We start from the raw sequence: 57,671 nt of genomic DNA on the forward strand, positions 1-57,671 counted from the left end.
GGGCCCGTGGCCTCCCGTTGGATGTTCCTTACCGCCAGCAACCTGTTCGTTTTCCGCGGGTGGCCCCCCCGCGGGTTCGGGGGGGGCCCTCCGGCGTTCCTGTGCCCACGAGGGCCCCGAGGCCCGCAGAAAGCCGCCGGGGTGGCCGGAACCTCATGGTCCCGGCCACCCCGGCGGCACGTTTCTGCTGAGCTGTCCGAAGGGGTCAGACCTCTTCGTGGGCGACGGCGCGGCGCGCGTCCGCGTCCAGCACGCCCCAGCTGATCAGCTGCTCGGTGAGGACCGAGGGCGACTGGTCATAGATGACGGCGAGGGTGCGCAGGTCGTCCTGGCGGATCGAGAGCACCTTGCCGTTGTAGTCACCGCGCTGCGACTGGATCGTCGCGGCGTAGCGCTGCAGGGGTCCCGCCTTCTCGGCCGGCACATGGGCCAGGCGCTCCAGGTCGAGGACGAGCTTCGGCGGCGGCTCGGCGGCCCCGCCCGGAGTGGTGCCGGGCAGGAGCTCCTGCACCGGGACCCCGTAGAAATCGGCCAGTTCGGCAAGACGCTGCACGGTCACGGCACGGTCGCCTCGCTCGTAGGAACCGACCACGACCGCCTTCCAGCGTCCCTGGGACTTCTCCTCGACTCCGTGGAGGGAAAGGCCCTGCTGGGTGCGGATGGCCCGGAGCTTGGCCCCGAGCTGTTTGGCGTATTCGCTGGACATATAGCTCCCCGGACGCTGTATCAACGTGCGGCTCGGCCGCGCGGCTGGTGACTCTGGTGACTCACTGTGAGGTTACGCAGCGTTACTCTCCCCCGTCAAGCCGAAGGGTCCGGACCCCCTGCTCCACAGGGGTCACCCGGGGTGGCTCAAAGGGGGGTGATCAGGCGCGTTGCCGGCCTGGTACCGTGGATGGCGCAAATCCGACGTCCTTTAATGATCCGTCCCGTGAGGCGGAGAAGGAGGTCCGTTTCGTATGGACTCTGAGCAGGACAAGCAGCAGTACGCGGCCGCTGCGCGGCCCGTTCTGGAAGGCCCCGACATCGCGCGGGTGCTGACCCGCATCGCCCACGAGATCGTCGAGCGCGCCAAGGGCGCCGACGACGTGGTGCTCCTCGGCATCCCGACCCGGGGCGTCTTCCTGGCCCGCAGACTGGCCGACAAGCTCGCGGAGATCACCGGCCGCAAGATCCCGGTGGGCTCGCTCGACATCACCATGTACCGCGACGACCTGCGCATGCACCCGCCGCGGGCGCTGGCCCGTACCGAGATCCCCGGCGACGGCATCGACGGCCGGCTGGTCGTCCTCGTGGACGACGTGCTCTTCTCGGGGCGCACGATCCGCGCCGCGCTGGACGCGCTGAACGACATCGGCCGCCCGCGCGCCGTGCAGCTCGCCGTCCTCGTCGACCGCGGCCACCGCGAACTGCCCATCCGCGCCGACTACGTCGGCAAGAACCTCCCCACGTCGCTGCGGGAGACGGTCAAGGTCCAGCTCGCCGAGGAGGACGGTCGCGACACCGTGCTGCTCGGTGCGAAGCGGATCTCCCCGGACGCACAGCGGTAGCACTCCGGCGTCCGTCACCGCGGTACGCCCTCCGAGTGCGCCTGCGCGCCCGCACGCCCGCCGCGGCGCTTCCGGGGCACACCCCCGTGGCGCCCGCCTCCCGAACTGAACTGCCTTACGGAGCCTGACAGATGCAGCGTCATCTCATCTCGGCCGCCGACCTCACCCGCGACGACGCCGTCCTGATCCTCGACACCGCCGAGGAGATGGCCCGGGTCGCCGACCGGCCGATCAAGAAGCTGCCGACCCTGCGCGGCCGCACCGTCGTCAACCTCTTCTTCGAGGACTCGACCCGCACCCGGATCTCCTTCGAGGCCGCCGAGAAGCGCCTCTCCGCGGACGTCATCAACTTCACCGCCAAGGGATCGAGCGTCTCCAAGGGCGAGTCCCTCAAGGACACCGCCCAGACGCTGGAGGCCATGGGCGTCGACGCCGTCGTCATCCGGCACGGCGCCTCCGGAGCCCCGTACCGGCTCGCCACCTCCGGCTGGATCGACGCCGCCGTCATCAACGCCGGCGACGGCACCCACCAGCACCCCACGCAGGCCCTGCTGGACGCCTTCACCATGCGCCGCCGGCTGGTCGGCCGCGACGCCGGGATCGGCCAGGACCTCGACGGCAAGCGCATCACGATCGTCGGTGACGTCCTGCACAGCCGGGTCGCCCGCTCCAACGTCGACCTGCTGCACACCCTCGGCGCCGAGGTCACCCTCGTCGCGCCGCCGACCCTGGTGCCGGTCGGCGTCGGGTCGTGGCCCTGCGAGATCTCGTACGACCTCGACAGTACGCTCGCCAAGTCCGACGCGGTGATGATGCTGCGCGTCCAGCGCGAACGCATGAACGCGGCCTTCTTCCCGACCGAGCGCGAGTACTCGAGGCGCTACGGCCTCGACGGCGACCGCATGGCGAAGATGCCCGAGCACGCCATCGTGATGCACCCCGGCCCGATGGTCCGCGGCATGGAGATCACCGCCGAGGTGGCCGACTCCGACCGCTGCACCGTCGTGGAGCAGGTCGCCAACGGCGTCTCCATCCGGATGGCCGTCCTGTACCTCCTGCTGGGCGGCAACGAGCCCGCCGTCACCCACACCCGCACCGAGGAGAAGTAAGAAGAATGAGCAAGATCCTGATCCGTGGTGCGAAGGTGCTCGGCGGCGAGCCGCAGGACGTCCTGATCGACGGCGACACGATCGCCGCGGTCGGCACCGGACTGCCGGCCGAGGGCGCCGAGATCGTCGAGGCGGACGGCAAGGTGCTCCTGCCGGGCCTCGTCGACCTCCACACCCATCTGCGCGAGCCCGGCCGTGAGGACTCCGAGACCGTCCTGACCGGCACACGGGCGGCGGCGAGCGGCGGCTACACCGCGGTGTTCGCCATGGCCAACACCTTCCCGGTCGCCGACACCGCCGGCGTCGTCGAGCAGGTCTACCGGCTCGGCCAGGAACACGGCTACTGCGACGTGCAGCCCATCGGCGCCGTGACGGTCGGTCTGGAGGGCAGGAAGCTCGCCGAACTCGGCGCCATGCACGAGTCCGCCGCCGGCGTCACGGTCTTCTCGGACGACGGCAAGTGCGTCGACGACGCGGTGATCATGCGCCGGGCGCTGGAGTACGTGAAGGCCTTCGGCGGCGTCGTGGCCCAGCACGCCCAGGAGCCCCGCCTCACCGAGGGCGCCCAGATGAACGAGGGCGTCGTCTCCGCCGAACTGGGCCTCGGAGGCTGGCCGGCGGTGGCCGAGGAATCGATCATCGCCCGGGACGTCCTGCTCGCCGAGCACGTCGGCTCGCGCGTCCACATCTGCCACCTGTCGACCGCCGGCAGCGTCGAGATCGTCCGCTGGGCCAAGTCCCGCGGCATCGACGTGACCGCCGAGGTCACCCCGCACCATCTCCTCCTCACCGACGAGCTGGTCCGTACGTACGACCCGGTCTACAAGGTCAACCCGCCACTGCGGACCGAGCGGGACGTGACGGCCCTGCGCGAGGCGCTCGCCGACGGCACGATCGACATCGTCGCCACCGACCACGCGCCGCACCCGCACGAGGACAAGGACTGCGAGTGGGCCGCCGCCGCCATGGGCATGGTGGGCCTGGAGACCGCGCTGTCCGTCGTCCAGCAGACGATGGTCGAGACCGGACTGCTCGACTGGACCGGCGTCGCCGACCGGATGTCCTCGGCCCCCGCCCGCATCGGGCGCGCCGACGGGCACGGCCGTCCCGTCTCGGCGGGCGAGCCCGCCAACCTCACCCTCGTCGACACCGCATACCGTGGGTCCGTGGACCCCGCGGGCTTCGCCTCGCGCAGCCGCAACACCCCCTACGAGGGTCGTGAGCTGCCGGGCAGGGTCACCCACACCTGGCTGCGGGGCAAGGCCACCCTCGTCGACGGGAAGCTCGCGTGACACCTCTCATCCCGATGGCCGCCTCCCTGGCCACCGAACAGAAGTCGGCCGAAGTGACCGACTGGGCCGCCAGGATCGGCTGGCTCGTCGGACTCGTCCTCTTCGTCGCCCTCGTCTACTGGCTGATGCGTGAGGGCTGGAAGTGGCGCGGCACCCTCCAGGGCGACCTGCCGGAGCTGCCCACCGCGCCGGACGACCCCGGTCCGGCGAGACTGGGCATGAGCGGCCGCTACCACGGCTCCACCACCGCCGGGCGGTGGCTCGACCGCATCGTCGCGCACGGCCTGGGCACCCGCAGCCGGGTCGAGCTCACGCTGACGGACGCGGGGCTGGACGTCCTACGCCCCGGCGCGACGGACTTCTTCGTCCCCGCCCAGGCGCTGCGCGAGGCCCGGCTCGACAAGGGCATCGCCGGCAAGGTCCTCACCGAGGGCGGCCTGCTCGTCGTCACCTGGGCACACGGCGACCGGCTGATCGACTCCGGCTTCCGCTCCGACCGCGCGGCCGAGCACGGCGAGTGGGTCGACACCCTCAACAGCATGATCAGCAAGAGCACCGACACGGAAGGCGCACGATGACGACCTCCATCCAGGGAGCCGCCTCGCAGAGGCACAAGGCGGCTCCCGCCGTACTCGTCCTGGAGGACGGCCGGATCTTCCGCGGCCGCTCCTACGGGGCCGTGGGGGTGACCTTCGGCGAGGCCGTGTTCTCCACCGGGATGACCGGCTACCAGGAGACCCTCACCGACCCGTCCTACCACCGCCAGGTCGTCGTCATGACCGCCCCGCACGTCGGCAACACCGGTGTCAACGACGAGGACCCCGAGTCGGGGCGGATCTGGGTCGCCGGGTACGTCGTCCGCGACCCCGCGCGCGTGCCCTCCAACTGGCGCGCCCGCCGCTCGCTCGACCAGGAGCTGCGCGACCAGGGCGTCGTCGGCATCAGCGGTGTCGACACCCGCGCCCTCACCCGCCACCTGCGTGAGCGCGGCGCCATGCGCGTCGGCATCTTCTCCGGCAACGCCCTGCCCGACGAGGGCACCATGCTCGCCGAGGTCCGCCAGGCGCCCGAGATGCAGGGCGCGAACCTCGCCGCCGAGGTCGCCACCGAGGAGGCGTACGTCGTCCCGGCGATCGGCGAGAAGCGGTTCACCGTCGCCGCCGTCGACCTGGGCATCAAGGGCATGACCCCGCGCCGGATGGCCGAGCGCGGCATCGAGGTGCATGTACTCCCCGCCACGGCCACGGTCGACGACGTGTACGCCGTGAACCCCGACGGGGTGTTCTTCTCCAACGGTCCCGGCGACCCGGCCACCGCCGACGGCCCGGTCTCCGTGATGCGGGAGGTGCTCGCCCGCAGCACGCCCCTGTTCGGCATCTGCTTCGGCAACCAGATCCTCGGACGCGCGCTCGGCTTCGGCACCTACAAGCTGAAGTACGGCCACCGCGGTATCAACCAGCCCGTGCAGGACCGTACGACCGGCAAGGTCGAGGTCACCGCGCACAACCACGGCTTCGCCGTCGACGCGCCGCTCGACGAGGTCTCCGAGACCCCCTACGGCCGCGCCGAGGTCTCCCACGTCTGCCTGAACGACCAGGTCGTCGAGGGGCTCCACCTCCTCGACCGGCCGGCCTTCAGCGTCCAGTACCACCCCGAAGCGGCAGCCGGCCCGCACGACGCCGCCTACCTGTTCGACCGCTTCGTATCCCTGATGGAGGGCCAGCGTGCCTAAGCGCACCGATATCCAGTCCGTCCTGGTCATCGGCTCCGGCCCGATCGTCATCGGCCAGGCCGCCGAGTTCGACTACTCCGGCACCCAGGCGTGCCGTGTCCTGCGCGCCGAGGGCCTCAGGGTCATCCTGGTCAACTCCAACCCGGCGACGATCATGACCGACCCGGAGATCGCCGACGCCACCTACGTCGAGCCGATCACCCCGGAGTTCGTCGAGAAGATCATCGCCAAGGAGCGGCCGGACGTCCTGCTGCCGACCCTCGGCGGCCAGACGGCCCTCAACACCGCGATCTCCATGCACGAGCAGGGTGTGCTGGAGAAGTACGGCGTCGAGCTGATCGGCGCCAACGTCGAGGCCATCAACAAGGGCGAGGACCGCGAGCTCTTCAAGGGTGTCGTCGAGGCCGTCCGCGAGAAGATCGGCCACGGCGAGTCCGCCCGGTCCGTGATCTGCCACACCATGGACGACGTGATCGGGGGCGTGGACACGCTCGGCGGCTACCCCGTCGTCGTCCGCCCCTCCTTCACCATGGGCGGCGCCGGTTCCGGCTTCGCCCACGACGAGGAGGAGCTGCGCCGCATCGCCGGCCAGGGCCTGACGCTCTCCCCGACCACCGAGGTGCTCCTGGAGGAGTCCATCCTCGGCTGGAAGGAGTACGAGCTGGAGTTGATGCGCGACAAGAACGACAACGTCGTGGTCGTCTGCTCCATCGAGAACTTCGACCCCATGGGCGTCCACACCGGTGACTCGATCACCGTCGCGCCGTCGATGACGCTCACCGACCGCGAGTACCAGCGGCTGCGCGACATCGGCATCGCGATCATCCGCGAGGTCGGCGTCGACACCGGCGGCTGCAACATCCAGTTCGCGGTCAACCCCGAGGACGGCCGCATCATCGTCATCGAGATGAACCCGCGGGTCTCGCGCTCCTCGGCGCTCGCCTCCAAGGCCACCGGCTTCCCGATCGCGAAGATCGCCGCCAAGCTGGCCGTCGGCTACACGCTCGACGAGATCCCGAACGACATCACGGAGAAGACCCCGGCGTCCTTCGAGCCGACCCTCGACTACGTCGTCGTCAAGGCCCCGCGCTTCGCCTTCGAGAAGTTCCCGTCCGCCGACTCCACCCTCACGACCACCATGAAGTCGGTCGGCGAGGCCATGGCGATCGGTCGCAACTTCACCGAGGCGCTCCAGAAGGCGCTGCGCTCGCTGGAGAAGAAGGGCAGCCAGTTCACCTTCGTCGGCGAGCCCGGCGACAAGGCCGAACTCCTGGCGGAGGCCGCGCGGCCCACCGACGGGCGCATCAACTCCGTCATGCAGGCCATCCGCGCGGGTGCCACGCCCGAGGAGGTCTTCGAGTCGACGAAGATCGACCCGTGGTTCGTGGACCAGCTCTTCCTGATCAAGGAGATCGCGGACGAGCTGGCCGCCGCCGACAAGCTCCACCCCGAACTGCTCGCCGAGGCCAAGCGGCACGGCTTCTCCGACGTCCAGATCGCCGAGATCCGCGGCCTGCGTGAGGACGTCGTGCGCGAGGTACGGCACGCGCTGGGCGTGCGCCCGGTGTACAAGACGGTCGACACCTGCGCCGCCGAGTTCGCGGCGAAGACGCCGTACTTCTACTCCTCCTACGACGAGGAGACCGAGGTCGCCCCGCGCGAGAAGCCCGCGGTGATCATCCTGGGCTCCGGCCCGAACCGCATCGGCCAGGGCATCGAGTTCGACTACTCCTGCGTCCACGCCTCCTTCGCGCTCAGCGACGCGGGCTACGAGACCGTGATGGTCAACTGCAACCCCGAGACCGTCTCCACGGACTACGACACCTCCGACCGTCTGTACTTCGAGCCGCTGACGCTCGAGGACGTGCTGGAGATCGTGCACGCGGAGTCGCTGGCCGGCCCCCTCGCGGGTGTGATCGTGCAGCTCGGGGGCCAGACCCCGCTCGGTCTGGCGCAGGCGCTCAAGGACAACGGCGTGCCGGTCGTGGGCACCTCCCCGGAGGCGATCCACGCCGCCGAGGACCGCGGCGCCTTCGGACGCGTCCTCGCCGAGGCGGGCCTGCCGGCCCCCAAGCACGGCACCGCCACCACCTTCGTCGAGGCCAAGGCCATCGCCGACGAGATCGGCTACCCCGTCCTCGTACGGCCCTCGTACGTCCTCGGCGGACGCGGCATGGAGATCGTCTACGACGAGACGCGGCTCTCCTCGTACATCGCCGAGTCGACCGAGATCAGCCCCTCCCGGCCGGTCCTGGTCGACCGCTTCCTCGACGACGCGATCGAGATCGACGTCGACGCGCTCTACGACGGCGAGGAGCTCTACCTCGGCGGCGTCATGGAGCACATCGAGGAGGCCGGCATCCACTCCGGCGACTCCGCGTGCGCACTGCCGCCGATCACCCTCGGCGGGTTCGACATCAAGCGGCTGCGGGCCTCCACGGAGGCCATCGCCAAGGGCGTCGGCGTCCGCGGCCTGATCAACATCCAGTTCGCCATGGCGGGTGACATCCTCTACGTCCTGGAGGCCAACCCGCGCGCCTCGCGCACCGTCCCCTTCACCTCGAAGGCGACCGCGGTGCCGCTGGCGAAGGCCGCCGCCCGGATCTCGCTGGGCGCGACCGTGGCCCAGCTGCGGGCCGAAGGGCTGCTCCCGGCCCACGGCGACGGCGGCGAACTGCCCCTCGACGCGCCGATCTCCGTCAAGGAGGCCGTCATGCCCTGGTCGCGCTTCCGCGACATCCACGGGCGCGGCGTGGACACCGTCCTCGGCCCGGAGATGCGCTCCACGGGTGAGGTCATGGGCATCGACTCGGTGTTCGGCACCGCCTACGCCAAGTCGCAGGCGGGCGCGTACGGTCCGCTGCCGACCAAGGGCCGTGCCTTCATCTCGGTCGCCAACCGCGACAAGCGTTCGATGATCTTCCCGGCGCGCGAGCTCGTCGCCCACGGCTTCGAGCTGCTCGCCACGTCCGGCACGGCCGAGGTGCTCAAGCGCAACGGCATCAACGCCGCGGTCGTGCGCAAGCAGTCCGAGGGCACCGGCCCGAACGGCGAGCGGACCATCGTCCAGCTCATCCACGACGGCGAGGTCGACCTCATCGTCAACACCCCGTACGGCACCGGCGGCCGCCTCGACGGCTACGAGATCCGTACGGCCGCCGTGGCGCGGTCCGTGCCGTGCCTGACGACGGTCCAGGCGCTGGCCGCCGCCGTCCAGGGCATCGACGCGCTCAACCACGGCGACGTGGGCGTGCGCTCCCTCCAGGAACACGCCGAGCATCTGATCGCGGCGCGCGACTAGCAGCCCTGAGGGGGACACCGGAAACGGTGTCCCCCTCTTCATGAGGCCCCTTGCCCCTTCCAGAGGCGCCCTTCACCGGGCTCTTTCGAGGACATGATCATGTACAAGCTCTTCTTCGACCTCGTCTTCAAGCGGATGGACCCGGAGCGGGCCCACCACCTCGCCTTCCGCTGGATCCGGCTCGTCGCCCGCGTCCCCGTCCTGCGCACCTTCGTCGCCGCCGCGCTCGCGCCCCGGTACAAGGAACTGCGCACCGAGGCGCTCGGCCTGCGCATGCACGGGCCCTTCGGGCTCGCCGCGGGCTTCGACAAGAACGCGGTCGCCATCGACGGGATGTCGATGCTCGGCTTCGACCACATCGAGATCGGCACGGTCACCGGTGAGCCGCAGCCCGGCAACCCCAAGAAGCGGCTGTTCCGCCTCGTACAGGACCGCGCGCTGATCAACCGCATGGGATTCAACAACGAGGGCTCCGCGGCCGTCTCCGAGCGCCTGGCGGCCCGTACGCCCGTCTTCAGGACCGTCGTCGGCGTCAACATCGGTAAGACCAAGGCCGTCCCCGAGGCCGAGGCCGTCGGCGACTACGTGAAGTCGGCCGAGCGGCTCGCCCGGCACGCCGACTACCTCGTGGTCAACGTCAGCTCCCCGAACACCCCCGGTCTGCGCGACCTGCAGGCCACGGAGGCGCTGCGGCCCCTGCTGAGCGCCGTCCGCGAGGCCGCCGACCGTGCCGTGACCGACCGGCGTGTGCCCCTCCTCGTCAAGATCGCCCCCGACCTCGCCGACGAGGACATCGACGCGGTCGCCGACCTCGCCGTCGAACTCGGCCTGGACGGGATCATCGCCACGAACACCACCATCGCGCGCGAGGGACTCGGTCTGCGGTCCGGACCCTCCCTCGTCGGGGAGACCGGCGGACTCTCCGGCGCGCCGCTGAAGGCACGCTCCCTGGAGGTGCTGCGCCGCCTCTACGCGCGCGTGGGCGACCGGATCACCCTGGTGGGCGTGGGCGGCATCGGGAACGCCGAGGACGCCTGGCAGCGCATCCTGGCCGGCGCCACGCTGGTCCAGGGGTACAGCGCCTTCGTCTACGAGGGTCCCTTCTGGGGCCGCGCTGTCCACAAGGGCCTCGCCGCCCGCCTGCGGACGAGCCCGTACGCCACCCTCGCCGACGCCGTCGGCGCCGACGTGAGGAAGCCCGTATGAGCCTGGAACCCTTCGGAGCACGCCTGCGCCGCGCCATGGACGAGCGAGGCCCCCTGTGCGTCGGCATCGACCCGCACGCCTCCCTGCTCGCCGACTGGGGCCTGACCGACGACATCGCCGGACTGGAGCGCTTCAGCCGCACCGTCGTCGAGGCGCTGGCCGAGCGGGTCGCGGTCCTCAAGCCGCAGAGCGCGTTCTTCGAGCGCTTCGGCTCACGCGGGATCGCCGTCCTGGAGCAGTCGGTGGAGCAGGCGCGGGCGGCCGGAGCGCTGGTCGTCATGGACGCCAAGCGCGGCGACATCGGTTCGACCATGGCCGCGTACGCGGAGACCTTCCTGCACAAGGGAGCGCCGCTGTTCTCGGACGCGCTGACCGTGTCGCCCTACCTGGGCTACGGCTCGCTGAGGCCCGCGGTGGAGCTGGCGCGCGAGAGCGGTGCCGGGCTCTTCGTGCTCGCCCTCACCTCCAACCCGGAGGGCGGCGAGGTACAGCACGCGGTCCGCGGGGACGGCCGTACGGTCGGGGCGACCATGCTGGCCCATCTCGCCGCCGAGAACGCCGGGGAGACGCCCCTGGGGTCCTTCGGCGCGGTCGTCGGCGCCACCCTGGGCGATCTCTCCTCCTACGACCTGGACATCAACGGGCCGCTCCTGGCTCCGGGAATCGGCGCGCAGGGGGCCACCGCGGCCGATCTCGCGGGGGTCTTCGGCGCGGCGGTGCGCAACGTCGTCCCGAACGTGAGCCGGGGTGTTCTTCGTCACGGTCCCGACGTTCGCGCGCTGCGGGAGTCCGCCGACCGCTTCGCGGCGGAGATCAGAGCCGCGGTCGAGGCCGCCTGAGGCGCTCTTTCCGGGCCTATCGGGGCCTTCGGGACCCCGGGCCGACGTTCCGCGGGTCCCCGGAAGTCCTTGGGCGGACCACCGATGACCGCGTCCGGAGCGGCCGGAGTCTGAATACATCCTCAAATCCTGGGCAGTATGTCGCAAATGCCCGGCTCCAGGGAGGCTGACCAGGACTTTTCCGCTGTTCTCGCTGACTCTGGCGGACTTGCCCGCTAGTCTCCGTCGAGTGGGGGCACCTCCCACGCCCTCTAGGTAGTGGGGGAGAACGGGCAAGCGTGTTGCTCGCAGCTCCCCAGGTGTGGGGCGATTAGGTTCCTCACCGGTCCGTATCCGACAGTTCGACATCCGAGGTGACGTAGGCGTGGCTCTTCCGCCCCTTACCCCTGAACAGCGCGCAGCCGCGCTCGAAAAGGCCGCCGCGGCTCGCCGGGAGCGGGCCGAGGTCAAGAATCGACTCAAGCACTCCGGCGCCTCCCTTCACGAGGTCATCAAGCAGGGTCAGGAGAACGACGTCATCGGCAAGATGAAGGTCTCCGCTCTCCTCGAGTCCCTCCCGGGCGTGGGCAAGGTCCGCGCCAAGCAGATCATGGAGCGACTCGGGATCTCCGAGAGCCGCCGCGTGCGCGGTCTCGGCTCGAACCAGATCGCCTCCTTGGAGCGTGAGTTCGGCGGTTCCGGCGCCTGAGTCCTGGGCACCCCGGGATTGCTGGAATAATCGCTGCATGAGTGAACGTCCGCGGCTGACCGTGCTCTCCGGCCCCTCAGGGGTCGGCAAGAGCACGGTCGTCGCTCATATGCGCAAGGAACACCCCGAGGTCTGGCTCTCGGTGTCGGCGACGACCCGCAAGCCTCGCCCCGGTGAGAAGCACGGGGTCCACTACTTCTTCGTCTCGGACGAGGAGATGGACAAGCTGATCGCCAACGGCGAGCTCCTGGAGTGGGCGGAATTCGCCGGCAACCGCTACGGGACACCCCGCGCGGCCGTCCTCGAGCACCTCGAGACGGGTGTGCCGGTCCTGCTGGAGATCGACCTCCAGGGCGCCCGGCAGGTGCGCGAGTCCATGCCCGAGGCGCTGCTCGTGTTCCTGGCCCCGCCCTCCTGGGAGGAGCTGGTGCGCAGGCTCACCGGGCGGGGCACCGAACCACCCGAGGTGATCGAGCGCCGTCTGGAAGCCGCCAAGATCGAACTGGCGGCCGAGCCGGAGTTCGACGTCACCCTGGTCAACACCTCCGTCGAGGACGTGGCGCGTGAGCTGCTAGCCTTGATGGAAGTTGTTTGATATTCCAGGTAATTTTCCACCTTTCGGAAGGCAGAGCGTGTCCTCTTCCATCACCGCTCCCGAGGGCATCATCAACCCTCCGATCGACGAGCTCCTCGAGGCCACCGACTCGAAGTACAGCCTCGTGATCTACGCGGCTAAGCGTGCCCGTCAGATCAACGCGTACTACTCGCAGCTCGGCGAGGGCCTCCTCGAGTACGTCGGTCCGCTCGTCGACACCCACGTCCACGAGAAGCCGCTCTCCATCGCCCTGCGCGAGATCAACGCGGGTCTGCTGACGTCCGAGGCCGTCGAGGGCCCCGCGCAGTAATCCGCTGTCTCACTTCATCCCGGGCCCGGCAGTACGACTGCCGGGCCCGTGGTGTGTCATGGAGTAGTACGTCTTCGAGCCGGGGCGTACGGGTGTCGAGTGTGGGGAGGCCCGGTGGACAAGCCGAAGGTCGTGCTGGGGGTCAGCGGTGGCATCGCCGCGTACAAGGCGTGCGAGCTGCTGCGCAGGCTGACGGAGTCGGGGCACGACGTGCGCGTCGTACCGACCGCGTCCGCCCTGCACTTCGTGGGTGCCGCCACCTGGTCCGCGCTCTCCGGCCGCCCGGTCTCCACCGAGGTCTGGTCGGACGTCCACGAGGTCCCGCACGTCCGCATCGGGCAGCACGCGGACCTGGTGGTGGTGGCCCCTGCGACGGCGGACATGCTCGCCAAGGCCGCCCACGGCCTGGCCGACGACCTCCTCACCAACACCCTGCTCACCGCCCGCTGCCCGGTCGTCTTCGCGCCCGCCATGCACACGGAGATGTGGGAGCACCCGGCCACCCAGGAGAACGTGGCGACGCTCCGCCGCCGCGGCGCCGTCGTCATCGAGCCCGCCGTGGGCCGCCTGACCGGCGTGGACACGGGCAAGGGCCGGCTGCCCGACCCCGGGGAGATCTTCGAGGTCTGCCGCCGGGTGCTGGCCCGGGGCGTGCGCGAACCCGACCTCGCGGGCCGCCATGTCGTCGTCAGCGCCGGCGGTACGCGTGAGCCGCTCGACCCCGTCCGCTTCCTCGGCAACCGTTCCTCCGGCAAACAGGGGTACGCCCTCGCCCGCACCGCGGCCGCGCGCGGGGCCCGGGTGACGCTGATCGCCGCGAACACCGCACTGCCGGACCCGGCGGGCGTGGACGTGGTGCGGGTCGGCACGGCCGTGCAGTTGCGCGAGGCGGTGCTCAAGGCGACCCCGGACGCCGACGCCGTGGTGATGGCGGCGGCCGTGGCGGACTTCCGCCCCGCCGCCTACGCGTCGGGGAAGATCAAGAAGAAGGACGGCCAGGAACCGGAGCCGATCGTCCTGGTCCGTAATCCCGACATCCTCGCCGAGATCTCGGCGGACCGTGCGCGCCCCGGCCAGATCGTGGTCGGTTTCGCCGCCGAGACGGACGACGTCCTCGCCAACGGCCGCGCGAAACTGGAACGCAAAGGGTGTGATCTCCTCGTGGTGAACGAGGTGGGGGAGCGCAGGACCTTCGGCTCCGAGGAGAACGAGGCCGTGGTGCTCGGCGCCGACGGCACCGAGACCGTGGTGCCTCACGGACCCAAGGAAGCCCTGGCCGAGACCGTGTGGGATCTGGTGACACGCCGTCTGCCGTAGAGGTCCCCGTCACCTCAACAGGTGACACCGTCCGTGCGGAATTCGCTCGCGGTAACCCTGGTGGAGAGCGATCTCCATGGCGCAGAATGCCCGTGCCGCAGGTCACAGGGCTTCCGACAAGCGAGACAGGGGGGCCTGCCGGCGAGCGCGACCGATAAACTGTTCTCGGACGACGCCGGGCGCAGCTCCCGTCCCGTCCGCCAATGATCAGCCAGCAGCCGCTGCAACCACAGGGAGCGTTGTGTCCCGTCGCCTGTTCACCTCGGAGTCCGTGACCGAGGGTCACCCCGACAAGATCGCTGACCAGATCAGCGACACCATTCTCGACGCGCTTCTGCGCGAGGACCCGACGTCCCGGGTCGCCGTGGAGACGTTGATCACGACCGGCCTGGTGCACGTGGCCGGAGAGGTCACCACCAAGGCGTACGCGCCGATCGCCCAGCTGGTCCGGGACAAGATCCTGGAGATCGGCTACGACTCGTCGAAGAAGGGCTTCGACGGCGCTTCGTGCGGTGTCTCGGTGTCGATCGGCTCCCAGTCCCCGGACATCGCGCAGGGCGTCGACACGGCGTACGAGTCCCGCGTCGAGGGTGACGAGGACGAGCTGGACAAGCAGGGCGCCGGCGACCAGGGCCTGATGTTCGGGTACGCGACCGACGAGACGCCCAACCTGATGCCGCTGCCGATCCACCTGGCGCACCAGCTCTCCCGCCGCCTGTCCGAGGTCCGCAAGAACGGCACGATCCCCTACCTCCGTCCCGACGGAAAGACCCAGGTCACCATCGAGTACGACGGTGACAAGGCGGTCCGGCTGGACACGGTCGTGGTCTCCTCGCAGCACGCGAGCGACATCGACCTGGACTCGCTGCTCGCGCCCGACATCCGCGAGTTCGTGGTGGAGCCGGAGCTGAAGGCCCTCCTCGACGACGGCATCAAGCTGGAGACCGAGGGCTACCGCCTGCTGGTCAACCCGACCGGCCGCTTCGAGATCGGCGGCCCGATGGGCGACGCCGGCCTCACCGGTCGCAAGATCATCATCGACACGTACGGCGGCATGGCCCGCCACGGCGGCGGCGCCTTCTCCGGCAAGGACCCGTCCAAGGTCGACCGCTCCGCCGCGTACGCGATGCGCTGGGTCGCCAAGAACGTCGTCGCCGCGGGGCTCGCCTCGCGCTGCGAGGTCCAGGTCGCCTACGCCATCGGCAAGGCCGAGCCCGTCGGTCTCTTCGTGGAGACCTTCGGCACCGCGAAGGTCGACGCGGAGAAGATCGAGACCGCCATCACCGAGGTCTTCGACCTCCGCCCGGCGGCCATCATCCGCGACCTCGACCTGCTGCGCCCGATCTACGCGCAGACCGCCGCGTACGGTCACTTCGGCCGGGAGCTGCCCGACTTCACGTGGGAGCGGACGGACCGTGTGGACGCGCTCCGCAGGGCCGTCGGCCTGTAGGCCGCCCGCGGCTCGCCGCGTCTTGACGAGGCCCGGTGCTCCCGAGGGGGTGCCGGGCCTCGGCGTTGTTCCCGCCCCGCCGGCCGTTCGGGCCCCGCCGGCCGTTTCCGTGGCGTCGGCCGTTCCCCCCGCCGGTCGTTCGCCGCGAAGGCGCGGGCCCGGCCCGGGGCGTTCGCGATCCGTCGGCGGCCTGCTCACGGGCGGGCGGCGGTGTCGGTGCGGTCTGGTAGGAATACTGCTGTGAGCAGCGCGAACGGGCGGGGTGAGGGTGACGCGGAGGGCGCGCCGCCCGAGCAGCTTGCGCTGATCCGCGAAGGTGTGCGGCAGGCCAGGGCGCCCAAGGCGAAGCCGCGGACCTGGCGCGGCGCCGCGCTCGCCAAGGAATTGCCTGTCGCGCGGGTGCTCGTCGACAAGGGCGTGCTGCACCTGGACCGGTACTTCGACTATGCCGTGCCCGAGGAGCTCGACGCCCAGGCGCAGCCCGGTGTCAGGGTCCGGGTGCGGTTCGGGGCCGGGCGGCACCGGGTGCGGGACGGGCGGCGCGAGGGCGGGGGCCTCATCGACGGCTTTCTCGTCGAGCGGCTGGCCGAGTCCGACTACGCGGGACCGCTCGCCGCGCTGGCCCAGGTGGTGTCCCCCGAACCGGTCCTCGGCCCCGAGCTGCTGGGGCTGACCCGGGCCGTCGCCGACCGCTACGCGGGCAGCCTCGCCGATGTGCTGCAACTCGCCGTGCCGCCGCGCAACGCCAGGGCCGAGGCGAAGCCCTCTCCGGCACCGCTGCCCGCTCCCGGAGCGCCCGCGGCGGAGTCCTGGACGCGATACGCGCGGGGCGCGGCCTTCCTGGAGTCGCTCGCCGGCGGCGGCGCCCCGCGTGCCGTGTGGAACGCGTTGCCGGGGCCCGAATGGGCCGACGAGCTGGCGCGGGCCGTGGGCGCGACGCTCGCCTCGGGACGCGGCGCGCTCGTCGTCGTACCGGACGGCCGGACCGTCTCCCGTGTGGACGCGGCGCTGACCTCGTTGCTGGGGGAGGGACGGCACGCGGTCCTCACGGCCGAGGCCGGACCCGAGAAGCGGTACCGGGAGTGGCTCGCCGTGCGGCGCGGGTCCGTACGGGCCGTCGTGGGGACCCGCGCCGCCATGTTCGCGCCGGTGCGCGATCTCGGACTCGTCGTTCTCTGGGACGACGGGGACGGCAGTCACAGCGAGCCGCACGCACCCCAGCCGCATGCGAGGGAGGTCCTGCTGCTGCGGGCCGCCCATGACAAATGTGCCTTTCTGCTGGGGAGTTGGAGCTGCACGGTCGAGGCCGCGCAGTTGGTCGAGAGCGGCTGGGCGTTGCCGCTGGCCGCCGAGCGGGACCAGGTGAGGGCGTGCGCGCCGCTCGTCCGGACCGTGGGGGACGGAGATCTTGCCCGGGACGAGGCGGCCCGGGCCGCCCGGCTGCCCACGCTGGCCTGGCAGGTGGTCAGGGAGGGGCTGCGGCACGGGCCTGTGCTGGTGCAGGTGCCGAGGCGCGGGTACGTTCCGCGGATGGCCTGCGCGCAGTGCCGGGCTCCGGCCCGCTGCCGGCACTGCGCCGGCCCCTTGGAGGCGCAGGACGCCGGCGCGCTGCGGTGCACGTGGTGCGGGCGGGACGAGGCGGCCTGGCACTGTCCCGAGTGCGGTGGGTTCCGGCTGCGGGCGCAGGTCGTGGGCGCCCGGCGGACCGCCGAGGAGCTGGGGCGGGCCTTCCCCGCGGTGCCGGTACGGACGTCGGGGCGCGAGCAGGTCCTCGACACGGTGCCGGGGGCACCCGCGCTCGTCGTGTCCACGCCGGGCGCCGAACCCGTCGCGGAGGGCGGGTACGCGGCCGCGTTGCTGCTCGACGGCTGGGCGATGCTGTCGCGGCCCGACCTGCGCGCCGGTGAGGAGGCCCTGCGGCGCTGGATCGGGGCCTCGGCGTTGGTGCGCGGGCAGGGAGCGGGCGGCACCGTGGTGGTCGTCGCGGAGCCGACCCTGCGGCCCGTGCAGGCGCTCGTACGGTGGGACCCGGTCGGCCACGCGGTGCGTGAGCTCGCCGAGCGGGCCGAGCTGGGTTTTCCGCCGGTGTCGCGGATGGCGGCGGTGTCGGGTACGGCGGAGGCGCTCGCCGGTTTTCTCGCGGTGGTCGAACTGCCGGGAGACGCCGAGGTGTTGGGGCCGGTGCCGCTGCCCGTCACCGATGCCGGGCGACCGCGCCGGGTGGGGGCGCCGCCACCGGGGGAGCGGTGGGAGCGGGCGCTCGTCCGGGTACCGCCGGGGAGCGGTGCCGCACTGGCGGCCGCGCTGAAGGCCGCGCAGGCGGCGCGGATGGCGCGTGGGGGGAGCGAACCCGTACGGATTCGGATCGATCCGCCGGACATCGGGTGACGGGTGGCCGTGGTGCTGCCTCCCGGGGCGGTGGCGCCGGGAGGCAGGGCGGAGCGGGAGGGGCGGAGGAGCCGTGTTCAGCCGTTGCGCGGGCCCGGGAACGCGGTGGGCCGCACCTCTTCGCGGAGTGTGGGGCTGCCCGCTGTCGGCTGCGTCGGCATGGAGCGGGCGGCGGGGACCGTAGGTACCGCGGGGACGCCGGTGGTGACCGCGACCGTGCGGGCGCTCGCGGTCTCGGTGGCGCGCTCGGCCTCGGCGGCGGCCTGGGCGGCGGCGCGACGGGCGCCGTAACGGCGGTGCACCGCCTGCTTGGTGACCCCGAGGGCCGAGCCCACGGCGTCCCATGAGAAGCCCAGCGAGCGGTCGAAGTCCACGGCGGCCGTGACCAGTGTCTCGACGCTGTCGCGCAGCTCCTGGGCGAGGCGGACGGTCGGGGCGGGGGCGCGCCCGTAGACCACGAAGCCCGTGGCGGGGCCGGAGCGGCGCGGGCGGTAGACGTTGCCCAGTTGGGCGGTGAGCGTGCGCAGTGCGTCCACCTGCCGGCGGACCCGCTCGATGTCCCGCACCAGCAAGTGCAGGCTGGCCCGAGCCTGGGCGTCGTGGGTTGCGTGGTCGGCCATGAACAAGCCTCTCGAACCGGCGTTAAGAAGGATCGGGCCGCGATCACGGCCCGTTGGCGGTCAACTCTCTCTTGACCAACGCGTTTTTGGGTGAGTGGTCACGCTGCGGGGGCGTAGGGGCATATGCAGGGGGCGCGTCGGGGGGCGTACGCCCCCGGTGTGCACGGCCCGCGCGGACCGCACGGCGGCGATCACGTCCCGCACGCCCTGTGCGGGACATCGACTGCCGACGGTGCGGGTCCCCGGCGGTACGGGCGTTGGAGTCGGCGTCGGCGCCGGCGTCGGAGCGCGGGATGTCCGGACAGCGCCCGAGCCCGGTGACCCCGCGGCGCATAGACTGGTGCGCTGCCCCGTACCTCGGCCCCGCCGGCGTGCTCGCGGGGTCGGAAGAGTTCCCGCCCGAGAGGCCAACCGCCACCCATGAAGCTCGTCTTCGCAGGTACCCCCGAGGTCGCCGTTCCCGCACTGGACGCCCTGATCGCCTCCGGGCGGCACGAGGTGGCCGCCGTCGTCACGCGGCCCGACGCGCCCGCCGGGCGGGGGCGCAGGCTCGTCGCGAGTCCGGTCGCCGAGCGCGCGGCGGAGGCCGGGATCGAGGTGCTGAAGCCGGCCAGGCCGCGGGACGAGGAGTTCCTGGCGCGTCTGCGGGAGATCGGCCCCGACTGCTGCCCCGTGGTGGCCTACGGGGCGTTGCTGCCCCGGGTCGCCCTCGACGTCCCCGCCCAAGGCTGGGTCAACCTGCACTTCTCGCTGCTGCCCGCCTGGCGCGGCGCCGCCCCGGTGCAGCACGCGGTGATGGCGGGTGACGAGATCACCGGTGCCTCCACCTTCCTCATCGAGGAGGGGCTCGACTCGGGTCCCGTGTACGGGACCGTCACCGAGGAGGTCCGGCCCACCGACACCAGTGGGGACCTGCTGACCCGGCTGGCCTTCGCCGGTTCCGGGCTGCTCCTCGCGACCATGGACGGTATCGAGGACGGCACCCTGAAGGCGGTACCGCAGCCGGCCGACGGCGTCACCCTGGCGCCGAAGATCTCCGTCGAGAACGCCCACGTCGACTGGTCCGCACCGGCGCTGCGTGTGGACCGGGTGGTCCGCGGCTGCACCCCCGCGCCGGGTGCGTGGACCGTCTTCCGCGGCGAACGGCTCAAGCTCGTACAGGCCGCGCCGGTGCCCGAGCGCGCCGACCTCGCCCCGGGCGAGCTGTCCGTCGGCAAGAACAACGTGTACGTCGGAACCGGTTCGTACGCCGTCGAACTGCTCTGGGTCCAGGCCCAGGGCAAGAAGCCGATGCGCGCGGCGGACTGGGCACGCGGCGTACGCATCTCCTCCGGAGAGGCTCTCGGGGTCTGAGTCCCGTCGGGACGGGCGGCCGCGCCGGGGCCCGTCGCCCGACCGGGGCTCAGCTCCGCACGGCACCGCGCCGGGGCCGGTTGTCCTGCCGGGGCTCGGCGTCGCACGGAGGTCCGGCACCGCACCGAGGTCCGGTCGCCGGGCTCGGCGTCGTCACTGGGCCGGGTGGTCACGGCGGGGCTCGGCGGCGCGCACGGTGCGTCCCGCCCCGGCCACGCGGTGCGTCCCGCCCCGGCCACGCCAAGCGCCCGGCGTCGGGTCCCACCCCGCGGCGTACGCTGGACGGACGCACCTTTTCCTGGATCCGGAGCACCTTTTTCGTGAGTGAGCAGTCCCGTCGGCCGAGCAAGCCCGGCAAGCCCTACCGCCGCCCCCAGAAGGACCCGGTCCGCTTCCTCGCCTTCGAGGCGCTGCGGGCCGTGGACGAGCGGGACGCGTACGCCAACCTGGTCCTGCCCCCGCTGCTGCGCAAGGCGCGGGAGAAGGGGGACTTCGACGGGCGGGACGCGGCCCTGGCGACCGAACTCGTGTACGGGACGCTGCGTCGGCAGGGCACGTACGACGCCGTCATCTCGGCCTGTGTCGACCGGCCGCTGCGCGAGGTCGACCCGCCGGTGCTGGACGTCCTCAGCCTCGGTGTCCACCAGCTGCTCGGGACACGCATCCCGACGCACGCCGCCGTGTCCGCCTCGGTCGAACTCGCCCGCGTCGTGCTCGGCGACGGGCGCGCGAAGTTCGTCAACGCGGTGCTGCGCAAGGTCGCGCGGCAGGATCTCGACGGCTGGCTCGAGCAGGTCGCGCCGCCCTACGACGACGACCCCGAGGACCATCTGGCCGTCGTGCACTCCCATCCGCGCTGGGTCGTCTCCGCGCTGTGGGACGCGCTCGGCGGCGGGCGGGCCGGCATCGAGGACCTGCTGGAGGCCGACAACGAACGGCCCGAGGTGACCCTGGTCGCCCGGCCGGGCCGCTCCACCGCCGGCGAGATCCTCGGCGCCCTGGGTGAGGAGTCAGCCCTGCCGGGGCGCTGGTCGCCGTACGCCGTGCGGCTCAGCGAGGGCGGCGAACCGGGTGCCATCGACGCCGTACGGGAGGGCCGTGCGGGTGTCCAGGACGAGGGCAGCCAGCTGGTGGCCCTCGCCCTCGCGAACGCGCCGCTCGACGGGCCCGACAAGGCCTGGCTGGACGGCTGCGCGGGCCCCGGAGGCAAGGCCGCGATGCTCGCCGGGCTCGCCGCCGAGCGCGGCGCCGTGCTGCTCGCCTCCGAGAAGCAGCCGCACCGGGCCGGGCTCGTCGCCAAGGCGCTGGCCGGGAACCCCGGCCCGTACCAGGTCATCGCGGCCGACGGCACCCGTCCGCCGTGGCTGCCCGGCACGTTCGACCGTGTCCTCATGGACGTGCCCTGCACCGGCCTCGGTGCCCTGCGACGCCGTCCCGAGGCGCGCTGGCGGCGCCGCCCGGAGGACCTCGACGGTTTCGCGTCGTTGCAGCGCGGGCTGCTGCGCACCGCGCTCGACTCCGTCCGGATCGGCGGCGTCGTCGGCTACGCGACCTGCTCGCCGCACCTCGCGGAGACCCGCGCGGTCGTGGACGACGTGCTCAAGCACTACGAGAACGGCTCCGCCGAACTGCTCGACGCCCGTCCGCTGCTCCCGGACGTACCGGCGCTCGGCGACGGCCCCGACATCCAGCTGTGGCCGCATCTGCACGGGACGGACGCGATGTACCTGGCGCTGATCAGGCGGACCGCCTGAGCCCCGTTCGCTGACCCGTCGCGCCCTGTCCCGGCCGTCATGGCTGCCCCCGAGGCCATGACGGGCGGGACCCGTGGGCGGCCCGGAACGGCAGGGCGGGCCACCGTGCGGCCGGTCCGCGGCGGCCCCGTTGCGGACCGGGGAGAGCAACCGGTGCCGGGCATGGCAGTCTTGGGGCATGGCCGTGCAGATCAACCCCAGCATTCTCTCCGCCGATTTCGCCCGCCTTGCCCAGGAGGCACAGGCGGTACAAGGAGCGGACTGGCTCCACGTCGACGTCATGGACAACCATTTCGTACCGAACCTCACGCTCGGCGTGCCGGTCGTGGAATCCCTGGCCCGTGCGACGGACACACCGCTGGACTGCCATCTGATGATCGAGGACGTCGATCGGTGGGCGCCCCAGTACGTCGAAGCGGGTGCGGGTTCCGTCACCTTCCACGTCGAGGCGGCCGCCGCGCCGGTGCGGCTCGCCCGCGAGATCCGGGCCATGGGCGCCCGCGCCTCCATGGCGCTCAAGCCCGCGACCCCCATCGAGCCGTACGAGGATCTGCTGCCCGAGCTCGACATGCTGCTGATCATGACGGTGGAGCCGGGCTTCGGGGGCCAGGCGTTCCTGGACATCATGCTTCCGAAGATCCGTCGCACCCGTGAGCTGATCAGCAAGCACGGACTCGAACTCTGGCTCCAGGTCGACGGCGGAGTCTCGGCCTCCACCATCGAGCGGTGCGCGGAGGCGGGCGCGGACGTTTTCGTGGCCGGATCGGCGGTCTACGGGGCATCGGACCCGGCCCAGGCGGTACGTGCATTGCGCACCCAGGCGCAGGAGGCGACGGCTCATGCGGCGTGGGCGTGCGACCACTGAACCAAGGGAACGTGAACGCCGCCCATCTGGGCTGATCAAGTACGCCGGATCTGCAAGGATGAACGGCGAATCCAGAGTGTGAACAGCAGTGAGGAGAGCGCCGTGTCGGGTATGTCGGCGGGCCGGTCAGCCATGCGGATGGGACCCGCTGAGCTGGTCCAGGCGGCGGCCATGGCCCGCCGCTTCTACCTCGAGGGCAAATCCAAGATCCAGATCGCCGAGGAGTTCGGCGTCAGCCGCTTCAAGGTGGCCAGGGTCCTGGAGACCGCTCTCGAACGGGATCTCGTGCGGATCGAGATCCGCGTGCCGGCCGAGCTGGACGCGGAGCGCTCCGACGCGCTGCGCGCCCGCTACGGCCTCCGGCACGCAGTCGTGGTCGAGTCCCCGGCCGACGCCGAGGAGTCGCCCGACCCCGAGAACCTCGGAGAGGTGGCCGCCGACCTGCTCGGTGAGCTTGTCAACGAGGGCGATGTCCTCGGCCTCGCGTGGGGCCGCTCCACCATTCACATGGCCGCGGCCCTCGACCGGCTCGCGCCGTGCACGGTGGTGCAGCTGACGGGCGTGTACGACGCGGGGACCGCCGAGCGCGGTTCCGTGGAGGCGGTGCGCCGCGCCGCCCAGGTGTCGGGCGGGGACGCCCACCCCATCTACGCGCCGATGCTGCTGCCCGACGCGGCGACCGCGGCCGCGCTGCGCAACCAGACGGGGATCGCGCGCGCCTTCGAGTACTTCGACAAGGTCACCGTCGCCTGCGTCTCGATCGGCTCCTGGGAGCCCGGCATCTCGACGGTCCACGACATGCTCAGCGACGAGGAACGCGCCCACTACGCGTCCCTCGGTGTCGCCGCCGAGATGTCCGCGCACCTGTTCGACTCCGAGGGTCGGCGGGTCGGCCGGGACCTGGGCGAGCGGTGCATCACCGTCGAGGCCGACCGGCTGCGCCGTATCCCCGAGGTCGTCGCGATCGCGGGCGGACAGCGCAAGGCGGCCGCGATCGACGCCGTGCTGCGCTCCGGGCTCGTCACCAGCCTGGTGACGGACACCTCGGCCGCGGACTACCTGATGACGGCGGGCCCGGCACCGCGCCCGGCGCTGAACCGCCAGGACCCGGACGGGCCATGACCCCAGGCGGGCCCACGGCGCCCTCGGACCACGCCGTGTCCCCTCGCGCGCCCCGCCGCGCCCCACGGACGGCAGAGGGCTCGTGAGGGGCTCACCGGGCCCCTTACGCGCGGCGCGCCGTGGCAGCATCGACGCCATGCTGTCGCGGTCCGTGCCCCGGCTCGTCGCGGGTCTCCTCCTCTGCCTGGCGGCCCTGCTCACGGGGTGCTCCTCGGCGCCCTCGCCCTCCTCCCCGGCGGACACCGCCCCCGGCGCCTCCTCGGCGCCCGGCTGGGCCCGGGGCATGGGCACCGTGCGGGAGGCCCGGCTCCCCGCCGAAGCCCGCGCGACCCTCGCCCTCATCGACGAGGGCGGCCCCTTCCCGTACGCCAGGGACGGCGTCGTCTTCGGCAACTTCGAGCGGCTGCTGCCCCTCCACCAGCGTGGCTACTACCACGAATACACCGTCCGGACGCCGGGCGAACAGGACCGGGGAGCCCGGCGCGTTGTCACCGGGCAGAGCGGTGAGATCTACTACACCGATGATCACTACAAGTCCTTCCGGGCGGTGCTGAGATGACCGACGGCTCCCTCGCGGACGTCCTGGCCGCCGCCGGCTGGGCCCATGTCCGGCTCGACCTCACCGGGGTCACCGGGAAACCCGCGTTCATGGACCGCTGCGCCCGCGCCCTCGACCTGCCGGACTGGTTCGGGCGGAACTGGGACGCCCTCGCCGACTGCCTCGGAGACCTGTCCTGGGCCCCGCCCGCCCGCGGACGGCTGCTCGTCGTCACCGGCTGGCGGGACTTCGCCCGAGCGGCGCCACGGGACTGGGGCATCGCGCAGGAGGTGTTCGCCGACGCCACCGACCAGGGGCGGGGCACCGCGGGGTCACTCCGGGTCGTCCTCGCTCTTGGAGGATCCGACGACGGCGCCACCGACCGGCCTGGATGAAGTGTCTGGGTATCTCACCAGGGCCGCCATGGGACAATGAAGTACGTGCTTTCCCCCTGGCTGACCTGTCCGGGGGCCACCTCTGATCCACCGGGATGTGCAGCACGTGCGTTTCCTCAACGACATCCAGCCCCCGTACGACCTGACGTACGACGACGTCTTCATGGTGCCCAGCCGCTCGGCGGTCGGCTCCCGCCAGGGCGTGGACCTCGCCGCCCCGGACGGGACGGGCACCACGATCCCGCTGGTCGTGGCCAACATGACCGCCATCGCCGGCCGCCGGATGGCCGAGACCGTCGCCAGGCGCGGCGGCCTCGTCGTCATCCCGCAGGACATTCCGATCGAGGTCGTCACCGAGGTCGTCACGTGGGTCAAGGGACGCCACCTGGTGCTCGACACCCCGATCATTCTCGCCCCCCACCAGACGGTCGCCGACGCCCTCGCGCTGCTGCCCAAGCGCGCGCACAACGCGGGCGTCGTCGTGGACGAGGACGGCCGCCCGGTCGGCGTGGTCACCGACACCGACCTGACCGGCGTGGACCGCTTCACCCAGCTCTCCGAAGTCATGTCCCGGGACCTGCTGCTGCTCGACGCCGACATCGAGCCGCGCGAGGCGTTCAACAAGCTGGACGGGGCCAACCGCCGCTACGCCCCCGCCGTCGACCGGGACGGCAGGCTCGCCGGCATCCTCACCCGCAAGGGCGCCCTGCGCGCCACGCTCTACACCCCGGCCACCGACGCGAGCGGCAGGCTGCGCATCGCGGCCGCCGTCGGCATCAACGGCGACGTCGCGGGCAAGGCCAAGCAGCTCCTCGACGCGGGCGTCGACACCCTCGTCATCGACACGGCCCACGGCCACCAGGAGTCGATGATCAGCGCGGTCAGGACCGTGCGCGCGCTCGACCCGCACGTCCCGATCGCGGCGGGCAACATCGTTGCCGCCGAAGGCGTCAAGGACCTCGTCGAGGCGGGCGCGGACATCATCAAGGTGGGTGTCGGCCCCGGCGCCATGTGCACCACCCGGATGATGACCGGCGTCGGCCGTCCCCAGTTCTCCGCCGTCCTGGAATGCGCCGCCGAGGCGAAGAAGTACGGCAAGCACGTGTGGGCCGACGGCGGGGTCCGTCACCCGCGCGACGTCGCCATGGCACTGGCCGCGGGCGCGTCCAACGTCATGATCGGCTCCTGGTTCGCCGGCACGTACGAGTCCCCGGGCGACCTCCAGCAGGACGCGAACGGGCGGCTGTACAAGGAGTCGTTCGGCATGGCCTCCGCGCGCGCGGTCCGCAACCGCACCAGCGAGGAGTCGTCGTACGACCGCGCCCGCAAGGCCCTGTTCGAGGAGGGCATCTCCACCTCGCGGATGTTCCTCGACCCGGCCCGCCCGGGTGTCGAGGACCTGATCGACTCGATCATCGCGGGCGTCCGCTCCTCCTGCACCTACGCCGGTGCCAACTCGCTGGAGGAGTTCAGCGAGAAGGCCATCGTCGGCATCCAGAGCGCCGCCGGGTACGCCGAGGGCAAGCCGCTGCACGCCAGCTGGAGCTGACCCGCCCCCTTTCCGAACGGCCCCGCGGTGCGCCCGTGCGGGCCGTTCGGCGTCCGCGCACCGACAGGCGGCCGCCGGCCGACCGGGACCGGTACCGGCTCGTCCGGCGGGCCGGGGACGGCGCGCACAACCATCGAAAGGGCCCGCGCAACGAACACACGCGCAGCCGGGATGAACGCAATGATCTTGCGGAGACGCGCAAGGTTGCCGCATTACGCCGGTGAACGCCTGGCTCATAGGGTCGAGCGCTGTACATGGCGTGGCGGGGACTCCGCTCGGCGGATCCCTCCTGTCAGGGGTGCCGCCGGTCCCCGCCCTCTACGACCGGCAGCGATGAAGGAGCCAGCGCGTGCTCGATCCCGGCGCACCCCCGCAGTCCCGCACACAGAGCGCCCCACCGTCCCCGGGTGTCGGCGCGCGTCTGATGCGCCGCAAACCCGTGGAACGCCTGGTCGCCGAGGGCGGCCAGGGAGAGGGCGGCACCCTGCGGCGTTCGCTCGGCCTCTGGCAGCTGACGATGATCAGCATCGGTGCCACGCTCGGCACCGGAATCTTCGTGGTCCTCGGCGAGGCCGTCCCCAAGGCCGGACCCGCGGTCACCCTCTCCTTCGTGATCGCCGGCCTCACGGCGCTCTTCTCCGCCCTCTCCTACGCGGAACTCGCGGGCACCATCCCGGTCGCCGGGTCCTCGTACTCGTACGCGTACGCAACGATGGGCGAACTGATCGCCTGGATCTGCGGCTGGTGCCTGGTGCTGGAGTACGGCGTCTCGGTGGCCGCCGTCGCGGTCGGCTGGGGCGAGTACCTGAACGAGCTGCTCGACGGCACCATCGGCGTCACCCTCCCGGACGCGCTCTCCGCGCCGCCCGGTGACGGCGGAGTCTTCAACCTGCCCGCGCTGATCGTCGTCCTGCTCGCCATGGCCTTCCTGCTCGGCGGCGCCAAGGAGTCCGCGCGCGCCAACACGGTCATGGTGGCCGTGAAGATCGTCGCGCTGCTGCTGTTCTGCGCCATCGGCATCCAGGGTTTCAGGTCCGGCAACTACGACCACTTCATGCCGCTCGGTATGGCGGGCGTCAGTGCGGCCGGGGCCACGCTCTTCTTCTCGTACATCGGCTTCGACGCCGCCTCCACGGCCGGTGAGGAGGCGACGAACGCGCAGCGCGACCTGCCCCGCGCGATCATGCTCTCGCTGGTCATCGTGACGGCGCTGTACGTCGTCGTCGCGGCCGTCGCCGTGGGCGCGAAGCCCTGGCGGCGGTTCAACGACTCGGAGGCCGCCCTCGCCGAGATCATGAAGAACGTCACCGGGCAGACCTTCTGGGGCACCCTGCTCGCGGCCGGCGCGGTCATCGCGATCGCCAGCGTCGTCCTGACCGTGCTCTACGGCCAGACCCGCATCCTCTTCGCCATGTCCCGCGACGGACTCGTGCCCAAGGTGTTCTCGCGGGTCCACCCGAGGACCGGCGCGCCCCGCGCCAACACGGTGATCGTCTCGCTGTTCTGCGGTGTCCTGGCCGCCGCGATCCCGCTCGGCCAACTGGCCGACGCCACCAGCATCGGTACGCTCTTCGCCTTCGCGCTGGTCAACGTCGCCGTCGTCGTGCTGCGCCGGACACGCCCGGACATGCGGCGCACTTTCCGGGTGCCGCTGTCGCCGGTGCTGCCCGCGATCGGCTTCGCGCTCTGCGTCTGGATGATGGGCAGCCTCTCGGCCGTCACCTGGGTGGTCTTCGGAGTCTGGATGGCCGCCGGGCTCGTGTTCTACTTCAGTTACGGCTACCGCCGCTCCCGTATCGCCACCGTAGAGAAGTGAACCACCCGCAGTGCTGAACGATCTCGACGAACGCATCGTGCACGCCCTCGCCGAGGACGCCCGCCGCTCCTATGCCGACATCGGCCAACTGGTCGGGCTGTCCGCGCCGGCCGTGAAACGCAGGGTGGACCGGTTGCGGGCGACCGGGGCCATCACGGGGTTCACCGTACGGGTGGACCCGGCCGCGCTCGGCTGGGAGACGGAGGGTTTCGTCGAGATCTACTGCCGGCGCAACACCTCGCCGGAGACCATCCAGCGGGGGCTGGAGCGTTACCAGGAGGTCGTGGCCGCCTCCACCGTCACCGGAGAGGCGGACGCGGTCGTCCAGGTCTTCGCGTCCGACATGCGGCACTTCGAGCGCGTGCTGGAGCGGATCGCGGGGGAGTCGTTCGTGGAGCGGACGAAGTCCGTGCTGGTGCTTTCGCCGTTGCTGCGGAGGTTTTCTTCGGGGTCGCCCACGTAGGGCCGGTGGCCGGGGTCGGAGCCGGGGCCAGGGTCGGAGCCGGGGGCCGCGGGTGGTCGTCCGCGGGTGGTCTGTGGCTGGTCGCGCAGTTCCCCGCGCCCCTGACGGGCGCGGTTTCCCGGGCGACTATCGGGCGTAACTCCCCGCGCCCCTGACAGACGCGGGGTGTCCGGGCCTACTCCGCCGTCTTCCTCGCCATGGCGTTGTTCCCTATCGAGTTGTGCACGCTGAAGCTCACGGCGTCCGAGCGGTAGCGGTCGTCCGACCACTCCACCGGGCGTCCTTCGCGGGTCGTGGTGACGCGGCGGACACGGAGCAGGGGGCTGGTGCGGCGGATGCCGAGGAGGTCGGCGTCCTGGGCGCCCGCCGCCACCGCGTCGATGACGTGCTCGCCGTAGGCGAAGACCAGGCCCGTGTCCTCGAAGAGCCGCTGGGTCACCGAGGGACAGTCGGGCTCGACGGTCTCGACGGCGGGGGAGATCCAGTCGGCGTACACGGTCCGTTCCAGGAGTACCGGCTCACCGTCCAGGCCGCGCACCCGCAGCACGTGCAACACGGCTGTCCCCTCAGGCAGTTGGAGGCGCACCGCATCCTCGGCGGTCGCCGGACGGTAGGTCTGCTCCACCACCCGTCCCGTCGCCTCCCGCCCCATCGTGCGTGCCCACTCGGCGAAGCTGCGCAGTTCGGCGAAGCTCTGGCTGCGGCGGCTGGTCAGCACCACCCGGCGCGCGCCCTGACGGGACCCGATCAGGCCCTCGGCGGTCAGGGCCGCGACGGCCTGGCGGACCGTGCCGCGCGCCACGCCGTACTGCGCCGCGAGGTCCGTCTCCGGGGGCAGCAGACTGCCCACCGTGTACTCCTCGCGGTCGATCGCCCGCCGCAGCTCGTCGGCGATCTCCTCGTGTCGCGCCCCCATGCTTCCCCTCTGATCCGGCCGTTGTGCACAGCGTGACCAGCGTAATCGAGATCGGACGGTGATCTGGGCAGCGCGGGATTGTGCAGGGAATCGGGGCTCAGGGTTTCACCGGTGTTTACGAACACGACACCGGCGCCGGGCCTACTGGGGTCAACTTGTTCAGACAAGTTCTCTGCTCCATCACACCCTCGTGCGTACTCCTGGAGAGACCGTGACCGTGTTCCTGCCGAGGACCGCCGTCCTCACCGGCGGCCTCGCCGTCGCCGCCGCCCTCGCCCTCAGCGCCTGTGGCGCGGCCCCCGACGACAAGGCGACCACCGCCGACGGCAAGAGCGCGGCCACCGCGACCTCCGCCGCGGACTTCGGTGGTCTCGACGCCCTCGCGAAGGCGGCGAAGAAGGAGGGCACGCTGCACGCGATCGCGCTGCCCCGTGACTGGGCCAACTACGGCGCGCTGATCGACGGCTTCACGAAGAAGTACGGCATCAAGATCGACGTGGAGAACCCGGCCGGCACCAGCCAGGACGAGATCAACGCCGTCACCTCGCGCAAGGGCCAGGACCGCGCGCCCGACGTCCTCGACCTGGGCAGCTCGTTCGCGCTGAGCGCCGCCCAGCAGGGCCTGCTCGCGCCCTACAAGGTGACCTCGTTCGCCGACATCCCCGAGGCCCAGAAGGACCCGAAGGGGCAGTGGTTCAACGACTACGGCGGCTACGTCTCCATCGGCTGCGACGCCAAGAAGGTCAAGGAGTGCCCCAAGACCTTCGCGGACCTGCTCAAGCCGCAGTACAAGGGCCAGGTCGCCCTCAACGGCAACCCCACCAAGTCCGGTTCGGCGTTCGGCGGTCTGTACGCGGCCGCCCTCGCCAACGGCGGCTCCTTCGACGACATCCAGCCCGGCATCGACTTCTTCGGCAAGCTGAAGAAGAACGGCAACTACACGCCCGTCGAGTCGACCCCGGCCACCGTCGAGAAGGGCGAGACGCCGATCAGCATCGACTGGGACTACCTGAACGCCGGCTACGCCGACGAGTTCAACTCCAAGGGCCTCGACTGGACGGTCACCGTCCCCGCGGACGGCCAGTACGCCCAGTTCTACTCCCAGGCCATCAACAAGGACGCCCCGCACCCCGCGGCCGCCCGTCTGTGGCAGGAGTACCTCTACAGCACCGAGGGCCAGAACCTGTGGCTCAAGGGATACGCCCGTCCGGCCCTGATGCCCGCCATGGACAAGGCCGGCACGCTCGACAAGACCGCCGCCGCCGCGCTTCCCAAGGTCACGGGCACGCCCACCTTCCCGACCGAGGCCCAGCAGACCAAGGCCAAGGGTGTCCTCGCCCAGGGCTGGGGCAAGGCCGTCTCCGGATGACCGTCGCCCTCACCGAGGCCGACACGGTGCCCGCCGCTGCCCCACGGCAGCGGCGGCGCCGCGCCGTCGGCCCGCTCGCCGTCCTTCCGCTGCTCGCGTTCGTCGCCATCGCCTTCGGGGTTCCCGCCCTGGCCATGCTGAACGGCGCCTTCACGTTCAAGGACCAGGCCACCGGTGCCACTTCGTACACCACGGCCAACCTGACCGCCTCGCTCCAGGGCGCGTACCTCACCGCCCTGGTCGGCAGCGTCAAGCTGTCCGCCGTCTCGGCCGCCCTCGCGACCGTGCTCGGACTGCTGCTCGCCCAGGCCGTGGTCACCTCCCGCTTCCGCGCGCTGCGCGAGGCCGTGCTGACCGCGTCCGGTGTCCTCGCCAACTTCGGCGGTGTCCCGCTGGCCTTCGCCTTCGTCGCCACCCTCGGCAACGCGGGCGTCCTGACCCGGCACCTGGGCCTGTCCGACAAGGGCTGGAACCTGTACAGCTTCTGGGGACTGGTCATCGTCTACCTCTACTTCCTGATCCCGCTGATGGTCCTCACCATCACGCCCGCCCTGGACGGACTGCGCTCCCAGTGGCGCGAGGCCGCGCAGAACAACGGCGCCACCGGGGTCCAGTACTGGCGCCATGTCGCCCTCCCCGTCCTCGCGCCCTCGCTGCTCGGCGGCCTGGTGCTGCTCTTCGGCAGCGCCTTCGCGGCGTACGCCACCGCCGCGGCGATGGTGGGCAGCGCGGTCCCGCTGGTCACCCTGCAGATCGCCGACGCCATCTCCGGCAACGTCCTGGTGGGCCAGGAGAACGTGGCACTCGCCCTCAGCCTCGACATGGTCCTCGTCGCGGGCGTGGTCATGGCCGTGTACCTGCCCCTGCAACGACGGAGCGCGCGATGGCTGGAAGCGTGAACAAGTCCCCGCGTCCGCGCCCCTGGCGCGGCGTCGTCCTGGCCTTCGCCGGACTCTACTTCCTGATCCCGCTCGCCGCGTCCCTGGTCTTCACGGTCGACGTGCCGAACCAGGGGATCACCTTCGACGCCTACAGCCAGATCGTCGGCGCCGAAGGCTTCACCTCCAGCCTGCTGCTCTCGCTGGAACTGGCCGCCGCCACCATCGCCGTGGTCCTGCTGCTGATGGTGCCGGCGATGGTCGCGCTGCGGCTGAGCGCCCCGAAGCTGCGGTCCGTGGTCGAGGTGATCTGCTCGCTGCCGCTGGTCGTGCCGCCGATCGCGTTCGTCGCCGGTATCTCCACCGTCCTCAAGTGGGGTCCCGAACACCTCTCCCACACCCCGCTCTTCCAGACGTTCGTGGCGCTGCAGAACCCCGACTTCCCGTTCGTGCTCGTCCTCGCCTACGTCGTGATGGCCCTGCCCTTCGTGTACCGGGCCCTGGACGCCGGACTGCGCGCCGTCGACGTACGCACCCTGGTCGAGGCCGCCCGCAGCTGCGGGGCGAACTGGCCGCAGGCGCTGGTGCGGGTCGTCCTGCCCAACCTGCGCGGGGCGCTGCTCAACGCCTCCTTCCTCACCCTGGCGCTGGTGCTCGGCGAGTTCACCGTCGCCCAGCTGCTCGGCTTCCAGCCGTTCGCCGTGTGGATCTACAGCATCGGCGGCTCGCAGGCCCAGCTCTCCGTCGCCGTCTCCGTGCTCAGCCTGCTCGTCACCTGGGCACTGCTCCTCTCGCTCGCCGGACTCGGCGGACGCTCCCGTACCGCTTCCCGGGGATGACCATGACCCTCACCACGCACAAGACCGCCCCGGCGGTGGAGAAGGCCGCCACCGTCGAATTCCGAGGCCTGCGCCGGTCGTTCGGCACGACGGTCGCCCTCGACGGACTCGACCTGACCGCCCGGCCCGGCGAACTCCTCGCCCTGCTCGGCCCGTCCGGCTGCGGCAAGACCACCGCGCTGCGCATGCTCGCCGGCTTCGAACACCCCGACTCCGGCGAGGTGCTGGTCGACGGTGAGGACGTCACCCGCGTTCCCGCCCACCGCCGCGACGCCGGCATGGTCTTCCAGTCGTACAGCCTCTTCCCGCACCTCAGCGCCCTCGACAACGTGGCCTTCGGGCTGCGCATGCGCAAGGTGCGGACGGCGGAGCGGCGCACCCGCGCCGCCGAACTGCTCGACCTCGTGGGCCTGGCGGACAAGGGCGAGCGCTTCCCCCACCAGCTCTCCGGCGGCCAGCAGCAGCGCGTCGCGCTGGCTCGCGCGCTCGCCCTGCGCCCGCGGGTCCTGCTCCTCGACGAACCGCTCTCGGCGCTCGACGCGAAGGTGCGGCTCAGCCTGCGCGAGGAGATCCGCGGGCTGCAGCAGGAACTCGGCATCACCACCCTGTTCGTGACGCACGACCAGGAGGAGGCGCTGTCCATGGCGGACCGTGTCGCCGTGATGCGGTCGGGGCGGCTCGAACAGTGCGCGGCTCCCGCGGAGTTGTACGGGCGGCCCGCCACCGCGTTCGTCGCGGAGTTCGTGGGCACGATGAGCCGTATCCCGGGGCGTCTTGAGGCCACGACGGTCGAGGTGCTCGGACAGCGGCTGCCGGTCGACGGGGACGCGCCCGACGCGCGGGAGGTGGACGTGCTGGTACGGCCCGAGGCGGTACGGGTGGAGGCCGACGACGCCGGTGACGCCCGGCTCGTGGCCAGCGCGTTCCTCGGGGCCGCGACCCGTGTCACCGTGCGGCTCGCGGACGGCACCGAGGTGAAGGCAGACCTGCCCACGCACGAGGCCGCCGCGCTCGCCCCGGGTGCGGCCGTCACCGTGCGGCTGCCGGAGCGACCGGTACTGGTCGCCGAGCGAGCGCACTGACCGTCCCCGCTCCGGGCCCGTACCCCACCGGGCCTCGCCCCGCCTGACCTCCCCCCACTGATGAAAGAGAACACCGTGACCCACCGCGTCACCCCCCGACTCCCGCTCCAGGCCGTCCTGTTCGACATGGACGGCACGCTCGTGGACACCGAGCGACTGTGGTGGGAGGCGGTGGAACAGGTGGCCGTGGGGCTCGGGCGCCCGCTCACCGAGGCGGATCAGCCGGAGGTTCTCGGGCGGCCCGTCGAGTACACCGCCGACTGGCTGGGCGCGGTCACGGGGACCCCGGCGGAGGGCATAGCCGCCGGGCTGCACCGGGAGTTCGCGGACCGCGTCCGGACCGGGATCGTGCCCCGCCCGGGCGCGCTGCGGCTCCTCGGGGACCTGGCGCGCGAAGGCGTCCCCACCGCCCTGGTGACCGCCTCCCCCCGCGCCGTCGCCGACACCGTCCTGGACGCGCTCGGCGCGGCGCACTTCGCCATCTCCGTGACCGCCGACGACACCGAGCGCACCAAGCCCGCCCCCGATCCCTACCTCGCCGCCTGCCGCGCGCTCGGCGTCGACCCCGCCCTGTGCGTGGCCGTCGAGGACACCGAGACCGGGGTGGCCTCCGCCGAGGCCGCGGGGTGCGCGGTGCTCGCGGTGCCCTCGCTCGCGCCGATCGACCCCGCCCCCGGACGCACGGTCCTCGCCAGCCTGGAGGAGGTGACGCCGGACCGGCTGCGGGGCATGCTGGCGCCCCGTGAGCTGCGGGTGATGAGCTGGAACCTCTGGTACGGCGGGACCAAGGTCGACGACCACCGGGAGAAGCAGCTCAAGGTCATCACGGAGAGCGGCGCGGACGTGGTCGGCCTCCAGGAGACGTACGGGAACGCGGCACAGGAACTGGCCGAGGCCCTCGGCTGGCACCACCACCGGGCCGGGGACAACCTCGGGATCATCAGCCGCCACCCGATCACCGCCCGCCTCGGCGACCCCGAGGCCGGCTTCTACGGCGGGACCGGGGTGCGGATCCGGCTGGACGGCGGCCAGGAGGTGGCCGTCTGGACCACCCACCTCGACTACACGCCGTACGGACCCTACGAGGCCCGCTTCGACGGGCTTCCCGCGGCCGCGCTGATCGCCCACGAGGCCGGCCGGCTGGGCCGGATGCGGGAGATCCTGCGGGAGATCGACGCCGCCGCCGTCCCCGCCGTCCCCGTGATCCTGGTCGGCGACTTCAACAGCCCCTCGCACCTGGACTGGCCGGACGTCGAGTGGCCGGTGACCCGGGCGACGGAGGAGGCCGGCCTGCGCGACTCCTACCGCGAGGCGCACCCCGACCCGGTGCGGGACCCTGGCCACACCTGGTCGCCGGTCCACGCCCTCCACGAGGACGGCAGCGGCCGCCCCGAGCCGCAGGACCGCATCGACTTCGTCCTCCACGACGGCCGCGGCCTGGGCGTACGGGACTCCCGCACCGTCGTCACCGGCACCCCCCGCACCTGGCCGGACATCGCGGACAACGCCTGGCCCTCGGACCACGCGGCAGTACTCACCACGTTCACCCTCGACTAGCCGGCCCCCACCCCCGCTTCCCGCCCGGCGCCCCGTCCAAGGGCGCGGGGCGGCCATTTTTTTGGGGGCACCTCTTGGGGACGCGGCGCGGCTCCTTTCAGGGGCGCGGGGAACGGCGCGCTCAATCCCACTCACCCGCACCCGCCACCGCACCCCCCGGGACCCGGGGCGAAGTCCCGGAACCGACACCCGAGGCCCCCCGGAGGCCCCCCGCAACGAATCACCGCCGGACGGCCCCCGCACGCAACGATTCATTCACCGGCACGCAACGGCTCCTCCTTGTCCACGCCGGCCCGGCGACCGTACCGTCTACCTGGCCCCCAAACCCGTCCGTACCGGTGAGGAACACGCATGCGCACAGCCCTGCTCCAGAGCTCCGGCCGGCCCGGCTCCGTCGTCGAGAACCTCAAGGTCCTCGACGAGGCCGCGGGCCGCGCCGCCGCCGCCGGCGCCGGGCTGCTGGCCGCACCCGAGATGTTCCTCACCGGCTACGCGATCGGCGACGACATCGGGCGTCTGGCCGAGCCCGCCGACGGCGACGCCGCCGACGCCATCGCCGAGATCGCCACCCGGCACGGCGTGGCCGTCGCCTACGGCTACCCCGAGCGCTCCGGTGAGCGCGTCCACAACTCCGCGCAGCTGATCTCCGCCGACGGCACCCGGCTCGCGAACTACCGCAAGACCCACCTCTTCGGCTGCTTCGAGCGCGACCACTTCACCCCGGGCGACCAGCCGGTGGTCCAGGCCGAGCTGAACGGCCTCCGCGTCGGCCTGATGATCTGCTATGACGTGGAGTTCCCGGAGAACGTCCGGGCGCACGCCCTCGCCGGAACCGACCTCCTCGTCGTGCCGACCGCGCAGATGCACCCCTTCCAGTTCGTCGCCGAGTCCGTCGTCCCGGTACGCGCCTTCGAGAACCAGATGTACGTCGCCTACGTCAACCGGGTCGGTGTGGAGGGGGAGTTCGAGTTCGTCGGGCTGTCCACGCTGGCCGGGCCCGACGGAGTCGCCCGCACCCGCGCCGGGCGCGCGGAGGAACTGGTCCTCGCCGACGCCGACCCCGCCTTCCTCGCGGCCTCGCGCGAGGCGAACCCGTATCTGCAGGACCGCCGCCCCGGCCTCTACGGGTCGCTCGTCTGAACCCTCAGCCCTCCCCCCGAAGCTTTGTCGCAAGGAGTCCGTACCCCATGACGTCCACGGTGCCCACCGCCGTCCAGCACACCGACGCGCAGCAGCCGCCGATCACCATGTTCGGCCCGGACTTCCCGTACGCCTACGACGACTTCCTCGCGCATCCCGCGGGCCTCGGCCAGATACCCGCGACCGGGCACGGCACCGAGGTCGCGGTCATCGGCGGCGGCCTCTCCGGCATCGTGGCCGCCTACGAACTGATGAAGATGGGCCTCAAGCCCGTCGTGTACGAGGCCGACGAGATCGGCGGCCGGCTGCGCACGGTGGGCTTCGAGGGGTGCGACCCCTCACTGACGGCCGAGATGGGCGCCATGCGCTTCCCGCCGTCCTCGACCGCCCTCCAGCACTACATCGACCTGGTGGGCCTGGAGACCCGGCCGTTCCCCAACCCGCTCGCGGAGACCACGCCCTCGACGGTCGTCGACCTCAAGGGCGAGTCGCACTACGCGACCACCGTCGACGACCTGCCGCAGGTCTACCGCGACGTGATGAACGCCTGGAACGCCTGTCTCGAAGAGGGCGCCGACTTCTCCGACATGAACCGGGCCATGCGCGAGCGCGACGTCCCGCGCATCCGTGAGATCTGGGCGAAGCTCGTGGAGAAGCTCGACAACCAGACCTTCTACGGTTTCCTCTGCGACTCGGACTCCTTCAAGTCCTTCCGGCACCGCGAGATCTTCGGCCAGGTCGGCTTCGGCACGGGTGGCTGGGACACCGACTTCCCGAACTCGATCCTCGAGATCCTTCGCGTCGTCTACACCGAGGCCGACGACCACCACCGCGGCATCGTCGGCGGCTCCCAGCAGCTTCCGCTGAGGCTGTGGGAGCGCGAGCCGGTGAAGATCGTCCACTGGGCGCCCGGGACCTCGCTCGCCTCGCTGCACGACGGCGCCCCGCGGCCGGCGGTGACCCGGCTGAACCGTACGTCGGGCAACCGGATCACCGTGACGGACGCGAACGGCGACATCCGCACCTACCAGGCGGCGATCTTCACCGCGCAGTCCTGGCTGCTGCTCTCGAAGATCGCCTGCGACGACTCGCTCTTCCCGATCGACCACTGGACGGCGATGGAGCGGACCCACTACATGGAGTCGAGCAAGCTCTTCGTGCCCGTCGACCGTCCGTTCTGGCTCGACAAGGACGAGACGACCGGGCGGGACGTCATGTCGATGACGCTCACCGACCGGATGACCCGCGGCACCTACCTCCTGGACGAGGGCCCGGACAAGCCCGCCGTCATCTGCCTCTCGTACACGTGGTGCGACGACAGCCTGAAGTGGCTGCCGCTGTCCGCGAACGAGCGGATGGAGGTCATGCTGAAGTCGCTCGGCGAGATCTACCCGAAGGTCGACATCCGGAAGCACATCATCGGCAACCCGGTGACCGTCTCCTGGGAGAACGAGCCCTACTTCATGGGGGCGTTCAAGGCCAACCTGCCCGGCCACTACCGCTACCAGCGGCGTCTGTTCACGCACTTCGTGCAGGACGCGCTGCCCGAGGACAAGCGGGGCATCTTCCTCGCCGGCGACGACATCTCCTGGACGGCCGGCTGGGCCGAGGGCGCCGTGCAGACCGCGCTGAACGCGGTCTGGGGCGTCATGCACCAGCTGGGCGGAGCGACCGACCCGACCAACCCCGGACCCGGGGACGTCTACGACGAGATCGCGCCGGTGGAACTGCCCGAGGACTGAGGGTCCACGGCCGCGGACCGGGCGGGCGACCGGGGTGTTCGGACCCCGGCCGCGGTGTTCGGACCTCGGCGGCGGTGCTCAGATCCCGGCCGCGCGGGCCAGCCCGTACACCTCCGCCGCGACGTCCACGAGTTCCGAGGCGTCGCGGAGCGGTTCCTGGAGATCGAGCAGGAACTCCCCGACCCCCTCCACCCTGTGGGCGGCCAGGTCTTCCACGATCTGCGCCGCGCTGCCCGTGAACAGCGGACGCTCGGCGCCCTCGTAGGGCTTGGCCGAGTACCGCGCGTTGACGCGGACGCAGACCTCGAGCGGCCGTGACCTGCCGCGCTCGTCGGCCAGTTCCCGGAGCCGGGTCCACTCCTCGGTGAGCCGGCCGACGCCCTGGGCGGCGGGCATCCAGCCGTCCGCGCGGTCGACGAGCCGCCGCGCCGCCCTCGGGCTGTTCGCCGGCAGGTACACCGGGATCGGACGCGCGGGCTTCGGCCCGACCACGGACGGGGCGATGGTGGTGATCTCGCCCTCGTACGACACCGGGTCCGGTCCCCAGACCGCCGCGCAGACGTCCAGGAGCTCGTCCAGGGCCTTGCCGCGCTTCTCGAAGGGTGCCACGCCCGCCGCCGCGTACTCGTCGTGGGACCAGCCCGTACCGAGGCCCGCCACCACCCGGCCGCCGCTGGCCGCGTCCAGCGTGGCGAGTGAGCGTGCCAGCTGGAAGGGGATGTGCAGCGGCGCCACCAGCACACTGGTGCCGAGCCGGGCCCGTCCGGTCGACGCGGCCGCCAGGGCCAGGGTCACCAGCGGGTCGGCGACCGAACGGTAGCTGTCGGGCCAGGGCAGTCCCGGAACCCCGTACAGCCCCTGGGTCGCGGGTTCGGGATAGAGGATCCGCTCGAAGACCCACAGGCTCTCGTAGCCGGTCTCCTCCGCCGCGCGGGCCACCGCCGGTACATCGCGCCCGATGTCGTACTGCCTCATCTGCGGAAGGCCGAGTCCGAGCCGGATCGCCATACCAGTCGCTCCTTTGCACATCGGTGAGCCGTCCGGTCAACGTACAGCGATCACCGGGAGGTTCACCGCCTTACCTTCCACAGTGGCCGGTTCGGTCCCCCAGCGGGGTCAGCATCATCCGTCCGGTCAGGCCCACGGCCGCGTCGAGACGGTCCTCGAACTCGCGGGCGAGGCCGGAGAGTCCGCGCAGCGCCCACAGGGCCCGTGCCGCCGACCAGGCGGCGTCGCGCGCGCGTTCCAGGCTCCACGCGCCGAGCAGATGGGTGAGAGGGTCGGCGACCTCCAGGAGGTCGGGCCCCGGCATCAGTTCCTCGCGGACGCGCTCCTCCATCGACACGAGGAGGTCGCCCACGCGCTCGAACTCGTCCTCCAGGTCGGCCGGTTCGCAGCCGAGTGTGCGACAGCTGTCCACGACGGCCAGCGCCAGATCGTGTCCCACGTGCGCGTTGACGCCCGCGAGCGCGAACTGCAGGGGGAGTACTCCGGGATGGCGCCGGAACTGCAGCAGCGGCCGCCAGCAGGCGGGCGGACACCCCTCCTCGGCCACCGTCAGATACCGCTCGGCGAATCGTACGTCCAGGGTGACCGCGGCCCCGGGATCCGGGAACTCCCCGGCGTCCAGGCGCCGGTCGATCTCCTCGGTGACGGTGAGGTAGACACGGTTGAAGACCGCGACCCCGTCCCGCTCGGGCAGGGTCGCCTCCAGCGCCCGCATCCGGGAGACGACCGTGTGCACGGGAGTGGTGAACTGCTCCAACTGCGCCATGGGGGAAGGGTCCCAGCCGAGGCCCGGTGGGCGTGCCGCCTGGCCGGGCGCGTCCCCAGAACGGGGGAAATCGCCCCCGCCGGGAGTGTCGTGAGCGGGGGAGCGACAGGTGCCGGGCGTACGTGTCCCGCGCGTGGGCGCGCGCGGGGGGAGCGGGCCCGTGCGGGCCGGAGCGTGCCGTGATGGTGGCGGGGATGGCGGCGGCCCGGATCGTCGCCGCCTATGAGCCGGCGCGCTGGTCCGGACCCTCGGAGGCGCTGTCCTCGTCGTAGGACGACGTGCCCGAGTCGAGCAGCGGCCGCTCGGTCTTGAGATGGGCCGGCGCCATCGCCCGCAGCGCGTGGTACCCGGTGATCACGACAAGGGTGCCGAGCGCGATGCCGCTGAGCGAGAAGCTGTCCGTGAACTTCAGCGTGACACCGCCGACGCCGATGATGATGCCCGCCGCGGCCGGCACCAGGTTCAGCGGATTGCGCAGGTCGACCCGGCCGTGCAGCCAGATCTGGGCGCCGAGCAGGCCGATCATGCCGTACAGGATGACGGTGATGCCCCCGAGGACGCCGCCCGGGATCGCGGCGACGACCGCGCCGAACTTGGGGCAGACGCCGAACAGCAGGGCGAATCCCGCCGCGGCCCAGTAGGCGGCGGTGGAGTAGACGCGTGTCGCGGCCATCACGCCGATGTTCTCGGAGTACGTGGTGTTGGGCGGCCCGCCGACCGCGGTGGAGAGCATCGAGGCGGCGCCGTCCGCGGAGATCGCGGTGCCCAGCCTGTCGTCCAGCGAGTCGCCGGTCATCTCGCCCACCGCCTTGACGTGACCCGCGTTCTCGGCGACCAGCGCGATCACGACCGGCAGCGCGACGAGGATCGCCGACCACTGGAACGAGGGGCCGTGGAAGTGCGGCAGCCCGATCCAGTCCGCCCTGCCGACACCGGAGAGATCCAGTCGCCAGTGGTCGGTGACCTTGCCGCCCGCGTCCACCGAGTGGATCTTCCCGAAGATGCGGTCGCAGGCCCAGGAGAGCATGTATCCGAACACCAGGCCGAGGAAGATCGCGACCCGGGACCAGAAACCGCGCAGGCAGACCACGGACAGCCCCGTGAACAGCATCACGAGCAGCGCCGTCCACTGGTCCTGCGGCCAGTACGTGGACGCGGTCACCGGAGCCAGGTTGAAACCGATCAGCATGACGACGGCGCCGGTGACGACCGGCGGCATCGCGGCGTGGATGATCCGTGCCCCGAACCGCTGCACGGCGAGCCCGACCAGGAACAGGACGACGCCCACGACGAACACCGCGCCCGTCACCGTCGCGCTGGTGCCGCCCTGTGCGCGGATGATCGCGGCGACGCCCACGAACGAGAGTGAACAGCCGAGATAGCTGGGCACCCGGCCGCGCGTGGCGAGCAGGAAGATGACCGTCGCGACACCCGACATCATGATCGCGAGGTTCGGGTCGAGCCCCATCAGTACGGGTGCCACGAAGGACGCCCCGAACATCGCCACCACGTGCTGGGCGCCGAGCCCGACGGTGCGCGGCCAGGAGAGGCGTTCATCGGGGCGGACGACGGCTCCGGGCGCGGGGTTGCGGCCGTCGCCGTGCAGTTTCCAGCGGACGCCGAGATCCATGGTGCGACTTCGCTTTCTCTGTCCGTGAATCGGTCCGGACCATTGTCAGGGCTAACTGCCGGTTCTACGCTCGCACGGTCCCACTCATGAACAACGTTCACATATCTGATCGGAGTGTTCGATGGGCAGAAGATCCCGTGCGGGCGTGGTCCTGGCGGCCGTGGTCGTCCTCGCGGCCGCCGTCGTCCCGGCCACCGCCTCGGCCCACGCGGGCCGTTCGACACCGAGGGCCCCCGCCACCGCGGTCCTCGACGGCGCCCGCCTGCAACGGACGAAGATCCGTCTGGACCACGGCGACGCCGGACTCCGGCACGCGGTCGCGAACCTCACGGCCCGGGCCGACGGCTGGCTGGACCAGGGCCCCTGGACGGTCGTCGACAAGCCGAAGCCCGCCCCCGGCGGCGACGTCCACGACTACCTCAGCCAGGCCCCGTACTGGTGGCCCTCGCAGCCCGCGACCGCCGACAACCCCTGGGGTTGCCCGTACGTCCAGCGCGACGGGCAGCGCAACCCCGAGGTCGACACCGGCACCGACCGCCAGGACGTCGAGAAGGTCTTCGACTCCACGTACGACCTCGCGCTCGCCTGGTACTACACGGGCCGGAAGCGGTACGCCCAGAAGGCCGCCGCCGTCCTGCGCACCTGGTTCCTCGCCCCGTCCACCCGGATGAACCCGAACCTGGACCACGGGCAGTTCATCCCCTGCAAGTACGACGGCCGGGCCATCGGCATCATCGACTTCTCGCAGTCCTACACCAGCGTCCTGGACACCGTCGCGATCCTCGACACCGGCGCCCCCGGCTGGTCGAGGACCGACCGCACGGCCATGCGCTCCTGGAACACGGACTTCCGGGACTGGTTGGTGGACAGCGACTTCGGCGCCGCGGAGGGCGCCGCCGCGAACAACCACGGCACCTTCTACGACATGCAGCTCGCCGCCCTGGCGTACGCGACCGGTGACAGGGACCTGGCCCGGCGGACCGTGCTCGACGCGCGGTCCAGGCGCATCGACCCGCAGATCGCCGCCGACGGCACCCAGCCCCAGGAACTCACCCGCACCCGCAGCTGGCACTACTCGACCTTCGACCTCGTCGCCTACACCCGCCTCGCGGCCATCGGCCGGCACGTCGGAGTGGACCTGTGGGCGTACCGGGGGCCGGACGGGCAGAGCCTGTTCAAGGCGGTCGACCAACTGCTGCCGGCCGCCACGGGAGCCGCCCCGTGGCCGTACCCGGAACTGGAGTTCCACCGCTTCGCGGCGAGCGACGTCGTGCACGCGGCGGCCGACGCGGGGGACCGGGCGGCGCGCGCCGCCGTGCCGCGGCTGGAAGCGCCGCCCGGCGGCGACCTCTGGGCGCTGCGGCCGGCCGCGGAGCAGCTCGACTCGATCGCGGGCTGACCCGCCGGCCTGCGAACACCCTGATCAGGGGCTCCTGAGCGGCTGCTTAGGATGGGGTGCCCCCACCGCCCCTCCCGGCACCCTCAGGAGTCCCGCCCGTGACCGCCGAAGCCCCCGTCGCCCCCGCCCTCCCGTACGGGAGGCTGCTCCCCGTCACCGTCCACTTCGACGACCTCGACGCGCTGGGGCTGCTCCACAACGCCCGCTATCCCGTGCTGGTCGAACGCGCCTGGAGCGCGCTCTGGAACGAGAACGGCTTCGGCTTCGAGGGCGACTGGGAGGCCGCGGGCGACTCTTGCAACGCGGTCAGGGAACTCCGGATCAGCTACGACGCACCGGTCGACCGGCCCGGCGCGTACGCCGTCCACCTGTGGCTGGAGCGGCTCGGCAACACCGGACTGACGTACGGTTTCCGCTTCTGCTCGGCCGACGGCGCGGTCACCTACGCACAGGGGACCCGGGTCCTGGTCCGGCTCGACGCGGGCACGCTGCGTCCGACGTCGTGGAGCGACCGCTTCAGGGCCGTGGGCCGGGAACTGCTGCGCTCGGGCGACTGACCTTCGGGCGGTCGCGCTCACCCGCGCGCAGCACACCCGCGAACACGGCGAGTCCGCTCGCCAGGACCGTGACCAGTCCGAACGACACCACCAGGCTGGTCGCCTGGGCCAGTGAGCCGATCGCGCTCGGCGCGACCAGACCCGAGGTGTACGTGATGGTGGCGACGCCCGCGATGGCCTGGCTGGGGTTGGGCCCCGCGTGACCCGCCGCGGCGAAGCAGAGCGGGACGACGACCGCGATCCCGAGGCCCAGCAGCGCGAAGCCGCCCATGGCGACCGCGGGGTTGCCCGCGACGACGATGAGCAGGCCGCCGAGCACGGCCAGCGCGCCGCCCGCCCGCACGGTGCGCACCGCGCCGAACCGGTTCACCACGGCGTCTCCCACCAGCCGGGCCAGCGCCATGGTCAGCATGAAGCCGGTCGTCGACGCCGCCGCGAGCCCGGCGGAGGTGCCGAGTTCGTCCTTGAGGTAGACCGCCGACCAGTCCAGGCTCGCACCCTCGGCGAACACGGCGCAGAAGCCGATCGCGCCGATGAGCAGCGCCGACTTCGGCGGCAGCGCGAAGCGCGGCGGGGGGACCTCGTCCTCGGTCGGCCGCAGGTCCAGGACCCATCGGCACGCGGTGAGCCCCAGGACCGTCAGGATCCCGGCCGCCAGAACGTGGTGCAGACGCGCGTCCGAACCGAGATGCGCGGCGAGGGTGCCGCCCGCCGATCCGACCAGCGCGCCCGCGCTCCACATGCCGTGCAGCCCCGACATGATCGACCTGCCGAGACGGTTCTCGATCTCGACGCCGAGCGCGTTCATCGCCACGTCCGCCATGCCCGCCGTCGCGCCGTAGACGAAGAGGGCCAGGCACAGGGTGTAGAGGTTCGGCGCGATGGACGGGAGGACCAGCGCCAGCGTCCACAGAGAGATCAGACCGCGCAGCGCGGCGCGTGCGCCGAAGCGGTGGCTGATCCGGCCCGCCAACGGCATGGCCAGGGAGGCGCCGACGGCCGGGAACGCCAGGGCCAGTCCGAGCTGGCCCGTGCTGACGGACGCGTGGTCCTGGATCCAGGGCACGCGGGTGGCGAACGAGCCCGTCACCGCTCCGTGCACCGCGAACACGGCGGCCACGGCGTACCGGGCCCGCTTCACCGCGGCCGCGTCCTGGACCACGTCACCCGGTATTCCCGTCGTCCCTGTCATTCCCGCCCTCCCGGCTCCGCTCTCCATGCTGCCGCCGTAAACTATCAGGGACCCTGCCTGATAGATAGGCGATATCCCGGCCGTCGGGGCCGACGGCCTCACGCCCCGGGTCCCGCGCCTGCGGGCCCCGCCGATCTGGGAGGATTCCGTGATCTGGGAAGATCCCGGCATGCCCGCATCTCCGAGCACGGCCCGGGCCATCAACGACCGGCTCGCCCTGCGGCTGTTGCAGCAGGAGGGCCCGCTGACGGCCGGACAGCTGAAGCAGCTCACGGGCCTGTCCCGGCCCACCGTCGCCGACCTCGTCGAACGGCTGACCGCCGCCGGACTCATCTCGGTCGTGGGGGAGTCGGGGGAGCAGCGGCGCGGCCCGAACGCCCGGCTGTACGGGATCGTCGCGGACCGGGCGCAGCTCGCCGCCCTGGACGTCCGCACCGAGGGCGTCACGGTCGTCGTCGCCGACCTGCTGGGCGCGGAGCTCGCCCGGGCTTCGGTGCCCATCGCGGACGACGCCGGCACGGGGCCCGCCGTCGAGCAGGCCGTCGCCCTGGTGGAGCGGGCCGCGAAGGAGGCCGGGGCCGAGCGGCTGCACACCGTCGGCATCGGGGCGCCCGGCCTCATCGACCCGGCCACCGGTGAACTCCGGGACTCCTCCGGTCTGCCCGAATGGCACCGCCGCCTGGTCGCGGCCCTCCAGGAGCGCCTGCCCGCCCGGGTCATCGTCGAGAACGAGACGAACCTCGCCGCCCTCGCCGAGCAGCGCGAGGGCGCGGCCCGGGACCGGGACACCTTCGTCCTCCTCTGGCTCGGCCACGGCACCGGTGCGGCCGTCGTCCTCGACGGCAGACTCCGCCGCGGGGCCTCGGGCGGCACCGGCGAGATCGGGTTCCTGCCGGTTCCGGGCACCACCACGCTGCCGTCCGCGACGGACTGCGAGGGAGGCTTCCACTCGCTGGCCGGAGCCGCCGCGATCGCCGAACTCGCCGCGGGATACGGGCTGGAGGCGGCGGAGTCACCCGGTGAACCACGGGCGGCGGCACTGGTGCGCGTGGCGGTGGCGGCCGCGTCCTCCGCCGGCACCGACCGCTTCCTGTACGGCCTCGCGGACCGCTTCCTCTCCGCGCTCGCCGACCGCCTCGCCGTGGGCGCCGCGTCCGTCGTGGCCGTCCTCGACCCCGGCTGCGTGGTGCTCGGCGGTGAGGTGGGGCAGGCGGGCGGGGAGGCGCTGGCCGCGCGGGTCGGCGAGCGGCTGGCCCGGATGTCCCCGCTGCCGGCCGAGGTGCGGGCCGGCTCGCTGGGCGGCGGCGCGGTGCTGCGCGGCGCCCTCCTGACCGCCCGGGAGTCGGCCCAGGACGACCTGTTCGCACCGCATCCGCGGTGATCCGCCGTGCCGCCCCGCCCGTTCCCGGACGTCTCGCGCCGGCCCCGGCCGCCCCGCGGCCGGAAGGGGAAGCCGGGGGCCCGGGAGCGGAGTTCCCGGAGGCGCTCGCCGGAGTTTCCGGAGGCGCGCGGCGGGGTGTCTCTCCCCGGTGGGGAGACCCGGCGGCGGGCAAGGGCCTCCGTCACCGCCGCCGGGTCGCTCAGGGGGCGGGTAGGCCACCTCGGCTTCCGCAAACCTTGATCGCCGACACTAAAGAGGACTAGACCAGACCGTCAATAGGTATGGACCAATATCCGTACCGCCGTCAAGTGTGCGTGCCGTCACGGCAGTTGACCGCCCCGGTGCCGCCCCGGAAGTCCATTCGGACACCCTGTGAGGCACCCCACAGAACTTCACCCGCATGGGCATGGACAGGGCGTGGCACACTGATGCTGTACCAGAAGCAGCGCACTCCGGGGTCGGTGAAAGTCCGAACCGGCGGTTACAGTCCGCGACCCGGTCGCTTCCAGCGGCCGGTTGACCAGGTGAAATTCCTGGACCGACGGTTAAAGTCCGGATGGGAGGCAGTGCGCGGCGGGCGGGCATTCGTGCGCGCTGCCGGTTGTCGTGACGTGTCCTTCGGGACAGGTCCCCTTTCGGCATCGTTCCCGGTGCCGTAGCCCGTTTCACTCTGTCGTCATCGACAGGCCCCGGAGTCCGTGCCCCATGAGGCAGGAGGACCCGGGAAGTGTTCACCGGAATCGTCGAAGAGCTGGGTGAGGTCACCGCCGTCGAGAATCTCGACGAGGCCTCCCGCTTCCGCCTGCGCGGACCCGTCGTCACGCAGGGCGCACAGCACGGCGACTCCATCGCCGTGAACGGAGTCTGTCTCACGGTCGTCGACCACGAGGGCGACGAATTCACCGCCGACGTCATGGCGGAGACCCTGAACCGCTCCAGCCTCGGTGCCCTCACCGTCGGCTCCCGCGTCAACCTAGAACGCCCCATGGCCGTGGGTGACCGCCTCGGCGGACACATCGTCCAGGGGCATGTCGACGGCACCGGCACGGTCATCGAGCGCAAGCCGTCCGAGCACTGGGAGATCGTGAAGATCTCGCTGCCCGCGGACCTCACCCGGTACGTGGTCGAGAAGGGTTCCATCACCGTCGACGGCATCAGCCTGACGGTGGTCGACGCGGGCCCGGACCACTTCACCGTCAGCCTCATCCCCACCACCCTCGACCTGACCACGCTCGGCCGCAAGCAGCCCGGCGACCCGGTCAACCTCGAGGTGGACGTCATCGCCAAGTACGTCGAGCGGCTGCTCGGCGCGCGGGGCGAACAGCCGGCCGCGCTGCCGGACACCTCCGGGAGCCGGCCGTGAACTGGCTCAACTCCGAGGCGTTCACACTCTTCGGACAGCACATCAAGTGGTCGGACATGATCGGCAACGTGATCGGCCTGATCGGACTCGCGCTCGGCTGGCGGCGCTCGATCTGGAGCTGGCCCGTCCAGCTGCTGTCCGGCGTCGTCCTGCTCACGGCCTTCGCCTCGGCCCATCTCTCCGGCAGCGCCGGGAAGCAGCTCGTGGTCATCGTCGTCGCCCTGTGGGGCTGGTGGCAGTGGAACCGCGGCCGGGGCCGGGGCCAGGGCGGCACCGTCGCCGTACGGTTCGCCACCTGGCGCGAACGTGCCTGCCTGCTGGGCGCCGCCGCCGTCGGCACCCTCGCGGTGAGCGCCCTGTTCCACGTGTACCCGTCGCTGTCCTGGGACCCCTGGCCGGACGCCTACATCTTCGTCGGCACGGTCATCGCCATGTACGCCCAGGCACGCGGCATGGTCGAGTTCTGGTTCGCCTGGCTGCTGGTCGACGTGGTGGGCGTCCCGCTCAACTTCGCCAACGGCTTCGCCTTCTCCGGTTTCGTCTACGTCGTCTACGGCGCGCTCGTCCTGTGGGGCATGCGCGACTGGTGGCTGCGCTCCCGCAAGGCCGGGCAGCCCCTCCTGGAAGGAGTCCCTGCATGACCGCCGCCCCCGTCTGGTACAGCACCGGCCACGAGCAGGACGCCTCGGACTTCGCGCTCGACCCGGTCGAGAGGGCCATCGCCGACATCGCGGCGGGCCGGCCGATCGTCGTCGTCGACGACGAGGACCGGGAGAACGAGGGCGACCTCGTCATCGCCGCCGAGAAGGCGACCCCCGAGATCATCGCGTTCATGATGAGCGAGTGCCGCGGACTGATCTGCGCACCCATGGAAGGCGACGAACTCGACCGCCTCCAGCTCCCCCAGATGGTCGAGAACAACACCGAGTCGATGAGGACGGCGTTCACGGTCTCGGTCGACGCCTCCGGCGCCCACGGCGTGACCACCGGCATCTCCGCGGCCGACCGCGCCACCACCCTCCGGCTGCTGGCCGGGGGCCAGGCCGGAGCGGGCGACTTCGTACGGCCGGGCCACATCTTCCCGCTGCGCGCCAGGCCCGGCGGCGTCCTCGTCCGCAACGGCCACACCGAGGCGGCCGTCGACCTGGCCCGGCTCGCCGGACTGCGCCCCGCGGGCGCCATCGTGGAGATCGCGGGGGAGGACGGCCGCATGCTGCGCCTTCCCGAACTCATCCCGTTCGCCCGCAAGCACGGCCTGACCATCATCTCCATCGAGGACCTGGTCGCCTACCGCCGCTCCCCGCAGCTCCCGGCCCCGCTCGACCAGGGAACACCCCCGGCCGAACCCGCGGTCCGCCGCGAGGCCAGGACGCAGCTCCCCACCGCCTTCGGCGAGTTCACGGCGTACGGCTACCGCTCCACCGCCGACGGGGTCGAGCATGTCGCCCTCGTCCACGGCGAGATCGGCGACGGCGAGGACGTCCTCGTCCGCGTCCACTCCGAATGCCTGACCGGCGACGTCTTCCACTCGCTGCGCTGCGACTGCGGCCCCCAGCTGCAGACCTCCCTGCAGCGCATCCAGGCCGAGGGCCGTGGTGTCGTCGTCTATCTGCGCGGACACGAGGGGCGGGGCATCGGACTGCTGTCCAAGCTGCGCGCCTACGAGCTCCAGGAACGCGGCCGGGACACTCTCGACGCCAACCTCGAACTCGGCCTGCCCGCCGACGCCCGCGACTACGGCGCGAGCGCGCGGATCCTGGAGGACCTCGGCGTCCACAGCGTGCGTCTGCTGACCAACAACCCCGACAAGACCGACGCGCTCGTCCGGTACGGCCTCCGGGTCACCCGGCGGGAGCCGATGCCCGTCCAGGCGGGCGAACACAACCTCCGCTACCTGCGCACCAAGCGGGACCGGATGGGCCACGACCTGCCCTGGCTGGAGACGCCCACCGCGTCCGCCTGCGGCAACCAGTGACACCCGCGGGAGGCAACTCCCGCGGAATCCAGTAACAGTCAGATCGAGCAAGTCAGATCGAGCAACAGCCGGATCCAGTGACAACCGGATCCAGTGACAACGGCACAACCGGCAACACGGCACAAGGCACTGAGGAGAGACGTGAGCGGCAAGGGTGCACCCGAACTGTCCGTACGCAACTGCGGCGACCTGCGCGTCGCGGTCATCGCGGCGCAGTGGCACGAAAAGGTGATGGACGGCCTCGTGGACGGCGCGCTGCGGGCCCTGCACGAGCTGGGAATCGACGAGCCGACCCTCCTGAGGGTCCCCGGCTGCTTCGAGCTCCCGGTCGTCGCGAAGGTCCTTGCGGGCCGCGGCTACGACGCCGTCGTCGCGCTCGGTGTCGTCATCCGCGGCGGCACACCCCACTTCGAATACGTGTGCCAGGGCGTCACCCAGGGCCTCACCCAGGTCTCCATCGACACCGGCGTCCCCATCGGCTTCGGCGTACTGACCTGTGACACCGAGGAGCAGGCCCTGGACCGGGCGGGCATCGAGGGCTCCCACGAGGACAAGGGGCACGAGGCGGTGACGGCCGCCGTGGCGACCGCGGCCACACTGCGCTCAGTATCCGAACCCTGGCACTGAGACACCGGCTCGGGCGCGTAGGGTGGGCGGCACCATGTCCAAGAAGACGTTCGAGGAGCTCTTCACCGAGCTCCAGCAGAAGGCCGCCGACGGCGACCCCGCCACCTCACGCACCGCCGAGCTGGTGGGCAAGGGCGTCCATGCCATCGGCAAGAAGGTCGTCGAAGAGGCCGCCGAGGTCTGGATGGCCGCCGAGTACGAGGGCAAGGACGCCGCCGCCGAGGAGATCTCCCAGCTCCTCTACCACGTCCAGGTGATGATGGTGGCGCGCGGAATCTCCCTCGACGACGTGTACGCCCACCTCTGAGCCGCGCCCACACCCCAGCCGACGTACACCGACAGACGTACGCACGAACGAAGGAAGCCGACCTCATGCTGCGCATCGCCGTCCCCAACAAGGGTTCCCTGTCAGGACCTGCGGCGGAGATGCTGCATGAGGCCGGCTACCGGCAGCGCCGGGAGGCCAAGGAGCTCAGGATCGTCGATCCGGGCAACGAGGTGGAGTTCTTCTACCTCCGCCCCCGCGACATCGCGATCTACGTCTCCTCGGGCCGCCTCGACATCGGCATCACCGGACGCGACCTGCTCGTCGACTCCGGAGCCAGGGCCGAGGAGATCCTCCCGCTCGGCTTCGCCCGCTCCACCTTCCGTTTCGCCGGCAAGCCCGGCACCGCCAAGAGCGTCGACGACCTCGCCGGCCTGACCGTCGCCACCTCCTACGAGGGCATCGTCGCGGGCCACCTCGCCGACAACGGCATCGACGCCTCCGTCGTCCACCTCGACGGCGCCGTCGAGACCGCGATCGAACTCGGTGTCGCCGAGGTCATCGCGGACGTCGTCGAGACCGGCACCTCGATGCGCAACGCGGGCCTCGAGGTCTTCGGCGAGCCGATCATGAAGTCCGAGGCCGTCGTCATCCGCCGTGTCGAAGCCGACACCGCCGAGGACGCCGAGCCCAAGGTCCAGCAGTTCCTGCGCCGCCTGCAGGGTGTCCTGGTCGCACGCACGTACGTGATGATGGACTACGACTGCCGCGCCGAGCACCTGGAGCAGGCCGTCGCGCTCACTCCCGGTCTGGAGTCGCCGACCATCTCGCCGCTGCACAACGAGGGCTGGGTGGCCGTCCGCGCGATGGTGCCCGCCAAGGAGGCGCAGCGGATCATGGACGACCTGTACGCGCTCGGCGCACGGGCCATCCTGACCACGGCCATCCACGCCTGCCGCCTCTGAGGACCGCCCGAACCATGTCCGACCTCCCCGTACTTCCCGTCACGTTCCGGCCGTCCCGGACCCGGGCCGTCCTGCTCACCGCGGGCGTCGCCATCTTCGTGGTCATCACGACGGTCGCGATGCTCCTGGAGCAGCTCAGCCCGGGGGAGCGCGTCAGCTTCGTCTTCACCGCCGCGCTGCTGCTCGGCGTCCTCCTGCTCCTGTCCCGGCCCAAGGTCGTCGCCGATGAGAGCGGAGTCACAGTCGTCAACATCGCCAGCAGCCGGCACCTGGACTGGGCGGAGATCCTCCAGGTCAACCTGCGCCCCGGCGACCCCTGGGTGTTCCTCAACCTCAGTGACGGCACCAGTCTTCCGGCGCTCGGCATCCAGCCGGGCATCGCCCGACAGCGCGCGATCGACGACGCCCGCGCCCTGCGGGCACTCGCCGAGGCCCGCTCCATCGGCGACCCGGAGCAACATCACGGCTGACTCTCGGCCTTCCACCCTGCCCCCCGGGCCCATGTCTTGATTAACCTGTTGGCGGAGGCGTTCTCGTCGCGCCTCCGCCACTGACGTGCCACCCGGTTTCAGAGGCTCCCTGCTACCCGAGGAGTGACTCCCTCCAGCGATGGACGGATCGTCCTGTAGTACCTGCGCCGCCCCCTCCCGACCCATCGAGGCGGCGGCATGACCATCCCCCTGCTGCTTCTCGCGGCGGCGTTCCTGCTGATCCTCGCCAACGGTTTCTTCGTGGCGGCGGAGTTCGGCCTCGTCACGGTCGAGCGGCCGGACGCCGAGAAGGCCGCGGCCGAAGGCGACCGACGGGCCCGTACCGTCGTCAACTCGCTCAAGGAGCTGTCCTTCCAGCTCTCCGGCACCCAGCTCGGCATCACCATCACCTCGCTCGTCGTCGGCATGCTCACCGAACCGGCGCTCGCCAAGCTGCTCCACGGACCGTTCACCGCGCTCGGCCTGCCCGAGGGCGCCGTGTCCGGCGTGGCCGTGGTGACCGGCATGCTGCTCGCCGCGGCCGTGCAGATGGTCGTCGGTGAACTCGTGCCCAAGAACTGGGCGGTGTCCAAGCCGCTGCAGGTCGCCCGCTTCGTCGCGGGCCCGCAGCACGCCTTCTCCAGCCTGTTCCGGCCGGTGATCGCCGCGCTCAACACGGTCGCCAACCGGCTCGTACGGGCACTCGGCGTCGAACCCGCCGAGGAGCTGGCGTCCGCCCGCACCCCCGGCGAGCTCGTCTCCCTGGCCCGGCACTCGGCCCAGGCCGGCGCCCTGGAGCAGGACACCGCGGATCTCTTCGTACGGACCATCTCGCTGGCCGGCCTCACCGCGCAGCACGTCATGACGCCGCGGGTGAGGGTCAGCGCCCTCCAGTCGACGGCCACGGCGGAGGACGTCGTCAACCTCACCCGGGCCACCGGCCTGTCCCGCTTCCCCGTCTACCGGGAGCGGATCGACGAGGTGGTCGGCATGGTCCATCTCAAGGACGCCCTTGCGGTGCCCTCGCACGACCGGCTGCGCACGCCCGTCGGCCGGATCGCCCAGCCCCCGCTGCTCGTCCCGGAGACGCTGCCCGTGCAGCCGCTCCTGGAACGGCTGCGCAGCGAGCAGCCCATCGCCGTCGTCGTCGACGAGTACGGCGGTACGGCGGGCGTGGTCACCCTGGAGGACATCGTCGAGGAACTCGTCGGCGAGGTCCGCGACGAGCACGACGGACAGGACCTGCCGGAGCTCGCGGTGGCGCCGCCCGAGGAGGGACGGCCCGCCTGGGACGCCGACGGCAGCTGCCGAGTCGACGTCCTGCAGCGCATAGGACTGGATGTGCCCGAGGGGCCCTACGAGACCGTGGCGGGTCTCGTCGCCGATCTGCTCGGCCGCATCCCGGCACCCGGTGACAGGGCGGAGCTTCCTGGCTGGCGCCTTTCGGTGCGCCAGGTCGGGCACTACCGCGCCGAGCGGGTCCGGCTGGTCAGGATCGTGGACGCGGCCCTCGCCCCGGAGGCCGTCCGATGAGCGTGCTCCAACTCCTCTTCGCCGTTCTCCTGGTGCTCGCCAACGGCTTCTTCGTGGGAGCCGAGTTCGCACTCGTCTCCGTGCGCCGCAGCCAGATCGAGCCGCTGGAGTCCGCCCGCGCCCGCCAGGTCCTGTACGGACTGGAGCGGCTGCCGCAGATGATGGCCGCGGCCCAGTTCGGCATCACCATCTGCTCCCTGACGCTCGGCGCCGTCGCCGAGCCGACCGTCGCCCATCTGCTGGAGCCCGTCTTCGAGGCGGTCCGCCTGCCGGACGGCGTGATCCACCCCCTCGGGTACGTCATCGCGCTCGCCCTCGTCGTCTTCTTCCATCTCGTCATCGGCGAGATGGTCCCGAAGAACCTGGCGATGGCCGCGCCGGAGAAGACCGCGCTGTGGCTGAGCCCGGGACTGGTCGCCTTCGCCCGCCTGTGCCGGCCTGTCACGGTGGCTCTCGGCGCGTGCGCGCGACTGATCCTGAAGCTGTTCCGGGTGGAGCCCAAGGACGAGGTCGAGGCGGTCTTCACGAGCGAGCAGCTCAACCGCCTGGTCGAGGACTCGGGCCAGGCCGGCCTGCTGGACCCGGAGGAGCAGGAGCGTCTCGAGGACGCCCTGGAGCTGGGTTCCCGCCCGGTGACGGACGTCCTCCTGGACCGCGAGTCCCTGGTCACCGTGGGCGCCTCGGTCACCCCGGGCCAGGTCGTCGCCCTCACCGCGCGCACCGGGTACTCCCGCTTCCCGGTGGTCGCGGAGAACGGCGCCTTCATGGGCTACCTGCACGTCAAGGACGTCCTCGACGTGGAGGAGTCCGAGCGTGCGGTGCCCCAGCAGATCTGGCGGCACATGACGACCCTGCGGTCGGAGCTCCCCCTCGACGACGCCCTGAGCGTGATGCGCCGCGCCGCCACGCACCTCGCGCAGGTCGCCGACGCGTCGGGCAAGGTGCTCGGGCTCGTGGCGCTGGAGGACGTACTGGAGCTGCTGGTCGGCGAGGTACGGGATCCGGCACACCGGGATGTCGCCGTGGTGGCCACGGTGGCGCTGCCGCTGACGGAGCCGGTGCGCAGCGAGGCTCCGGAGGAGGCGCTGGCGACCTGAGTGGGGTCGCGTCCCTGGGGGCTGCCGCCCCCAGGTCCCCGCTTCGGCCTCAAGGGTCTTGTCCTCGAGGTTCTTGTCCTCAAGCGCCGGACGGGCTGGCTGTGCGGGCGCGCGCTGAAGTTGTGGGGGCCCCTTCAAGGCTGACGCCCGGGGGCATGTCTTCAGCCCGTCCGGCGTTCGAGGGCGAGCCCTTCGGGTGAAAGCGGGGGCCAGGCGGCGGCAGCCCCTTGGCGGGGTCCGGGACGGAGCCCCAGGTACAGGACGGGCCGGGCAGGGGCGGCGGGGGTCGCGGGGGCGAAAGCCGGGTTCACAGGGCCGAGGGGTCCTGGGGCCCCCGCCCCGACAACACCTCCCCGTACGCCTGCATGAGATCCGGCAGCCGCAGCGTGGACAGGTCGTCCCGCGACGGCGTGTTCGGATACCCCGACAGCCGCAGATCCCGGTACGCGCAGCTCTTCTCGTACAGCGTTCGCAGGAACCGCCCGTTGCCGAGCTCGTCGATCCACCCCTGGTCGACGACGTGCCCGGCGATCGAGCGCAGCTCGTCCAGCGCCTCCTCGTCCCAGATGTCACCGTTCTCCGCGGCCAGTACCTCGCCGATGGAGGTGAGTTCCAGGGGGCGGTAGGACGGGAAGTCGACGCGGGTGGTGAAGCGCGAGGACAGCCCGGGGTTGGCGGCGAGCAGACGGTCCATGCCCTCCGGGTAGCCGGCGAGGATGACGACCAGGTGGTCGCGGTTGTCCTCGGCCCGCTTCAAGAGCACCTGCAGGGCCTCGTCGCCGTACGCGTCGCCCTTGCCGTATCCCGAGTTGGACAGCGAGTACGCCTCGTCCACGAAGAGAACCCCGCCGATCGCGGAGTCGATCAGCTCATTGGCCTTGACGGCGGTCTGGCCCAGATACTCGCCCACCAGGTCCGCCCGCTGCGCCTCCACGAGGTGGTCGCCGCCGAGCAGACCGAGCGCGTAGAAGACCCGGCCGAGAATGCGGGCCACGGTGGTCTTGCCGGTGCCCGAGGGACCGGAGAAGACGAAGTGCCGCTTCGGCGGCTGGACCGGCAGCCCCTGCCCGGTCCGCAGCCGCGCCATGTTCAACTGCGCCGACAGCGCCTTGACCTGGCGTTTCACGGGCTCAAGGCCGACCATGCGCTCCAGCTCGGCGAGCGCCTCATCGAGCAGGGCCGGGTCGGTCGGACCGGCGGGCAGCGGCCTGACCGGCACCACGGCCTTCTCCCGCACCAGGTCGGTCTCCGGGGACACCGCGCCGGGCGGCAGCGGGTCCGCCTCGGGGAGCCGGAGGTCCCGGCCCTCCCCTCCCCACAGCGGATCCAAGCCGTCCGGGCCGTCCATCACGTCCTGCCCGATCCCGGTGAGCGTGATCGCCGCCAGGTCGGCGGCGGCATCGTCGTACCCGTCGCCCTCGGAGATCGCGGCGAGCCGCGCGGAGGTGTCCATGAAGGCGGGGTCGACACGGTGTACGGCCCGGTACAGCGGCAGCGCTGCGGCCGACCGGCCGGTGCCCTCGTGTGCCCGGGCCAGCCAGTACCGCAGCTCCTTGCGCTGCGGTTGTTCGCTGCGGCAGCGCATCAGCGCCGACGACAGCAGCGGCTCCGCGTGCCCGAACATCTCCAGACGGACCCGGGCCATGCCGCCGAAGAGACCGGCCTCTATGCCCAGCATCGGATCGTCGGTCAGCGGGTCCGTGTGCCGGACCAACTGCTCCCAGTCCTTGACGAGATAGGCCCGGCAGGCATGCAGAAAGCGCACCTGGGGATCCGCGTCCACCGGCGGCAGCCCGGCCAACGCCCGGTCCAGTTCGGGGACATGGCGGCCGTCCAGCCAGTGCGAGGCGTGGGCGAGCAGCAGATCGCGCGGGCTCTCGAGCACCGGTTGCACCCACCAGCCCAGCCAGTACCAGGAGTTCAGGGTGCGTCGGTGCCGGGAGCGCTGTTCGCCGAAGCGGTCCCGGTGCCGGAACATGCGCAGCAGCGCGGTCGTCGTGTCCACGCGCAGCGCGTGCAGTCCGAGCCAGCCGTCCGCCATACCGGGGTCCATCCGGACCGCGGTGCGGAACTCCTCCTCCGCCTGCGGATAGGCGCCCATCGTGTAGGCGTCCACACCTCGCATCCAGGCGAGGTCGGCCGGGGCCTCCGGGCCCTGCGTGCCGAAGTCCATCACGTCCCCCACAAACCGTGCCCCCGATGGTTCTCCGAGCGGGCCGGTGCCCGTCGGCAGCTTGGTCGAACCGCTGTGCCGCGGACGGGAGTTGCACCGGTGCGCAGAGCAAGCCGTCCGAAGGTCGCACCGAGAGGCATGGTACCTGCGCCGCATGGGCCTGCCGAAGGGTGCCGACAGCACCGTTGCACGAGGTGGGAGCAGATGGGGCGCACTTCACCCGGTGACCCAGGGTGAGCGAATCGCGGCGCGCGGCGCCCGAAAAGAAAGGGTGTGGGCAGAACGAAGCCCCCGATCACGGGGGAACAACCGGGGGCTTCGCGTCTGCGGGGCGACCCCGGGGGGCCGCACATTCAGAACGTAAGTCCTGTACGGCCCCCCGGTCAAGCCGAGTTGAAGCACTGGCGGAACTTCTCCCGCAAGGGTCTTCACGAGTTCAGCACATTGCGGATGGTCCGTCACCGTGCGTGAGGAACTGGTCCGGTCCAAGAGTCCCGGCAGGCCCCGAAAACACCTCGTATCCCTCGGAACACTGCCGCACCAGAAGATCCGCGAAGGGCCTTGAGGGATCCTCGGCGAAATGCCGACGTTCGGCGGCGACCCATTCGGCCCAGAACGCGCTCTGCGCGTCTCCGTCCCGCCGGCGCCCGCGCGTCCAGGCCTCGTCGCGAGGCAGCTCCATCCACAGCAGCCGCGCGAGATGCGGGCGCAGCGCGCGGCGTCCGGCGCCGACGCCCTCCAGGAGGACCACGGGCGCGGGCGACAGTTCACACACCGGCCCGAAGGCCCTGGCCGTCCAGTCGTACGGGGCGTAGCGCGCCGCCGCGCCCCGGCCCAGCGGCTCGATCACCTGGTCCAGCAGGCGTGCCGGCCAGGTGAAGAGCTCCTCGTGCGTGGCGATGTCATCGAGGTGCAGGACGGGCGCGCCACCCAGTGCGGCGGCCAGCCGTCCGGTGAACGTGGTCTTCCCGGAGCCCGCGTGTCCGTCGACGCCGATCAGGCGGACGGGGCCGGCGGAGGGGGGCAGCCGGCGCAGGTGGGAGGCGAGCTCGTGAATGGGGGGTCCCGGGGTCTGGTGAGGTGTGTGCGGGTATATCCGGTTCATTTTAGGTCGGGTCCATATCTTCCGGATCGGTGGGCGGGAAAACGTGTCGAGAAGGCGCACGGGAGCGGTTTTCGGAAAACTCGGGGGACAGGCGTGGAAGAGGCGGAGAACAGGCGGAAAAAGACGAGGGGAGCCGTGGGGAAAGTCTTGAAGGCCGCTCAGGAAAAGCGCCGGAAATCCGCGTCGATGGGGCCGATTCCCGGCCATTCGGCATGACCGGCGCCGGATCGTTTGTCGGCCTCGCAGGTCACGCCAGTGGTACCGACCAATATTGGTGGGCGTGGCACGGGCCGAAGTGCTGGCAGAAATCTCCTCACCCCGTCCATAGTTGGGAATTGCCGCTTCCGGACGAACGGGGGTCACCCACCCATGACCAGAGCTTCAGAGCCG

52 protein-coding genes and 1 riboswitch (1 of these 53 running past the window's edge) are annotated in these 57,671 nt (G+C 71.6%); of the genes, 43 read left to right on the forward strand and 9 right to left on the reverse strand.

The window, feature by feature from the left end; genetic code table 11:
* Positions 1-205: 205 nt before the first annotated feature.
* The gene (bldD, locus tag ABZV34_RS24195) at positions 206-706 is read right to left on the reverse strand and encodes a transcriptional regulator BldD (protein ID WP_148007825.1); all 501 of its coding nucleotides are present in this window, start codon (positions 704-706) and stop codon (positions 206-208) included.
* Between the two features lie 253 nt (positions 707-959).
* Between bldD and pyrR the strand changes: the two genes are divergently transcribed.
* From pyrR to ABZV34_RS24265, 14 genes are all read left to right on the forward strand, one after another.
* Complete coding sequence (gene pyrR, locus ABZV34_RS24200; protein ID WP_356280294.1) at positions 960-1,550, forward strand: bifunctional pyr operon transcriptional regulator/uracil phosphoribosyltransferase PyrR; 591 nt, start codon at positions 960-962, stop codon at positions 1,548-1,550.
* 131 nt (positions 1,551-1,681) lie between these two features.
* A complete protein-coding gene (locus ABZV34_RS24205; RefSeq protein WP_356280297.1) occupies positions 1,682-2,659 on the forward strand; it encodes an aspartate carbamoyltransferase catalytic subunit in 978 nt (325 codons plus the stop codon).
* Positions 2,660-2,664: 5 nt separating this feature from the next.
* Positions 2,665-3,951 carry a dihydroorotase gene (locus ABZV34_RS24210; RefSeq protein ID WP_356280300.1) on the forward strand — a complete coding sequence of 429 codons (1,287 nt, stop codon included), beginning with the start codon at positions 2,665-2,667 and terminating at the stop codon, positions 3,949-3,951.
* Positions 3,948-4,529 (forward strand): hypothetical protein, encoded by a 582-nt coding sequence (locus ABZV34_RS24215; protein ID WP_356280303.1) that lies wholly within the window; start codon positions 3,948-3,950, stop codon positions 4,527-4,529. Before ABZV34_RS24210 ends, ABZV34_RS24215 begins: the two co-directional genes overlap by 4 nt.
* Positions 4,526-5,683 (forward strand): glutamine-hydrolyzing carbamoyl-phosphate synthase small subunit, encoded by a 1,158-nt coding sequence (gene carA, locus ABZV34_RS24220; protein WP_356280306.1) that lies wholly within the window; start codon positions 4,526-4,528, stop codon positions 5,681-5,683. Before ABZV34_RS24215 ends, carA begins: the two co-directional genes overlap by 4 nt.
* Positions 5,676-8,984, forward strand: a complete 3,309-nt coding sequence (carB, locus tag ABZV34_RS24225; protein WP_356280309.1) for a carbamoyl-phosphate synthase large subunit — start codon at positions 5,676-5,678, stop codon at positions 8,982-8,984. Before carA ends, carB begins: the two co-directional genes overlap by 8 nt.
* 99 nt (positions 8,985-9,083) lie before the next feature.
* Entirely contained in the window at positions 9,084-10,190 is a 1,107-nt protein-coding gene (locus ABZV34_RS24230; RefSeq protein ID WP_356280312.1) for a quinone-dependent dihydroorotate dehydrogenase, read from the forward strand.
* Complete coding sequence (pyrF, locus tag ABZV34_RS24235) at positions 10,187-11,029, forward strand: orotidine-5'-phosphate decarboxylase (RefSeq protein WP_356280315.1); 843 nt, start codon at positions 10,187-10,189, stop codon at positions 11,027-11,029. The genes ABZV34_RS24230 and pyrF overlap by 4 nt, the downstream gene beginning before the upstream one ends.
* Positions 11,030-11,393: 364 nt before the next feature.
* Positions 11,394-11,717: an integration host factor gene (locus ABZV34_RS24240; RefSeq protein WP_016638838.1), complete on the forward strand. Its 324-nt coding sequence runs from the start codon at positions 11,394-11,396 to the stop codon at positions 11,715-11,717.
* A 37-nt stretch (positions 11,718-11,754) separates the two neighbouring features.
* A complete protein-coding gene (gene gmk, locus ABZV34_RS24245) occupies positions 11,755-12,312 on the forward strand; it encodes a guanylate kinase (protein ID WP_356280318.1) in 558 nt (185 codons plus the stop codon).
* A gap of 37 nt (positions 12,313-12,349) precedes the next feature.
* Complete coding sequence (gene rpoZ / locus ABZV34_RS24250) at positions 12,350-12,622, forward strand: DNA-directed RNA polymerase subunit omega (RefSeq protein WP_003982715.1); 273 nt, start codon at positions 12,350-12,352, stop codon at positions 12,620-12,622.
* Positions 12,623-12,736: 114 nt separating this feature from the next.
* Positions 12,737-13,939 (forward strand): bifunctional phosphopantothenoylcysteine decarboxylase/phosphopantothenate--cysteine ligase CoaBC, encoded by a 1,203-nt coding sequence (gene coaBC, locus ABZV34_RS24255; RefSeq protein WP_356280320.1) that lies wholly within the window; start codon positions 12,737-12,739, stop codon positions 13,937-13,939.
* 241 nt (positions 13,940-14,180) lie between these two features.
* Positions 14,181-15,389: a methionine adenosyltransferase gene (gene metK / locus ABZV34_RS24260; protein WP_356280323.1), complete on the forward strand. Its 1,209-nt coding sequence runs from the start codon at positions 14,181-14,183 to the stop codon at positions 15,387-15,389.
* Positions 15,390-15,629: 240 nt separating this feature from the next.
* Complete coding sequence (locus ABZV34_RS24265) at positions 15,630-17,777, forward strand: primosomal protein N' (RefSeq protein ID WP_356280326.1); 2,148 nt, start codon at positions 15,630-15,632, stop codon at positions 17,775-17,777.
* A 77-nt stretch (positions 17,778-17,854) separates the two neighbouring features.
* On the opposite strand, the gene ABZV34_RS24270 is transcribed toward ABZV34_RS24265, so the two are convergent.
* On the reverse strand, positions 17,855-18,397 hold the full coding sequence (locus ABZV34_RS24270; protein ID WP_168527160.1) for a hypothetical protein: 543 nt from the start codon (positions 18,395-18,397) through the stop codon (positions 17,855-17,857).
* 420 nt (positions 18,398-18,817) lie between these two features.
* Here ABZV34_RS24270 and fmt point away from each other — a divergent pair, with 420 nt between their 5' ends.
* The 9 genes from fmt to ABZV34_RS24315 all read left to right on the forward strand — a co-directional run bounded on the left by fmt (position 18,818) and on the right by ABZV34_RS24315 (position 28,252).
* Positions 18,818-19,750 (forward strand): methionyl-tRNA formyltransferase, encoded by a 933-nt coding sequence (fmt, locus tag ABZV34_RS24275; protein ID WP_356280328.1) that lies wholly within the window; start codon positions 18,818-18,820, stop codon positions 19,748-19,750.
* Between the two features lie 320 nt (positions 19,751-20,070).
* The gene (locus ABZV34_RS24280) at positions 20,071-21,504 is read left to right on the forward strand and encodes a transcription antitermination factor NusB (RefSeq protein ID WP_356280331.1); all 1,434 of its coding nucleotides are present in this window, start codon (positions 20,071-20,073) and stop codon (positions 21,502-21,504) included.
* A 178-nt stretch (positions 21,505-21,682) separates the two neighbouring features.
* Positions 21,683-22,369, forward strand: coding sequence for a ribulose-phosphate 3-epimerase (gene rpe, locus ABZV34_RS24285; protein WP_351721100.1), 687 nt, complete (start codon positions 21,683-21,685; stop codon positions 22,367-22,369).
* Positions 22,370-22,447: 78 nt separating this feature from the next.
* On the forward strand, positions 22,448-23,491 hold the full coding sequence (locus ABZV34_RS24290) for a sugar-binding domain-containing protein (RefSeq protein WP_356280335.1): 1,044 nt from the start codon (positions 22,448-22,450) through the stop codon (positions 23,489-23,491).
* Between the two features lie 136 nt (positions 23,492-23,627).
* Entirely contained in the window at positions 23,628-24,050 is a 423-nt protein-coding gene (locus ABZV34_RS24295; RefSeq protein ID WP_356280338.1) for a ribonuclease domain-containing protein, read from the forward strand.
* Positions 24,047-24,424 (forward strand): barstar family protein, encoded by a 378-nt coding sequence (locus ABZV34_RS24300; protein WP_356280341.1) that lies wholly within the window; start codon positions 24,047-24,049, stop codon positions 24,422-24,424. The genes ABZV34_RS24295 and ABZV34_RS24300 overlap by 4 nt, the downstream gene beginning before the upstream one ends.
* Positions 24,425-24,530: 106 nt before the next feature.
* Positions 24,531-25,973, forward strand: coding sequence for a GuaB1 family IMP dehydrogenase-related protein (locus ABZV34_RS24305; protein WP_356280495.1), 1,443 nt, complete (start codon positions 24,531-24,533; stop codon positions 25,971-25,973).
* Positions 25,974-26,322: 349 nt separating this feature from the next.
* On the forward strand, positions 26,323-27,789 hold the full coding sequence (locus tag ABZV34_RS24310) for an amino acid permease (RefSeq protein WP_356280344.1): 1,467 nt from the start codon (positions 26,323-26,325) through the stop codon (positions 27,787-27,789).
* 10 nt (positions 27,790-27,799) lie between these two features.
* The gene (locus ABZV34_RS24315) at positions 27,800-28,252 is read left to right on the forward strand and encodes an Lrp/AsnC family transcriptional regulator (protein ID WP_037621108.1); all 453 of its coding nucleotides are present in this window, start codon (positions 27,800-27,802) and stop codon (positions 28,250-28,252) included.
* Positions 28,253-28,427: 175 nt separating this feature from the next.
* Here the strand turns inward: ABZV34_RS24315 and ABZV34_RS24320 are convergent, their stop codons facing one another.
* Positions 28,428-29,168: a GntR family transcriptional regulator gene (locus ABZV34_RS24320; protein ID WP_356280347.1), complete on the reverse strand. Its 741-nt coding sequence runs from the start codon at positions 29,166-29,168 to the stop codon at positions 28,428-28,430.
* A 211-nt stretch (positions 29,169-29,379) separates the two neighbouring features.
* Here ABZV34_RS24320 and ABZV34_RS24325 point away from each other — a divergent pair, with 211 nt between their 5' ends.
* From ABZV34_RS24325 to ABZV34_RS24355, 7 genes are all read left to right on the forward strand, one after another.
* Positions 29,380-30,537, forward strand: a complete 1,158-nt coding sequence (locus ABZV34_RS24325; RefSeq protein ID WP_356280350.1) for an extracellular solute-binding protein — start codon at positions 29,380-29,382, stop codon at positions 30,535-30,537.
* Positions 30,534-31,436, forward strand: coding sequence for an ABC transporter permease subunit (locus ABZV34_RS24330; protein ID WP_356280353.1), 903 nt, complete (start codon positions 30,534-30,536; stop codon positions 31,434-31,436). Before ABZV34_RS24325 ends, ABZV34_RS24330 begins: the two co-directional genes overlap by 4 nt.
* The gene (locus ABZV34_RS24335) at positions 31,421-32,254 is read left to right on the forward strand and encodes an ABC transporter permease subunit (RefSeq protein WP_356280356.1); all 834 of its coding nucleotides are present in this window, start codon (positions 31,421-31,423) and stop codon (positions 32,252-32,254) included. Before ABZV34_RS24330 ends, ABZV34_RS24335 begins: the two co-directional genes overlap by 16 nt.
* Positions 32,251-33,336, forward strand: a complete 1,086-nt coding sequence (locus tag ABZV34_RS24340) for an ABC transporter ATP-binding protein (protein ID WP_356280359.1) — start codon at positions 32,251-32,253, stop codon at positions 33,334-33,336. Before ABZV34_RS24335 ends, ABZV34_RS24340 begins: the two co-directional genes overlap by 4 nt.
* Before the next feature lie 75 nt (positions 33,337-33,411).
* Positions 33,412-34,893: an HAD-IA family hydrolase gene (locus ABZV34_RS24345; protein WP_356280362.1), complete on the forward strand. Its 1,482-nt coding sequence runs from the start codon at positions 33,412-33,414 to the stop codon at positions 34,891-34,893.
* Positions 34,894-35,244: 351 nt separating this feature from the next.
* Positions 35,245-36,033: a carbon-nitrogen hydrolase family protein gene (locus ABZV34_RS24350; RefSeq protein WP_356280365.1), complete on the forward strand. Its 789-nt coding sequence runs from the start codon at positions 35,245-35,247 to the stop codon at positions 36,031-36,033.
* A 47-nt stretch (positions 36,034-36,080) separates the two neighbouring features.
* Positions 36,081-37,775, forward strand: a complete 1,695-nt coding sequence (locus ABZV34_RS24355; RefSeq protein ID WP_356280368.1) for an NAD(P)/FAD-dependent oxidoreductase — start codon at positions 36,081-36,083, stop codon at positions 37,773-37,775.
* A 78-nt stretch (positions 37,776-37,853) separates the two neighbouring features.
* On the opposite strand, the gene ABZV34_RS24360 is transcribed toward ABZV34_RS24355, so the two are convergent.
* The 3 genes from ABZV34_RS24360 to ABZV34_RS24370 form a co-directional block, all read right to left on the reverse strand.
* Positions 37,854-38,783, reverse strand: coding sequence for an LLM class F420-dependent oxidoreductase (locus tag ABZV34_RS24360; RefSeq protein ID WP_356280371.1), 930 nt, complete (start codon positions 38,781-38,783; stop codon positions 37,854-37,856).
* 70 nt (positions 38,784-38,853) lie between these two features.
* Entirely contained in the window at positions 38,854-39,549 is a 696-nt protein-coding gene (locus ABZV34_RS24365; protein WP_356280374.1) for a DUF5995 family protein, read from the reverse strand.
* Positions 39,550-39,769: 220 nt separating this feature from the next.
* On the reverse strand, positions 39,770-41,179 hold the full coding sequence (locus tag ABZV34_RS24370) for a solute carrier family 23 protein (protein ID WP_356280377.1): 1,410 nt from the start codon (positions 41,177-41,179) through the stop codon (positions 39,770-39,772).
* A gap of 121 nt (positions 41,180-41,300) precedes the next feature.
* Here ABZV34_RS24370 and ABZV34_RS24375 point away from each other — a divergent pair, with 121 nt between their 5' ends.
* The gene (locus ABZV34_RS24375) at positions 41,301-42,578 is read left to right on the forward strand and encodes an alginate lyase family protein (protein WP_356280380.1); all 1,278 of its coding nucleotides are present in this window, start codon (positions 41,301-41,303) and stop codon (positions 42,576-42,578) included.
* A 98-nt stretch (positions 42,579-42,676) separates the two neighbouring features.
* Positions 42,677-43,135, forward strand: coding sequence for a thioesterase family protein (locus tag ABZV34_RS24380; protein WP_356280383.1), 459 nt, complete (start codon positions 42,677-42,679; stop codon positions 43,133-43,135).
* On the opposite strand, the gene ABZV34_RS24385 is transcribed toward ABZV34_RS24380, so the two are convergent.
* A complete protein-coding gene (locus ABZV34_RS24385; protein WP_356280385.1) occupies positions 43,095-44,327 on the reverse strand; it encodes an MFS transporter in 1,233 nt (410 codons plus the stop codon). The genes ABZV34_RS24380 and ABZV34_RS24385 overlap by 41 nt on opposite strands.
* Before the next feature lie 169 nt (positions 44,328-44,496).
* On the opposite strand from ABZV34_RS24385, the gene ABZV34_RS24390 reads away from it, so the two are divergent.
* The 10 genes from ABZV34_RS24390 to ABZV34_RS24435 all read left to right on the forward strand — a co-directional run bounded on the left by ABZV34_RS24390 (position 44,497) and on the right by ABZV34_RS24435 (position 54,003).
* Entirely contained in the window at positions 44,497-45,708 is a 1,212-nt protein-coding gene (locus ABZV34_RS24390) for an ROK family transcriptional regulator (RefSeq protein ID WP_356280388.1), read from the forward strand.
* A 443-nt stretch (positions 45,709-46,151) separates the two neighbouring features.
* Positions 46,152-46,282, forward strand: a riboswitch (FMN riboswitch).
* Positions 46,283-46,435: 153 nt separating this feature from the next.
* Positions 46,436-47,071: a riboflavin synthase gene (locus tag ABZV34_RS24395; protein ID WP_356280391.1), complete on the forward strand. Its 636-nt coding sequence runs from the start codon at positions 46,436-46,438 to the stop codon at positions 47,069-47,071.
* Entirely contained in the window at positions 47,068-47,712 is a 645-nt protein-coding gene (locus ABZV34_RS24400; protein ID WP_356280394.1) for a nicotinamide mononucleotide transporter family protein, read from the forward strand. Before ABZV34_RS24395 ends, ABZV34_RS24400 begins: the two co-directional genes overlap by 4 nt.
* Entirely contained in the window at positions 47,709-49,046 is a 1,338-nt protein-coding gene (locus tag ABZV34_RS24405; RefSeq protein ID WP_356280397.1) for a bifunctional 3,4-dihydroxy-2-butanone-4-phosphate synthase/GTP cyclohydrolase II, read from the forward strand. Before ABZV34_RS24400 ends, ABZV34_RS24405 begins: the two co-directional genes overlap by 4 nt.
* 141 nt (positions 49,047-49,187) lie before the next feature.
* Entirely contained in the window at positions 49,188-49,673 is a 486-nt protein-coding gene (gene ribH, locus ABZV34_RS24410) for a 6,7-dimethyl-8-ribityllumazine synthase (RefSeq protein WP_356280400.1), read from the forward strand.
* 34 nt (positions 49,674-49,707) lie between these two features.
* Positions 49,708-49,980, forward strand: coding sequence for a phosphoribosyl-ATP diphosphatase (locus ABZV34_RS24415; RefSeq protein WP_356280403.1), 273 nt, complete (start codon positions 49,708-49,710; stop codon positions 49,978-49,980).
* Between the two features lie 65 nt (positions 49,981-50,045).
* Positions 50,046-50,903 carry an ATP phosphoribosyltransferase gene (hisG, locus tag ABZV34_RS24420; RefSeq protein ID WP_356280406.1) on the forward strand — a complete coding sequence of 286 codons (858 nt, stop codon included), beginning with the start codon at positions 50,046-50,048 and terminating at the stop codon, positions 50,901-50,903.
* 14 nt (positions 50,904-50,917) lie between these two features.
* The gene (locus ABZV34_RS24425; protein WP_356280409.1) at positions 50,918-51,373 is read left to right on the forward strand and encodes a PH domain-containing protein; all 456 of its coding nucleotides are present in this window, start codon (positions 50,918-50,920) and stop codon (positions 51,371-51,373) included.
* 198 nt (positions 51,374-51,571) lie between these two features.
* Positions 51,572-52,906 carry a hemolysin family protein gene (locus ABZV34_RS24430; protein WP_356280411.1) on the forward strand — a complete coding sequence of 445 codons (1,335 nt, stop codon included), beginning with the start codon at positions 51,572-51,574 and terminating at the stop codon, positions 52,904-52,906.
* Positions 52,903-54,003 carry a hemolysin family protein gene (locus ABZV34_RS24435; protein WP_356280413.1) on the forward strand — a complete coding sequence of 367 codons (1,101 nt, stop codon included), beginning with the start codon at positions 52,903-52,905 and terminating at the stop codon, positions 54,001-54,003. Before ABZV34_RS24430 ends, ABZV34_RS24435 begins: the two co-directional genes overlap by 4 nt.
* A gap of 307 nt (positions 54,004-54,310) precedes the next feature.
* Here the strand turns inward: ABZV34_RS24435 and ABZV34_RS24440 are convergent, their stop codons facing one another.
* Both ABZV34_RS24440 and ABZV34_RS24445 read right to left on the reverse strand, forming a co-directional pair.
* Positions 54,311-56,176, reverse strand: a complete 1,866-nt coding sequence (locus ABZV34_RS24440) for an AAA family ATPase (protein WP_356280415.1) — start codon at positions 56,174-56,176, stop codon at positions 54,311-54,313.
* Between the two features lie 436 nt (positions 56,177-56,612).
* Positions 56,613-57,281 (reverse strand): hypothetical protein, encoded by a 669-nt coding sequence (locus ABZV34_RS24445; RefSeq protein ID WP_356280417.1) that lies wholly within the window; start codon positions 57,279-57,281, stop codon positions 56,613-56,615.
* Positions 57,282-57,650: 369 nt separating this feature from the next.
* Here ABZV34_RS24445 and ABZV34_RS24450 point away from each other — a divergent pair, with 369 nt between their 5' ends.
* A protein-coding gene (locus ABZV34_RS24450; RefSeq protein WP_356280420.1) for a peptidase C39 family protein crosses the window boundary here: on the forward strand, positions 57,651-57,671 show its start. The gene runs 1,347 nt beyond the window's last position; 21 of the gene's 1,368 nt are visible here — the first part of the coding sequence; it begins with the start codon at positions 57,651-57,653; its stop codon lies beyond the right edge, outside the window.

Source organism: Streptomyces sp. NPDC005195 (genome assembly GCF_040608315.1).
Classification (GTDB): domain Bacteria; phylum Actinomycetota; class Actinomycetes; order Streptomycetales; family Streptomycetaceae; genus Streptomyces; species Streptomyces kaempferi.

Bases quoted from the DNA above. Each gene is read 5' to 3' on its own strand.
- bldD (WP_148007825.1), bottom strand. From the start codon at position 706: ATGTCCAGCGAATACGCCAAACAGCTCGGGGCCAAGCTCCGGGCCATC.
- pyrR (WP_356280294.1), top strand. From the start codon at position 960: ATGGACTCTGAGCAGGACAAGCAGCAGTACGCGGCCGCTGCGCGGCCC.
- ABZV34_RS24205 (WP_356280297.1), top strand. From the start codon at position 1,682: ATGCAGCGTCATCTCATCTCGGCCGCCGACCTCACCCGCGACGACGCC.
- ABZV34_RS24210 (WP_356280300.1), top strand. From the start codon at position 2,665: ATGAGCAAGATCCTGATCCGTGGTGCGAAGGTGCTCGGCGGCGAGCCG.
- carA (WP_356280306.1), top strand. From the start codon at position 4,526: ATGACGACCTCCATCCAGGGAGCCGCCTCGCAGAGGCACAAGGCGGCT.
- ABZV34_RS24230 (WP_356280312.1), top strand. From the start codon at position 9,084: ATGTACAAGCTCTTCTTCGACCTCGTCTTCAAGCGGATGGACCCGGAG.
- pyrF (WP_356280315.1), top strand. From the start codon at position 10,187: ATGAGCCTGGAACCCTTCGGAGCACGCCTGCGCCGCGCCATGGACGAG.
- gmk (WP_356280318.1), top strand. From the start codon at position 11,755: ATGAGTGAACGTCCGCGGCTGACCGTGCTCTCCGGCCCCTCAGGGGTC.
- ABZV34_RS24270 (WP_168527160.1), bottom strand. From the start codon at position 18,397: ATGGCCGACCACGCAACCCACGACGCCCAGGCTCGGGCCAGCCTGCAC.
- fmt (WP_356280328.1), top strand. From the start codon at position 18,818: ATGAAGCTCGTCTTCGCAGGTACCCCCGAGGTCGCCGTTCCCGCACTG.
- rpe (WP_351721100.1), top strand. From the start codon at position 21,683: ATGGCCGTGCAGATCAACCCCAGCATTCTCTCCGCCGATTTCGCCCGC.
- ABZV34_RS24295 (WP_356280338.1), top strand. From the start codon at position 23,628: ATGCTGTCGCGGTCCGTGCCCCGGCTCGTCGCGGGTCTCCTCCTCTGC.
- ABZV34_RS24300 (WP_356280341.1), top strand. From the start codon at position 24,047: ATGACCGACGGCTCCCTCGCGGACGTCCTGGCCGCCGCCGGCTGGGCC.
- ABZV34_RS24320 (WP_356280347.1), bottom strand. From the start codon at position 29,168: ATGGGGGCGCGACACGAGGAGATCGCCGACGAGCTGCGGCGGGCGATC.
- ABZV34_RS24330 (WP_356280353.1), top strand. From the start codon at position 30,534: ATGACCGTCGCCCTCACCGAGGCCGACACGGTGCCCGCCGCTGCCCCA.
- ABZV34_RS24335 (WP_356280356.1), top strand. From the start codon at position 31,421: ATGGCTGGAAGCGTGAACAAGTCCCCGCGTCCGCGCCCCTGGCGCGGC.
- ABZV34_RS24340 (WP_356280359.1), top strand. From the start codon at position 32,251: ATGACCATGACCCTCACCACGCACAAGACCGCCCCGGCGGTGGAGAAG.
- ABZV34_RS24350 (WP_356280365.1), top strand. From the start codon at position 35,245: ATGCGCACAGCCCTGCTCCAGAGCTCCGGCCGGCCCGGCTCCGTCGTC.
- ABZV34_RS24355 (WP_356280368.1), top strand. From the start codon at position 36,081: ATGACGTCCACGGTGCCCACCGCCGTCCAGCACACCGACGCGCAGCAG.
- ABZV34_RS24360 (WP_356280371.1), bottom strand. From the start codon at position 38,783: ATGGCGATCCGGCTCGGACTCGGCCTTCCGCAGATGAGGCAGTACGAC.
- ABZV34_RS24365 (WP_356280374.1), bottom strand. From the start codon at position 39,549: ATGGCGCAGTTGGAGCAGTTCACCACTCCCGTGCACACGGTCGTCTCC.
- ABZV34_RS24370 (WP_356280377.1), bottom strand. From the start codon at position 41,179: ATGGATCTCGGCGTCCGCTGGAAACTGCACGGCGACGGCCGCAACCCC.
- ABZV34_RS24375 (WP_356280380.1), top strand. From the start codon at position 41,301: ATGGGCAGAAGATCCCGTGCGGGCGTGGTCCTGGCGGCCGTGGTCGTC.
- ABZV34_RS24385 (WP_356280385.1), bottom strand. From the start codon at position 44,327: ATGACAGGGACGACGGGAATACCGGGTGACGTGGTCCAGGACGCGGCC.
- ABZV34_RS24390 (WP_356280388.1), top strand. From the start codon at position 44,497: ATGCCCGCATCTCCGAGCACGGCCCGGGCCATCAACGACCGGCTCGCC.
- ABZV34_RS24405 (WP_356280397.1), top strand. From the start codon at position 47,709: ATGACCGCCGCCCCCGTCTGGTACAGCACCGGCCACGAGCAGGACGCC.
- ABZV34_RS24415 (WP_356280403.1), top strand. From the start codon at position 49,708: ATGTCCAAGAAGACGTTCGAGGAGCTCTTCACCGAGCTCCAGCAGAAG.
- hisG (WP_356280406.1), top strand. From the start codon at position 50,046: ATGCTGCGCATCGCCGTCCCCAACAAGGGTTCCCTGTCAGGACCTGCG.
- ABZV34_RS24425 (WP_356280409.1), top strand. From the start codon at position 50,918: ATGTCCGACCTCCCCGTACTTCCCGTCACGTTCCGGCCGTCCCGGACC.
- ABZV34_RS24430 (WP_356280411.1), top strand. From the start codon at position 51,572: ATGACCATCCCCCTGCTGCTTCTCGCGGCGGCGTTCCTGCTGATCCTC.
- ABZV34_RS24435 (WP_356280413.1), top strand. From the start codon at position 52,903: ATGAGCGTGCTCCAACTCCTCTTCGCCGTTCTCCTGGTGCTCGCCAAC.
- ABZV34_RS24440 (WP_356280415.1), bottom strand. From the start codon at position 56,176: ATGGACTTCGGCACGCAGGGCCCGGAGGCCCCGGCCGACCTCGCCTGG.
- ABZV34_RS24445 (WP_356280417.1), bottom strand. From the start codon at position 57,281: ATGAACCGGATATACCCGCACACACCTCACCAGACCCCGGGACCCCCC.